The organism is Pseudomonas sp. AL10 (assembly GCF_029960685.1).
In the GTDB taxonomy this organism is placed as follows: Bacteria; Pseudomonadota; Gammaproteobacteria; order Pseudomonadales; family Pseudomonadaceae; genus Aquipseudomonas; species Aquipseudomonas lactis.
The window spans coordinates 1-56,892 of the sequence record NZ_JASBQZ010000010.1; the positions used below are offsets into that span (position 1 = coordinate 1).

Consider the following 56,892-nt stretch of genomic DNA (forward strand, 5'->3'; position numbering starts at 1 on the left):
CCCAAATCCCTGTCGAATTCCGGCCAGCGTGGTTTAACGGGGCGCCTGAGATCAAGATCAAAAGCAGATCAAGAGCGACTCGCTTCGCATCGTGGTTACCGTCCGCTGCTACAGCCCACAAAGTTATGTAGGTAACTATGCTGCGATGGCGGCTTACCTGCTGGCATATTCAGTGGCTGTCACGCCGCCATCGCAGGCAAGCCAGCTCCCACAGGGGAGTGCATTACGCCCGCCTGATATCGCCATTTATTGCAACCTGCATGATCTGGCTAAGTTCAATTTAAATAAACCATTGAAATTAAAGGAATTTAATTTTAGTCGCGGCTGGCACGCTGCCTGCACTGTCCGTTTTGAGACTTGTAACATCATTTTTCGTGCCTGGAGCAAAACAACAATGATCACATCCTCATCCACGCTGCAAGAGTCAAGCACGCTCTCCGGGGTTTCCTGGGGGGCGATTTTCGCCGGTGCCGCTGCGGCGGCTGCCTTGTCATTGATCCTGGTGTTGCTGGGTTTCGGCCTGGGCTTTTCGGCGGTGTCGCCGTGGGCTAACAGCGGTATCAGCGCCAAGGGCCTTGGCATTTCCACGATTGTCTGGCTGGCGTTCACCCAGATTGTCGCTTCTGGCCTGGGCGGTTACATCGCCGGTCGGTTGCGGGTGAAGTGGGCCAACATGCACGGCGACGAGGTGTACTTTCGCGATACCGCCCATGGTTTCCTGGCGTGGGCAGTGGCCACATTGATCACGGCGATGCTGGTGGTCGGTTCGGTCAGCAGTGTGGTCAGCGGCGGCGTGAAAGCGGGTGCGAGTGTGGCTTCGGGCGCGGCCAGCGGCCTCACCCAGGCGGCGGGCAGTGCGGCCAAGGGTGCCGACAGTGGTGACTTCGGTTATTACGTCGACAGCCTGTTCCGCGATGATCGCCCCGCGGCGGTCAGCGATGATGCAGCCCACGCCGTAGTCGGTCGCATCCTGACGCGCACGTTGAGCAACGACGGCCAACTGGCAGCGGAAGATCGTGCCTACCTGGCCCAACTGATCAGCCAACGTACCAACCTGAGCCAGGCCGATGCCGAAGCCCGCATCGACAAGGTCTATGGCGATGCGCGCAAGGCCGTCGAAGACGCCAAGCTCAAAGCCAAGCAAGCTGCTGAAACCGCAGCGAAAGTGGCGGCTTACACCTCGCTGTGGACCTTTGTAGCGCTGCTCATCGGGGCGTTCTTCGCCAGCTTCGCCGCCACCTTCGGCGGTCGCCGCCGGGATGCCGTGGTGTACGTCGAAACCGAAAACTACGTTCGTTAATTCAAGGAGAACATGATGCGCTCATTACTGCTGTGGTTCCTCGGCGTGCCGATTCCAGTGATCATCCTGATTGCGATCTTCATGCACTAAACCCACTCCTGGCTCGCTCCCCCTTGTAGGAGCGAGCTTGCTCGCGAAAAACTCACAGGCGCCACGTTCCCTCAGGGAGTACGCGTTATCGTTGTGGTTTTTCGCGAGCAAGCTCGCTCCTACAGAGGGCAAATAGAGCAAGCCTTGTCAGTCGTCAAATCCTACCTGCTCATGGATCTCATCCACCTTCAATTCCAACCGATACGCCACCGCAATAAACAACGCCTGGCACAGGCACAGCGTGGCGCTCAGCGAGCGGAAAGCAAACGAAGAACCTTCATTGACCAACAGCACCGCGTTCGCCCGCTTGGCCAGGGGCGACAGGTTGCTGTCGGTGATGATCAGGGTCTTGGCCTGGTGATGCTGCGCAATGCGCAGGCAGTGCTGGGTCTCTTTGCCGTAGGGCGTAAAACTGATCGCAATCACCAGGTCATTGGCGCGTACGCTGCGCATCTGCTCGCGGTAACTGCCGCCTAGGCCTGAGATCAAGTGGATGCGCTTGTTGGTGTGCTGCAGGTTGTAGACCAGGTAGTCGGCCACCGCAAAGGAGCGGCGCACGCCAACCACGTAGATGTTGTCGGCATTGACCACCAGGTCTACGGCTTTCTCGAAGGCCGCGTCGTCCAGCTCCAGCCCCAGGCGTTCGATGCCCGACAAGGTGGCGTTGACGCACTCGCGCGCCAGGTCGCCGCCGCTGGCCTTCTGCGACTTGTTGGCGATCATGCTGCGGATGCGCTGCTGGTAGTTCTGCACCGGCGTGGTCTTGTGGGTATACGCCTCGCGAAACAAAGCCTGCATCTCACTGAACCCACTGAAGCCGAAACGCTGGGAAAACCGCACGATGGCCGAGGGGTGCACTTCGCACTCGCGGGCGATGTCGCTGATGCGGTCGACCATGATCCGGTCGCTCTGCTGGCTCATGTAACTGGCGATGCGTTTGAGCTGTCGCGGCAGGCTCTCGTATTCGTCGGTGATCAGCTGCAACAGGCGTTCGGCATTGACCGGAGGGCTGGCGACAGTTTCTTCCAGGGTGGTCTCGGGATCGGTGCGGGACATGGGCAATCCTTCTGGCGTGTTCGTCTGATGCGCTGATGGGTGGCGCAAGTCTACAGGGTAGGCGCAAAAAAATACCCCGGCATCACGGCCCGCGTGGCCTGCTGAAACGATGCATGGGCGCTGGCGTGCCACTATCCTGAGGTATTGGAAAAAATATTCCACTAAAAATAATTATGGAATAAATATTGATTGCTGCCCGCGGACGTTCTAGTCTGCTCCCACCAAGAGCGTTTGCCGTCGCCACGGCGGCACAACGCAGGCTGATAAAAATAACAGGAGCCAGCATGGGCCAGACTCGTTTTGCCAGTGGGCGTCAATTGGATCTGATTTGCCTCGGGCGCCTGGGCGTCGATCTCTATGCGCAGCAAGTCGGTGCGCGGCTTGAAGATGTGTCCAGCTTCGCCAAGTATCTGGGCGGTTCCTCCGCCAATATCGCTTTCGGCACCGCCAGGCTTGGGCTCAAGTCGGCGATGCTGAGCCGGGTAGGGGATGACCACATGGGCCGTTTCCTGGTGGAGTCCCTGGCCCGCGAAGGCTGCGATGTCAGCGGCATCAAGGTCGACCCGGAGCGCCTCACCGCCCTGGTGCTGCTGGGCCTAAAAGACCGTGAAACCTTCCCCCTGGTGTTCTACCGCGAAAACTGCGCCGACATGGCCCTGCGCGCCGAAGACATCAGCGAAGCCTTTATTGCCTCGAGCAAGGCGCTGTTGATCACCGGTACGCATTTCTCCACCGACGGCGTGTACAAGGCCAGCCTGCAGGCCCTGGATTATGCGGCCAAGCACAACGTCAAGCGCGTGCTGGACATCGACTATCGCCCCGTGTTGTGGGGCCTGGCCGGCAAGGCCGATGGCGAAACTCGTTTTGTTGCCGACCAGAATGTCAGCCAGCATGTGCAGAAGATCCTGCCGCGTTTCGACCTGATCGTCGGCACCGAAGAGGAATTCCTCATCGCCGGCGGCAGTGAAGACCTGCTCACGGCCCTGCGTACCGTGCGTGAACTGACCCCGGCGACCCTGGTGGTCAAGCTCGGCCCCCAGGGCTGCACGGTGATCCACGGCGCGATTCCCGCGCGCCTGGAAGACGGGGCGATCTACCCCGGTGTACGGGTTGAAGTGCTCAACGTGCTGGGCGCCGGTGATGCCTTTATGTCGGGCTTTCTCAGCGGCTGGATCAATGACGCCAGCGATGAGCGTTGCAGCCAGTTGGCCAATGCCTGTGGCGGCCTGGTGGTGTCGCGCCACGCCTGTGCGCCAGCGATGCCGACCCCCGCCGAACTCGATTACCTGTTCAGCAGCCCCGTGCCCATCACCCGGCCGGACCAGGACGTGACCCTGCAACGCCTGCACCGTGTCACGGTGCCGCGCAAAGCCTGGAAGCAACTGTTCGTATTTGCCTTCGACCACCGCTGGCAATTGGTGGAGCTGGCGCAAAAAGGCGGCCAGGCCCCTGAGCGTATCAGCGACATCAAGCAGTTGTTTATCCAGGCCATCGAACGCGTGGAGCGCAAACTCAGCGAGCAGGGCGTCGAGGCCGATGTGGGCCTGCTCGCCGACCAACGCTTTGGCCAGGATGCACTCAACGCGGCCACGGGTCGCGGCTGGTGGATCGCGCGCCCGGTGGAGGTGCAGAACTCGCGGCCCCTGGCGTTCGAGCACGGCCGTTCAATTGGCAGCAACCTGATTGCCTGGCCCCAGGAACACATCATCAAGTGCCTGGTGCAATTTCACCCCGATGACGAGCCGATGCTGCGCCTGGAACAGGAAGCGCAACTCAAGGCGGTGTACGAGGCGTCGTTGGTCAGTGGCCACGAACTGCTGCTGGAAGTCATCCCGCCCAAGGATCACCCGTCCACCTACCCGGACGTGCTCTATCGCAGCCTCAAGCGCCTCTACAACCTGGGCATCTACCCGGCCTGGTGGAAGATCGAAACCCAGTCGGCCGCAGACTGGAAAAAGCTCGACGAACTGATCCAGGAACGCGACCCCTACTGCCGCGGCGTGGTGTTGCTGGGCCTGAATGCTTCCCCCGAGTTTCTCGCCGATGGTTTCAAGCAGGCCAGCCAGAGCAGCACCTGCCGTGGGTTTGCCGTGGGCCGCACGATCTTCCACGAGCCGAGCCGGGCGTGGATGGCGGGGGAGATTGATGACGAAACGCTGATCCAGCAGGTGCAGCAGACCTTCGAACAGCTCATCAATGCCTGGCTCAGTGCCCGACAGTAAATACGATCAGATGTGGGAGCTGGCTTGCCTGCGATAGCAACCTATCAGTTGCAAATGTTCTGCCTGACACGCTGCTATCGCAGGCAAGCCAGCTCCCACACAAAGCAGATTCCAGTGAATTCTGAAGATAAAAACAAAAGGTGCAGCCATGCCCGCAATCCGAATTGGCATCAACCCGATCTCCTGGAGCAACGACGACCTCCCGGCCCTCGGCGGTGAGACCCCGCTGAGCACGGCCCTGAGCGAAGGCAAGGACATCGGCTACGAAGGTTTTGAACTCAACGGCAAATTCCCCAAGGATGCCAAGGGCGTCGCTGACGTGCTGCGTCCTTATGACCTGGCGCTGGTGTCCGGTTGGTACTCCAGCCGCCTGGCCCGCCGTTCGGTGGCTGAAGAAATCGAAGCCATTGCCGGCCATGTCGAACTGCTCAAACACAACGGCGCCTCGGTGCTGGTATACGGCGAAGTGGCCGACTCGATCCAGGGCTCGCGCATCCGCCTGATCGAGCGCCCGCGTTTTCACAGTGAACAGGCCTGGCAGGCTTACGCCGACAAGCTCACCGAGCTGGCGCGCTTCACCTTGTCCCAGGGCGTGCGTCTGGCCTACCACCACCATATGGGCGCCTACGTCGAATCCCCCGAAGACATCGATCAGTTGATGAAGCGCACGGGCCCGGAAGTCGGCCTGCTGTTCGATTCGGGCCACTGCTACATGGGCGGCGGCGAACCCATTGAGGTGCTGCGCAAGCATATCGACCGCGTCTGCCATGTGCATTTCAAGGACGTACGCAAACCCGTGGTGCAACTGGCGCGCAACCAGATGTGGAGCTTCCCGGACTGCATCGTCAACGGCACCTTTACCGTGCCCGGCGATGGAGATATCGACTTCGCACCGTTGCTGGATGTGTTGCTCGCGGCCAGCTACAAGGGCTGGCTGGTGGTGGAAGCCGAGCAGGACCCGGCCGTGGCGCCCAGCTATATCTACGCGAAGAAGGGTTATGACACCCTGCGTGCGCTTCTCAACCAGAGGACTTGAGTGATGAGCTTGTTGGTCAAAAGCAGCAAACGCGGGCAAACCATGGTGGCGCTGGAAGCGGGGCGCCTGGAGTATGTGGGCTTTGCCGCCTACCGTTTGAGCCTGGGCGAAACCCTGCCGGTCAGCGCCGGTGATCAGGAGCTGTGCCTGGTGTTGCTCAGCGGTCGGGTGAATATCGAAGGTGAAGGTTTCAATTGGCAGAACCTGGGTGATCGCCAGTCGGTGTTCGAAGACAAATCACCGTTCGCCGCCTATTTCCCGCCGGGCACCGACGCCCAGGTCACGGCCCTGAGCGATGTGCAGATCGCCGTCTGCGCAGCGCCGGGTGCCAAGGGTTTTGCCCCGCGCTTAATCCGCCCCGAGCAGTGCAAGCGCAGTGTGCGCGGCAAAGGCGCCAATACCCGCTACGTGTGCGACATCCTGCCCGACAGCGAGCCGGCCCATTCGCTGCTGGTGGTGGAAGTACGCACGCCGTCCGGGCATTCCTCCAGCTACCCGCCGCACAAGCACGACACCGACGACCTGCCGCACCAGAGCTTTCTGGAAGAGACCTACTACCACCAGGTCAACCCGCCCCAGGGCTTCGTGTTCCAGCGCGTGTACACCGACGATCGCAGCATCGACCAGGCCATGGCCGTGGAAAACAGCGACCTGGTGGTGGTGCCCAAGGGCTATCACCCGGTCAGCGTGCCGTACGGCTACGAGTCTTATTACCTGAACGTGATGGCCGGCCCCAAGCGCGCCTGGCATTTCCATAACGACCCGCAGCACAGCTGGCTGCTGGACCTCTAAACGGTGTTGGACGGAGAACAAAAACAATGAAGTCGCCGCTACGTTTTGCCCTTAACCGCATGGTCGCCCCCCACCTGTCCTTGCCGGATTTCATCCAGTTGGCGGCTGCCCTCAACTGCGAGGCCATTGAGATCCGCAACGACCTCAAAAACCGTGAAATCGAATACGGCACACCCGCCAGCCGCGTGCGCGAGTTGTGCGCAGCGCAGGGTATCAAGGTGCTGTCGATCAACGCGCTGTACCCCTTTGATGTGTGGAACGACGAGCGCCGTGCCCAGGCAATCGAACTGGCCACCTACGCCCGTGAGTGCGGGGCCGAAGGCTTGGTGATGTGCCCGTTCAATCAGCCTGGCGATACGCGCAACGACGCGCAGCGCGCCGCCGGTTTGCGCACGGCGTTGAGCGAGCTGGCGTTGATCCTGCGCGAGTACGGGATTCTCGGTTTCATCGAGCCCCTGGGCTTCACGGTATCCGCTCTGCGCCGCAAGCGCGTGGCAGTGGATGCCATCAAGGCCATCGGTGGCCTGGATGTATTCCGGGTGGTGCACGACACCTTTCACCATCACCTGGCCGGCGAGCATGAGTTCTTCCCGGAACTGACCGGCCTGGTGCATATCTCCGGAGTGGAAGACCGCGAGGCGCCGCTGGACTCGATCCGCGACGGCCACCGCGTGTTGGTGGGCGAGGACGATATCCTCGGCAATGCGGCGCAGATCGAGACCTTGCTGAGCACCGGCTACAGCGGCTATTTGTCGTTCGAGCCGTTTGCCGAAAGCGTGCATGGGTTGGCGGATATCCGGCAGGCGTTGGGCAGCAGCATGGCGTACTTGCAAAAGCCCCTGCCATAACGCGATCAAAATGTGGGAGCTGGCTTGCCTGCGATAGCGGTCTATCAGTTGCACATGTATTGCCTGACATACCGCTATCGCAGGCAAGCCAGCTCCCACACTGGATCGGTGTTGAACACTTCAATTGCAGTCACACAAGGTGCAAGTAATGACCACAACACGATTGACCATGGCCCAGGCCCTGGTGAAGTTCCTGGACAACCAATACATCGAAGTCGACGGCGTACAGAGCAAGTTTGTCGCCGGTGTATTCACTATTTTCGGGCATGGCAATGTGTTGGGCCTCGGCCAGGCCCTGGAGCAGGACAGCGGCGATCTGGTGGTGCATCAGGGCCGCAATGAGCAAGGCATGGCCCATGCCGCCATCGGATTTGCCAAGCAGCACCTGCGCCGCAAGATCTATGCGTGCACGGCCTCGGTCGGGCCGGGCGCGGCCAATATGCTCACCGCCGCAGCCACCGCCACCGCCAACCGCATCCCGTTGCTGTTGCTGCCCGGCGATGTGTATGCCAGCCGCCAGCCCGACCCGGTGTTGCAGCAGATCGAGCAGTTCCACGACCTGAGCATCAGCACCAACGACGCCTTCCGCTCCGTGAGCAAATATTGGGACCGCATCAACCGCCCCGAGCAACTGATGACCGCGGCGATCCACGCCATGCGCGTGCTGACCGACCCGGCCGAAACCGGCGCGGTAACACTGGCCTTGCCCCAGGATGTACAAGCCGAAGCCTGGGACTACCCCGATTACTTCCTGCAAAAACGCGTGCACCGCATCGACCGACGCCCGGCCACCCGCGCCATGCTCGATGACGCGCTGGCGGCTTTTCGCGGCAAGCGCAAGCCGCTGATCATTTGCGGCGGCGGGGTCAAGTACTCCGGCGCCAACCAGGCACTGCAAGCCTTTGCCGAGCGGTTCGATATTCCCTTCGCGGAAACCCAGGCGGGCAAGAGCGCCGTGGTGTCCAGCCATGCGCTGAACGTCGGCGGCATCGGCGAAACCGGCTGCCTGGCGGCCAACCTGCTGGCGCCCGAGGCCGACCTGATTATTGGCATCGGCACCCGTTATACCGACTTCACCACCTCGTCAAAATCGCTGTTCAAGCACCCCGAGGTGAAGTTTCTCAACCTCAATATCAGCCCAGCCGATGCCTTGAAGCTGGACGGTGTGCAAGTGCTGGCCGATGCAAAAGTGGCCCTTGAAGCACTGGCCACTGCCCTGGGCGATTACCGCTCGGGCTGGGGCGAGCAGATCGCCGACGCCAAGGCGCAACTCGACGCCGAAGTGGACCGCGTGCATCAGGTGCAATACCTGGGTGATGAGTTCGTCCCCGAAGTCGACGACCACCTGGACCGTGCCGTCCTGCGCGAATTCATCGAACTGACCGGTTCGTGCCTGACCCAAAGCGCGGTGCTCGGCGTGCTCAATGCACGCCTGGCCGATGACGCGATTATTGTGGCCGCCGCCGGCAGCCTGCCCGGCGATTTGCAGCGCGCCTGGCGCAGCAAGGGCGTCAACACCTACCACGTCGAGTATGGCTATTCATGCATGGGCTATGAAATCAATGCCGCCCTGGGCGTGAAGCTGGCCGAGCCAGGCAAGGAGGTGTACGCCCTGGTCGGCGATGGCTCCTACATGATGCTGCACTCGGAGCTGGCCACCTCGATCCAGGAGCGGCGCAAGATCAACGTGGTGCTGTTGGACAACATGGCGTTCGGTTGCATCAACAACCTGCAAATCGGCAATGGCATGGACAGCTTCGGCACCGAGTTCCGCTACCGCAACCCCGAGAGCGGCAAGCTCGACGGTGGCCTGGTGCCGGTGGATTTCGCCATGAGTGCGGCGGCTTATGGCTGCAAGACCTACAAGGTCAGCACGCTGGAACAGCTGGAAGCGGCGTTGGCCGATGCCCGCACGCAAACCGTCTCCACGCTGATCGATATCAAGGTGCTGCCCAAGACCATGGTCCACGGCTACCTGTCGTGGTGGCGGGTGGGGGTGGCGCAAGTGTCCACCAGTGAGCGCACGAATGCAGCGGCAAAAAAACTCAATGAACACCTGGCCAAGGCCCGGCAGTACTAACAACAAGAGGAGTGTTTGTATGTCTTTGAAGCTTGGAGTGATCGGTACGGGCGCCATCGGCCGGGACCATATTCGTCGTTGCAGCCAGGCCTTGCTCAACAGCCAGGTGGTGGCCGTCACCGACATCAACCTTGAACAAGCCGCCCAGGTGGTGGTGGATTTGAAGCTGGACGCCGAGGTGTACCCGGACGGCCATGCGCTGATCAACTCGCCAGAGGTCGAAGCGGTACTGGTGACGTCCTGGGGGCCGAGCCATGAAGAATTTGTGCTGGCCGCGATTGCCGCCGGCAAACCGGTGTTCTGTGAGAAACCCCTGGCGGTGACGGCCGAGGGGTGCCGCAACATTGTCGAGGCCGAAGTGGCCCACGGCAAACGCCTGGTCCAGGTGGGTTTCATGCGCCCGTACGACCAAGGCTACCGCGCCCTCAAGGCGGTGATCGACAGCGGCCAGATTGGCGAGCCGTTGATGCTGCACTGCGCGCACCGCAACCCCACGGTGGGCGAGAACTACAACACCGGCATGGCGATCACCGACACCTTGATCCATGAGCTGGACGTGCTGCGTTGGCTGCTTAATGACGACTACGTGTCCGTGCAGGTGGTGTTCCCGCGCAAGACCAGCAAGGCGCTGGCGCACCTGCGTGACCCGCAGATCGTGCTGCTGGAAACCGCCAAAGGCACGCGTATCGACGTGGAAGTGTTTGTGAACTGCCAATACGGCTACGACATCCAGTGTGAAGTGGTAGGGGAGAGCGGCATCGCCAAGTTGCCGGAGCCGTCCCAGGTGCAACTGCGCAGCGAGGCGAAGCTGTCCAATGCGATCCTGATGGATTGGAAGGATCGGTTTATCGGTGCCTATGACGTGGAGTTGCAGGCGTTTATCGACAGCGTGCTGGCCGGGCAAGTCGGCGGGCCGTCGGCCTGGGATGGGTTTGCGGCGGCGGTGGCGGCGGATGCGTGTATTGAAGCCCAGGGCAGTGGGCAGATTGTGAAAGTCAGCCTGCCGGATCGCCCGCGCTTCTACGGCTAACTCACTGAAGAAATGTGGTTAACACTGTGGGGAGCTGGCTTGCCTGCGATAGCGGTCTATCAGTGACAAATTCATTGCCTGACACACTGCTATCGCAGGCAAGCCAGCTCCCACAGTTGATTGGGTTTCCAAATCAATTCCGGAGTTGAATATGCGAATCGGACTAGTGGGCTACGGTCACGGTGGGCGCTTTTTTCATGCGCCGCTGATCGCCACCCTGCCTGACGCCACCTTTGTCGGCGTGGTGACGCGTTCACCCGAACGTCGCCAGCAATTGAGTACTGATCTTCCCGGTGTCAAAGCCTTCGACTCCATCGGCCAGATCGTCGAAGCCGGCGTCGATGCCCTGGTGATTTCGACCACCTTGAAAGGTCGGCCGGCCCTGGTGCTGGAAGCCATCGAGCATGGGGTGGCGGTGGTCAGCGACAAACCTTTTGCCGCCAACGCCGAACAAGCCCAGGCCCTGATTACCGCTGCCGAGCGCCAGGGCTCGTTGCTCAGCGTCTACCAGAACCGGCGCTGGGATTCGGACTACCTGACCCTGCGCAAACTGATCGACGCCGGCGCCCTGGGCACCATTACCCGCTTTGAATCCCGCGTGGAGCGCTACAGCCCGCAGGCCGTGGGCAATGCCAGCGGTGGCGGATGGCTGCGCGACCTGGGCAGCCACCTGGTCGACCAGGCGCTGCAACTGTTCGGCCCGGTGGAGCGGGTGTTCGCCCAATTGCACTACACCCCTGAACATCCCACGGTAGACCACGGCTTCTTTGTCTCCCTCACCCACGCCAACGGCGTGATTTCGCACCTGTGGGGCAACGCGTTGCAGAACAGCCAGGCGCCGCGCTTTCGCGTCAGTGGCAGCCTGGGTTGCTACACCGTCGACGGCCTGGACGGCCAGGAAGAAGCGCTGCTGGCCGGCAAGTCGCCGAAAACCGAAGGCGAACACTGGGGCGCTGAGGAGCATCGACGCTGGGGCTGGTTTGAACAAGGGCCGGAGCGTGAGCGGGTGCCGTCGGAGAAGGGCTGCTGGAACCAGTTCTACCGCCAGTTGCAAGCCGCCGTGATGGGGCAGGGGCCGCTGCCCGTCAACGCCTATGACGCCCTGGAAACCACCCGTATATTAGACGCCGCACGCCTGAGCGCCGAGCGCCAGCAGGTGGTTTCGACAAAAATAGAATAAAATTCTAAAACAGGTTGATATGGAAATTATTTTCTAATACAGTCTTTTCCAGGTTGCATAAAGTACGTCCCGGAACCTACGGGCGACTCAACAAAAACAAGATCAAAAACAACCAGGTACCGTCAGATGAAAATCTTCAACGCTGTACTGCGAGTTTTACGCCCCCTCCAAGCGCCACGCGGACTGCCCCGCGCCCGGCCGTTCTACTTCTCCTTCCTGAATGTGCTGTGCGTCGAAAACCAGGGCGCGCTGGTGTGCTGCATTCCAGGCGCGCCGGTGGTGCGACTGACAGCCGAGTCCTGATCAACGCAACGTCGAAAAAAACTAACAAGAAAGTGGAGACAGACCGTTCATGAAGACCCCGATCCGTTTTACCGCCCTGGCCTTGTCCATGCTGCTGGCCAGTGGCGTTGCCGTCGCCGCCGATCTCAAGGTGGGCGTGACGATGTCCGCATTCGATGACACCTTCCTCACCTACCTGCGCGAGGACATGGACAAACAAGCCAAGTCCTATCCAAAAGGCGATGGCGTGCAACTGCAGTTCGAAGATGCCCGCGCCGATGTGGTCAAGCAGTTGAGCCAGGTCGAGAACTTCATCAGCCAGAAGGTCGATGCGATTATCGTTAACCCGGTCGATACCGCGTCGACCAAGAACATCATCAGTGCCGCCACCAAGGCAGGTATTCCGCTGGTGTTCGTCAACCGTCGCCCCGACCAGAAAGACCTGCCCAAGGACGTGGTGGCCGTGACCTCCGATGACGTCGAGGCCGGCCGCCTGCAAATGCAGTACATCGCCGAAAAACTCGGCGGCAAGGGCAAGGTCGTGATCCTGCTGGGCGACCTGGCGAACAACTCCACCACTAACCGCACGAAGGGCGTGAAGGAAGTGCTGGCCAAGTACCCGGACATCAAGATCGAGCAGGAACAAACCGGAATCTGGTTGCGTGACAGGGGCATGACCCTGGTCAACGACTGGCTGACCCAGGGCCGGGAGTTCAATGCGGTGCTGGCCAACAACGATGAGATGGCGATCGGCGCGTCCATGGCCCTGAGATCGGCTGGCAAGGAAAAAGGCAGCGTGTTGATTGCCGGTGTCGACGGCACGCCCGATGGCTTGAACGCGATCACCAAGGGTGACATGACCGTGTCGGCCTTTCAGGACGCCAAGGGCCAGGCGGTAGGTTCGGTGGAAGCAGCGCGCAAGATGGCCAAGAACGAGCCGGTCGAGCAGAACGTGGTGATCCCGTTCCAGTTGATCACCCCGGACAACGTCAAAGACTTCAAGTAGCCCCGACATAACAACAAAAGCTGGCAGGGCGGTTACGGCCGCCCTGCAGATGGAGTACCTCCCTATGCTTGCTCAAGCCGCCACGTCTCAGCCCGCCGCCCACCGGGCGCTGGCGCTGGACGAACCTTACCTGCTGGAAATCCTCAACATCAGCAAAGGCTTTCCCGGTGTCGTGGCCCTGGACGATGTGCAACTGCGGGTGCGCCCCGGCACGGTGCTGGCGTTGATGGGCGAGAACGGCGCGGGCAAGTCGACGCTGATGAAGATCATCGCCGGCATCTACCAGCCCGACGCCGGCGAAATTCGCCTGCGTGGCAAGCCGATCACCTTTGAAACGCCGCTGGCCGCGCAAAAGGCCGGGATCGCGATGATCCACCAGGAACTCAACCTGATGCCCCATATGAGCATCGCCGAGAACATCTGGATCGGCCGCGAACAACTCAACAGCCTGCACATGGTCAACCACCGCGAAATGCACCGCTGCACCGCCGAGCTGCTGGCGCGCCTGCGAATCAACCTCGACCCGGAAGAACAGGTCGGCAACCTGAGCATTGCCGAACGGCAGATGGTCGAGATTGCCAAGGCGGTGTCCTATGACTCCGACATCCTGATCATGGATGAACCCACCTCGGCCATTACCGACAAGGAAGTGGCCCACCTGTTTTCGATCATTGCCGACCTCAAGTCCCAGGGCAAAGGCATCGTCTACATCACCCACAAAATGAACGAAGTGTTCGCCATCGCCGATGAAGTGGCGGTGTTCCGTGACGGCCAATACATCGGTTTGCAACGGGCCGACAGCATGAACAGCGACAGCCTCATCTCGATGATGGTCGGGCGTGAGCTGAGCCAGTTGTTCCCAGTGCGCGAGACGCCGATTGGTGACCTGCTGCTGTCGGTGCGCGACCTGAGCCTGGACGGCGTATTCAAAGACGTATCGTTCGACCTGCACGCCGGGGAAATCCTCGGTATCGCCGGGTTGATGGGCTCCGGGCGCACCAACGTGGCGGAAACCATTTTTGGCATCACCCCAAGCTCCAGCGGGCAAATTACCCTGGACGGCAAGGCGGTGCGCATTACCGACCCGCATATGGCCATCGAGAAAGGCTTTGCGCTGTTGACCGAGGACCGCAAGCTCAGCGGCCTGTTCCCGTGCCTGTCGGTGCTGGAGAACATGGAGATGGCGGTGTTGCCGCACTATTCGGGCAACGGCTTTATCCAGCAGAAAGCCTTGCGCGCCCTGTGTGAAGACATGTGCAAGAAACTGCGGGTGAAAACCCCGTCCCTGGAGCAATGCATCGACACTTTGTCCGGTGGCAACCAGCAAAAGGCCTTGCTGGCGCGTTGGCTGATGACCAACCCCCGCTTGCTGATCCTGGATGAACCGACACGCGGCATCGACGTGGGCGCCAAGGCCGAGATCTATCGCTTGATCGCCTTCCTCGCCAGCGAAGGTATGGCGGTGATCATGATTTCTTCCGAACTGCCCGAAGTGCTCGGCATGAGCGACCGGGTGATGGTGATGCACGAAGGTGAGCTGATGGGCACCCTGGACCGCGCCGAGGCGACCCAGGAAAAAGTCATGCAGTTGGCTTCCGGGATGACCGCAGTCCACTGATCTACAGAATAAGAAGGTGATGGGTTATGAACGCAATAACAGACAACAAGCCGGCAACCGCACCGGTCAAGAACCGTCGACGCATGCCCACCGAGCTGAGTATCTTCCTGGTGCTGATCGGTATCGGCCTGGTGTTTGAATTGTTCGGCTGGATCGTGCGCGACCAGAGCTTTCTGATGAACTCCCAGCGCCTGGTGCTGATGATCCTGCAGGTGTCGATCATTGGCCTTCTGGCCATCGGTGTGACCCAGGTGATCATCACCACGGGCATCGACTTGTCGTCCGGCTCGGTGCTGGCGTTGTCAGCGATGATTGCTGCCAGCCTGGCGCAAACCTCCGACTTTTCCCGGGCGGTGTTTCCGTCCCTCACCGACTTGCCGGTGTGGATCCCGGTGGCGATGGGCTTGGGCGTGGGGCTTTTAGCGGGGGCGATCAACGGCAGCATTATCGCGGTCACCGGCATCCCGCCGTTTATCGCGACCCTGGGCATGATGGTCTCGGCCCGTGGCCTGGCGCGCTACTACACCGAAGGCCAGCCGGTGAGCATGCTCTCGGACTCCTACACAGCAATCGGCCATGGCGCCATGCCGGTGATCATCTTCCTGGTGGTGGCGGTGATCTTCCACATTGCCCTGCGTTACACCAAATATGGCAAGTACACCTATGCCATTGGCGGCAACATGCAGGCGGCGCGTACCTCGGGGATCAACGTCAAGCGCCACCTGATCATTGTCTACAGCATCGCCGGTCTCCTGGCGGGCCTGGCCGGCGTGGTGGCCTCGGCACGTGCAGCGACGGGGCAGGCCGGCATGGGCATGTCCTACGAGCTGGACGCGATTGCCGCCGCAGTGATCGGCGGTACCAGCCTGGCCGGTGGAGTAGGGCGCATCACCGGCACGGTGATCGGCGCGCTGATCCTCGGGGTGATGGCCAGCGGGTTTACCTTTGTCGGGGTGGACGCGTATATCCAGGACATCATCAAGGGCCTGATCATTGTGGTGGCGGTGGTGATCGACCAATACCGCAACAAGCGCAAGCTCAAGCGCTGAGTACCTGCCCCTTGTAGGAGCGAGCGTGCTCGCGAAAGCTGCAAAGATAACGCGGGCTATCTGATTGAACGCGGTGTCCTTGAATGCTTCGCGAGCAAGCTCGCTCCTACAGGGGGCCAGGCCCTTTCAACCGTTTGTCTTCTATATAGCTCCATAACACTGAATTTCTTGCTATAAACGCACTCCGATGACCATTCGCCAAGCCCGTCCTGGTGCTTTTGGGGGTTGATCGGGAAAAAATGCCTGTCTTTTCAGTTGCTGCGCCCTCAAGTCGGCCTTAGACTGCCGCCCCTCGTAAATTGAGTGCCGGGTGGCGCTTGAAATGGACGGCGCCCTTCCGAGACCTGCACAGGCCTTGCGGAACGCTCCCTTATTCGCCTTAATGCACGTATTTTTTATAGAGAAATCAATGACAAAGGAAAAGTTGCTGGCCATGCCGGCGGATGACTACATGAATGCCGAACAGCACGCTTTTTTCGAGAAGTTGCTGCAAGACATGAAAGTGGAACACCACGAGCGCATTGAGCAGAACCGTATCGCCATTGAAAGCCTGGACACCCCGGCCGACCCGGCTGACGCGGCTTCCGTGGAAGAAGAGCGCACCTGGTTGGTGAACGCCATTGACCGCGACCAGCGCATGCTGCCGCAACTTGAGCGCGCCCTGGAACGCATCAAGGAAGATTCCTTTGGCTGGTGTGACGACAGCGGCGAGCCTATCGGCCTCAAGCGCCTGCTGATCAGCCCTACCACCAAGTACTGCATCGAAGCGCAAGAGCGCCACGAGCAGATCGACAAGCACCAGCGTCAAGCCTGATGCGCTGAATGGGGCGGCTCTCGAGCTGGCCGCCCCCGTCTCTACATTGTTGCTGTTTATGCAATGAAGCTATTCCGTAGATAGCTTTTTCCAAGAATAAAACCGTAGCATGGCCAACATTGTTAGCCAGCTAACTAATGCTGCGGAGAAGCTCCATGCAAAACAAAGTCGATGTGGCCGTGATGATCGGCAGTGGCGTACCCGAAACTCTGCGTGCCCTGGGCCAGCGCGCCTGCTGGGTGGTGTTGCTCAACGGTGAGCAGCGCGGCACCGCGTTCGCCAGCCGGGATGAGGCGCAGGAATGCCAGGCTGCCTGGCAAGCGCTGTTGCGCAGTGAAGCGTCAGACAGCCTGCATTGATCACACGCGGGGAGGCTCATGCAGCAGTGCATTGAGGTCATCCACTGCGGGCGCCCATTCTGCGTCGACATGCAATTGCTCCCTGAGGAAGTTCGCCTGCTGTTCGCTCCAGAACGGCGCGTCGATGAGTTTTACATCATCGGGCAGGCGATGTTCGGCGGTGAAACGCTCGATAGCTTCCTGGCTGGAATCCAGGCCCAGTTGTTCGAACAGGGTTTCAAGGGTTGGGGTCGTGGTGTCCATAACGTTCTCCATGCGGGTTTATCGTCATGCATGTGAGGGGTCGGGGGGACGCCAGAGTTCTATCGGATTGTCAGGAATTGAGCGCGCCGCAATCTACGGCGGCTTTCAGCGCCTGGGCCGCTTCTTTGCCCGCCACGGCAGCTGCGTCGGCGGTTTTGAACCAGCGGTCTTTTTCCACCTGGTGCGCGGTGACCTTGTTCAGCGGCGGTTTGGCCCGCATGATGATGACCGCTTGAAACTCGCCGTCTACTTCCCTCGCATCACCGTGGATAATAAATTCGCCAATATCAAATTCCGTCACGTATAGCTTTCCCTTCAAGGTAACTGCGTTGATGAAACCTGACCCGCAGGGGGCAAACTTCAATGGACGGGCCAGTATGGCAGTTGTTGAGGGGCGGTGGCGCAGTAAAGTCAGCCAGGTGACGAAACGACCCGACCGCAACGAGCGTGCAGCTTTGCTTCCAGAGTCTTGGCCAGTTCACAGGCCTTGTTGTGATCACTGCGAAAACCCTTGATCCTGCCGCTGGGCACTTCAAGAATATGAAAAAAGTTCTTTCCTGCCGGTACAACTTGGTACAGCACTGAATTGGAGTACCCGTCAAGGTTAAGCAAGCAGTAGTATTGGCGTTCGTCTGGACATGATGAACGAGTGTGGAAGGACGTAGCGTCGTGTTGACGTCGTTGCATGCTCAGCTCCTGTCGATCGATCTTATTGGCCTGTGGTTAGCATTTGCGGTGGTTTTGACCCCGGTTGCTGTTTTAGTATTGTCGTCGGCAGTTCGCGACTGGTTCCATGTCTTGCGTATTTTTTGTGTTGAGTGTCGGAAAACTGCACTTTTAATCGGGTTATTCTCTGAAGTTGGTCGACCTGTATTCTCGGGTCGTTGAACCTGTGATTTGCTGTACCACCGGATGACCTTGCATGAGGTCCGCCGCAGATGTCTGTACTAGCCTTACGCGTTCTCTTCAGTTTTTTAATGACTCTATGATCGTGTCGTAACGGCTATTTTTTGTGCTGCTCGCTTCGGCGGCCAGCGCTTTTTTGATGTGGGGGCGTTTCCTTGGCAGTCAGTAATCTGGATATGCACGCGTTATTCGTGCTGGGTGATTTGCGCGCTAAGTTGGTCAAGCAGTTTCAATCTCGGTTTGTCTACATCACTGAACAGACGCCGGAAGGTATTTATATCGCCGAGATCGATACTGAAACGGCGCTGGTCGTGGATGACAAGCCGCGCCTGGAACTCAAAGTGGGCGACCATTTTCGCGCTTCGGTGTTGCCCAGCCGCGAGGGTGGCAAGTTCGAATTGAGGTTTCGCGACATCAAGTTGACCGTGTACGGCCTCGGCGACTATGCCTTTGTGTCATCGAACGAAGGCCAGGGTATTGTGTTCAAGGAAGGCCACAGCGTGATGCTGGTATTCGCCGCCCATGAGCAATTGCAAGAAGGGTTGACCAAAACCCTGAAGGCCGTGACGGGCAAAGCCGCCAAATGGCGCAAGGGTGAGCTGGTGACCTTCAAGGCCAGCGAGTAGGCGATAATTACGCTGTGCATCTTTGTCTTTTGGAACCTCTACTACAGTTGAGTTGACTTAACTATTCAGAGGCTTCGCGCATTCGCAGCAAAGCCGTTCGCCATGACTGCGAAAACGCGAGGTGCACAGGCATGAAAGGATTGAAGTCACTGCTGGCGGCGGGCCTGACGACCCTGACTCTGTCATTGCCGGTATCGGCTGCCCAGGCACCGGTGCATTTTGCCGACCTGAACTGGGAAAGCGGCAGCCTGATCACAGAAGTCCTGCGTTTTATCGTCGAGAAGGGTTATGACCTGCCCACCGACACCTTGCCAGGCACCACCATCACCCTGGAAACCGCCCTGGCCAAGAATGATATCCAGGTGATCGGCGAGGAGTGGGCTGGCCGCAGCCCGGTGTGGGTCAAGGCGCAAGCCGAAGGCAAGGTGACGGGCCTGGGCGATATCGTCAAAGGCGCCACGGAAGGGTGGTGGGTGCCGGAATACGTGGTCAAGGGTGACCCGGCAAAAGGGCTCAAACCCCTGGCACCGGACCTCAAAAGCGTACAGGACCTGGCGCGTTACAAGGACGTGTTCAAAGACCCTGAGTCTCCAGGCAAGGGACGCTTTCTCAACAGCCCTATTGGCTGGACCTCCGAAGTGGTCAACAAACAGAAGCTCAAGGCTTATGGCCTGGACGACAGCTACGTGAACTTCCGCAGCGGGTCAGGCGCAGCGCTGGATGCGGAGATTGCCTCGTCGATTCGCCGGGGCAAGCCCGTGCTGTTCTACTACTGGTCGCCGACCCCGTTGATGGGGCGCTACAAATTGATCCAGTTGGAAGAACCGCCATTTGATGCAGATGCGTGGAAGACCCTCACTGACGCGGACAACCCGAACCCGAAGCCGACGCGCTCGTTGGCGTCCAAGTTGAGCATTGGCGTATCGACGCCGTTCCAGCAGGAACATCCACACATTGCCGAGTTCTTCGAGAAGGTCGAGTTTCCCATCGAGCCGCTTAACAAAGCCTTGGCGACGATGAGCGAGCGCCATACGCCCCCTCGGGAGGTGGCCCAGGCGTTTCTCAAGGAACATCCACAGGTGTGGAAGGCGTGGTTGACGGACGATGTGGCGCAGAAGGTCGAGGCGAGCCTCAAGTAAGCGCCAGTCTTGGTATCCAGTGAAGATCAAAATGTGGGAGCTGGCTTGCCTGCGATGACTGAGTGTCAGACAACCTATTTTTATGCTGACCCACCGCTATCGCAGGCAAGCCAGCTCCCACATTTGATTGTGTTTGAGCTTTAAAATTTGGTCTGTACAGCCAGCTCAAAGGTCCTCGGTGACCCCAGATAGTACGCCGGCGACACATGGGCAAACTCGGCATACACCTCGTTGGTCAGGTTACGCACCCGCCCGGTGACCGAGGTGTTCGCATCCAGCTTATAGCGCAGGAATGTGCCAAACAGCGTATACGCCGGCACGGTCTGGGTGTTGGCGTTGTCTGCATACACCTGGGCGACGTAGCGCGCATCCACGCCACCTTGCCAATCCTCGGCAAAGTCGTAGGTCAGCCAGAGGTTGCCCACACGCTTGGGCACGTTGGTCGGCGTGTTGCCCTTGCGCGACACCACGGCGCCGCTGGCGGTTTTTTCGTTGAACTCATCGTACTGCGCGTCCACCCAGGCAAAGTTGCCTTCGGCCAGTAGTTTCGGTGTGATATGCAACGAGCTGGCCAGTTCGATGCCCTTGGACGACTGCGCGCCCACCGGGATGCTGCTGGTCGGGTCCAGCGGGTCGGTGACGGCAAAGTCCTTGCGTTCGATCTTGTAGGCCGCGACCGTGGCGGAGCCCCTACCTTGCAGGTAATCGAACTTGCTGCCGATTTCCCATTGCTTGCCGGTGGACACGTCGAACACTTGGGTAGTGGTATTGGGCTGTTCGACGGCGGTGCTGTATTGCACATAGACATTGGCGGACGGGATGAACTGATAGGTCAGGCCCACCCGGCCCGTTACCGGTTCCCAACTGCGCTTGAAGTGCCGTGGGTTGGTGGCGGTGAGGGTGCGGTGGTTGGTCACGTCCAGGTCGATGGCGTCATAGCGTAGGCCGGTCAGCAGCGAGAGCTTGTCTGTCAATCCAAGACGGTTTTCCACGAACAGCGCCTTGGTGGTCACCTGGTTGGTTTTGTCCTTGACGAAACCTGGCTGGGTACCGGGAATATCATAGAAGTGCCCTGGGTCGTAGTGGTTCGGGTCCACGCTACTTTTGCCCGTCACGTTCAAGGGGCTGTTGGTGGTGCTGTTGACCTTGTACTCAAAACCGCCCGACCAGGTGGTGGCAAGGCCGAACACGCTGGAGTCATGGCGCAGTTCGAACTGGTTGCCGTTCTGCTCGCCCTGGTGCCGCACCTGATAGGCCGTCGAGCGGTTCACCGCGCTGTTGTTGGCGTTGTACTGGTAAGTCTCCAGGTTGCGGTAGTCGCGCTGGCTGTCGAGGTGGTAAAGCGTGTTTTTTAGCGTAGTGCTGTCGTTGATCCGGTAGTCGATGATCGACCGTGCCCAGATCGTGCGTTGCTCATAACGACCGTCGGCAACGTTGTAGTTATTGAAGCGGTTGTGCTTGTCGATCTTCAGTTCACCGGCCTTGGGGTTGAGCACCGGCGTGCCCCAGTACGGGCTGTCTTCATGTTCGTCCTGATACTCAAGCGCCAGGGTGTGGGACAGGTTCGGGGTGAGGTCGCTGAGCAGGGAGAATGCGACGCTCCAGGCATCGCGCTGATCGCGGTCGATGTAGCTGTGGTTGGTGTTGCGGCTCACGTCCAGGCGGGCGTAATGCTGTACGTCGGCGCCGGGTTCGGTCAGCGCATGGTTGAGGCCGAACGCCATGCCGGCGGTGTCGTAGCTGCCATAGCTCAGTTGGCCTTCGACGGCCTGTTCCTCGCGGGTTGCCAGCTTGGTCACGTAGTTCAACGAGCCACCCACGGAGCCTGCGCCGTTGATCAAGGAGGAGGGGCCGCCCACCAGTTCGACGCGGTCGTAGATCCACGCATCCACCGGCCGCGCCAGGCCCGTGGCGACATTGATGCCGTTGAACATCTGGGTGATCTGGCTGCTGCTAAACCCCCGGTACGAGACAAAGCCGCCAAAACCGGGCGGGGCGCTGGCGTTGACACCGGGCAGGGTATTGGCCGCGTCGCGGAAGGTCTTGGCGCCGTGGCGCTCGATATCGTTGCGGTTGGCGATGGCCACTGACGCCGGGGTTTCCCGCACGCTCAGGCCCAGGCGCGAGGCCATGCCGCTGGGTTGGTCCAGGGCCAGGCCCGGCTCGGCACTTTGCTCGCCATCAATGGTGGTCGGCGCCAGTTCAAGGGCTGAGGCGCAAACAGGCAGGCAGCCGAACAGGCCCGCCAACAGGGGTAAATGTTTCATGGTTGAATCCTGAAAACTTGGCTCGAAAACAACGCACAGCTACCCGTAGTCCTTACGGCAACGGGGCGATGCAGATCAGAAAGCGCAGGGATCAGGCGACGGCAGGTGGCGCGCGGGGATTAGCCGCAGGCCAGGTGAAGCGGGCGGGAATGTCAGCAGCAAGCACCACCGCAGCAGGCGGCGCATGGGGTTGTGGCAGCACCGCCACGTTCAGGTGGGAATTGAGCGCCGGGCCCATGCCGCCGGTAGAGCACAGCGGGCAACCAAATGCCTTGGATAGCGTGGGCAGGTTTTCGTCTGTCGAGTTGCTGGGCAGCGGCGCCTGGGTACGTGGGTCGACCGTACAGAACTGGCCGCTGATGCCGTTGAGCTGCATCCCCACCATCTGCCCATGACCAATGCTGCAGGCGAACACATTGAACAGGACGCAGCAGTAAAGCATCCAGGCAATGAGTGAGCGGTCGGCACGGGCGAGTTTCATGGGGTGGCACTTTATCATCAGCGACCGACGAAATGCCTGCAAAAAATCTCAGGGCGACTATCCTCATTCGCACATTTTTGTGGAGCGCCGACCATGAGCTTTGTCATTGCGCGATGGATCGTCGGGGTATTTACCTTCATCAGCATGGTGCATTTGTATTGGGCTGCGGGTGGCAAGCTCGGCAGCCTGGCCGCTATCCCGCAACTGCCCGGAGAGTTCGCCAGCGGGCCGAGGCCGGCGTTCAAACCGTCGGCGCTGGGCACTTTTCTGGTGGCGATGGGGCTGGTGGCGATTGCCTTGCTTGTGTGCCTGCGCGCCGGGTTGTATTTCTCGCCGGTGTCCCACGGGGCGTTGCAGTGGGGCATCAGCGCGATTGCCGTGCTGATGTTTGCCCGGGCGATCGGGGATTCGGAGCTAGTGGGGTTTTTCAAGAAGGTCGGCGGGTCGAAGTTTGCTCGCCTGGATACGTATTTTTACTCCCCGTTGTGCCTGGTGTTGGGCGCAGGCTTGTTGGTAGTCGCCTGGACCTGACTGTAGGAGCGAGCTCGCTCGCGAAAAACGTCAACGATGACGCGTTCTTCCTGAATAAGCGCGGCGCTTGTGAGTTTTTCGCGAGCAAGCTCGCTCCTACCTGTTTAACCCTCCAGATATTTCTCAGACAAAACACACCCCCGGTTTTATAGCGCTTGACCTTCCCAGTATGGCAAGCCGGATAAAAACCCCAAGTGTCGATTTGTCTTGAAAATTCCAAGGAGGGTGAACGATGTACACCAAACCAGTAAGCCTGATTGCCGGCGCGTTGGCCGTAGCGTTAACGCTGGGCGGATGCTCGGACAAGGCGCCGCCAGCCGCAGCCGCTCAGCCACCTGGTGTGCCGGTGGCCCAGGTGGTGGCGCGGGCGGTGACGCCGTTTGTGGAGTACACCGGTTCATTGACCGCCATCGACCAAGTTCAATTGCGCCCGCGAGTCAGTGGCTATCTGCAAAGTGTCAGCGTGCCCGAAGGCCAGTTCGTGGCCAAGGGCAGCCCGTTGTTTGTGATCGATCCGCGCATGTTCCAGGCGGCAGTGAACGCCGCCAAGGCGCGCTTGCGCGAGGCCGAGGCCAATGCATCACTGGCCCAGGCCGAGCATGGCCGCGCCGAGCAGTTGTTTGCCAAGAAGGTGGTGGCGCGTGATCGCCTCGACACCGCCGTTGCTTCGCTGAATGCCGGCAGGGCCCAGGTGGAAGCCGCCAGGGCGGCGCTAGACACGGCCCAACTGGACCTGAGCTACACCCGCGTCACCGCGCCTATCAGCGGGCGCATCGACCGCGCACTGGTGACGCAAGGCAACTATGTCACCCGTGGGGAAACACCCCTGACCACAATTGTCTCCATCGACCCCTTGCATGTGTATTTCGATGTGGATGAACGCACCTACCTGCATTCGCTGGCCGCGACGCGGCAGCATGCCGGGTCCAAGGGTGAACAAGCCGCCAAGGTCATGGTGGCAATGCTCAATGACACCACCTATGCACGCGCCGGGCGCGTGGACTTTCTGGCCAACTCGGCCGACCGCAAGACCGGCACCGTGCGCGTGCGTGCGGTGGTGGCGAACCCGGATGGACGCTTGACGCCGGGGCTGTTCGCCAAGGTCAAGCTGGATACCGGCACGGCGCAACCCCGGGTGTTGATTGCCGACCATTCCATCGGCACCGACCAGGGCCGCCGTTATGTGCTGGTAGTGGGTGAGGGTGACAAGACCGAATACCGCCCGGTCGAACTGGGCCCGGTGGTCGACGGCCTGCGGGTCATCGAACAGGGCCTGCAACCGGGCGAGCGCATTGTCGTCAAAGGCCTGGTGCGGCCGGGCATGCAGGTAACACCACTGGCCGCCAGCATCGAGGGCAAGCCGCTTGAGGCGCCGCTGGCGGTGGGGGGCGTGCAATGAGCTTCCCACGCTTTTTCATCGACCGACCGATATTCGCCATCGTCCTCTCGGTGTTGATGATGATCGGCGGCATCGTGGCCTTCTTCCATTTGCCGTTGAGCGAATACCCCGCCGTCACGCCGCCCACGGTGCAAGTGACTGCGTCGTATCCGGGGGCCAACCCGCAGGTAATTGCCGAGACAGTGGCAGCGCCGCTGGAACAGGTGATCACCGGGGTCGAGGGCATGCTTTACATGACCTCGCAGTCGGCCACCGACGGCCGCATGATCCTGACCGCGACCTTCGCCCAGGGCACCAACGCGGATATGGCCCAGATCCAGGTGCAGAACCGTGTGTCGCGGGCTTTGCCGCGCTTGCCCGAAGAGGTACAGCGCCTGGGCGTGGTCACGCAGAAAACCTCGCCGGACATCCTCATGGTGGTCCACCTGCTGTCCCCGGACCAACGTTATGACCCGCTCTACATCTCCAACTATGCCTACCTGCAGGTGCGCGATGAGTTGTCGCGGCTGCCGGGGATCAACGATGTGCTGGTGTGGGGCGCGGGTGAATACAGCATGCGCCTGTGGCTCGACCCGGACCTGATCGCCGCCCGTGGCTTGACCGCCGGCGATGTGATTGGCGCCGTGCGCGAGCAGAACGTGCAAGTGGCGGCGGGCTCGGTCGGCCAGTCGCCGGATTCCACTGCGGCCTTTCAGGTCACGGTCAATACCCTGGGGCGCTTGACGGACGAAGAGCAGTTTGGCGACATCATCATTCGCACCGGCGATAACGGTCAGGTCACGCGTTTGCGCGATGTGGCCCGTATCGAGATGGGCGCCGATGCCTACGCGCTACGCAGCCTGTTGGACGGCGAGCCGGCGGTGGCCTTGCAGATCATCCAGAGCCCTGGGGCCAACGCCCTCGATGTGGCGCAGTCGGTGCGCGACACCATGCAGCGCCTGCAGGCCAACTTCCCGGAAGGGCTGGTGTCGCGGATTGCCTACGACCCCACCGTGTTTGTGCGCGCTTCGCTGGAGTCGGTGGCCATCACGCTGATGGAAGCTATCCTGTTGGTGGTGATTGTGGTGGTGGTGTTCCTGCGCAACTGGCGCGCGTCGCTGATCCCCTTGATGGCCGTGCCGGTGTCGATCATCGGCACCTTCGCGGTCATGCACCTGATGGGCTTCTCCCTCAACACCTTGTCGCTGTTCGGCCTGGTGCTGTCGATTGGCATCGTGGTCGACGATGCCATCGTGGTGGTCGAGAACGTCGAGCGGCATATCGAGAACGGCGAGGAGCCGATGAAAGCTGCACGACGGGCCATGGGCGAGGTCACCGGCCCTATCATTGCGATCACCTCGGTGCTGGCGGCCGTGTTCATTCCCACCGCGTTTCTCAGCGGCCTGCAAGGCGAGTTCTATCGGCAGTTTGCGCTGACCATCGCGATTTCCACCATCCTCTCGGCGGTCAACTCGTTAACCCTCAGCCCGGCGCTGGCCGGCCTGTTGTTGCGGCCGCGGCATGCCGCCGTGGCGCCCGACCCGCGTAGCCTGCGCGGTCGCGCCACGCGGCTGCTGGAGGTACTGGGCCGGCCGTTCAAGCGTGCGCCGCAAGCCTATGGCAACACCGTGCGCAAGGTTGTCGGCCGCCGCGGCGTGGCGCTGTTGGCCTACGGCGGCTTGCTGGCGTTGACCTGGTTTGGGTTCAACGCGGTACCGGCCGGCTTCGTGCCGATGCAAGACAAATACTATCTGGTCGGCATCGCCCAACTGCCGAACGCGGCCTCGTTGGAGCGTACCGATGCGGTGGTGCGGCAAATGTCGAAAATCGCCCTGGATGAACCGGGGGTCGAGAGTGTGGTGGCGTTCCCGGGGCTGTCGGTCAACGGTTTCGTCAACGTCCCGAATGCGGCGGTAATGTTCGTCATGCTTGATCCGTTCAAGGAGCGCACCTCGCCGGATATGGCAGCGGTCGCCATCGCCGGGCGCCTGCAAGCCAAGTTTGCGAGCATCCCCGACGGCTTCCTCGGCGTATTCCCACCGCCGCCGGTACCGGGGCTCGGGGTGACCGGGGGCTTCAAGCTGCAGGTCGAAGACCGTGGCGGCGTCGGGCTTGAGGCGTTGGTGCAGCAGACCCAAATGCTGATGACCAAAGCCACTGAGTCAGGCCAGGTGGCCGGGTTGATGACCAGCCTGGACGTCAACGCGCCGCAACTGAATGTCGACATCGACCGCACCCAGGTCAAGAGCCAGGGCGTGCGCCTGGCGGATGTGTTCGAGTCGCTGCAGGTCTACCTGGGGTCGCTGTATGTCAACGACTTCAACCGGTTTGGCCGCACCTACAAAGTCACGGCACAGGCCGATGCAGACCACCGCATGCAGGCCGAAGCCATCGGCCGTCTGCAGGTGCGCAATGCCGCCGGCGACATGCTGCCGTTGTCGGCATTTGTCACGGTCACGCCGAGCTCCGGGCCTGACCGGGTGATTCACTACAACGGCTATCCGTCGGCGGATATCTCTGGCGGCGCGATGCCAGGGGTCAGCTCGGGGCAGGCGGTTGCGCTTATGGAACGCTTGGCCCAGGAGGTACTGCCCGAGGGCGTGACCTATGAATGGACAGACCTGACCTACCAGCAAAAACTTGCCGGGTCATCGGCCCTGTTTATTTTCCCGCTGTGTGTGTTGCTGGCGTATCTGATCCTCGCCGCGCAGTACAACAGTTGGCTGCTGCCGTTGGCGGTGTTGCTGATCGTGCCCATGTGCCTGCTCAGCGCAATCCTCGGCGTGTGGCTGGTGGACGGCGACAACAACGTGTTCGTGCAGATCGGGTTGGTGGTGCTGGTGGGCCTGGCGGCGAAGAACGCCATCCTGATTGTCGAGTTTGCCCGCAGCCTCGAAGCCGAAGGCGCCAGCCCCTTGGAAGCGGTGATCCACGCGTGTCAGTTGCGCCTGCGGCCTATTTTGATGACGTCTCTGGCGTTCATCGCCGGCGTGGTGCCGCTGGTGTTTGCCAGTGGCGCCGGTGCCGAGATGCGCCATGCCATGGGGGTTGCGGTGTTTGCCGGGATGTTGGGCGTGACGCTGTTCGGCCTGTTCCTGACGCCGGTGTTCTATGTGGTGATGCGCAGCCTGGCGCTGCGCGTGGAGCGCCAGGGGGCGAGCCCTAAGGTGCAGCTAAAGGAGAGCGCATCATGAAACAGGCGTATCCAGCTTTTGTGTTGTCGTTGACCCTGCTGGCTGGTTGCGGTTCGGTGGGGCCGGACTATTCCGCGCCGGTGCTGCCCGCTGCGCAACGGGCGACGAGCTTTGGCGCGCCCATTGCCGGGCTTGGTCCGGGCGAGGTGGAGGTGCAGTGGTGGCAGGTGTTTGATGAGCCGGCACTGAGCCAATTGATCCAGCAGGCACTGGCGGCCAACCACGACATCGGCATCGCCGCCGCACGCCTGGACGAAGCCAAGGCGCTGCTGCGTGAAAGCCGCCAAGGCTTCCTGCCCAGCGGCGGCGCCGCCCTGGGCTACGAGCATCGCAAGCGCAGCGAGGTCCAGACCCCGTTCGGCGAGCAGCGCTCCATTGAAACCACCCGCGCGGCGGTGGATGCGGCCTGGGAAATCGACTTGTTTGGCCGCGTGCGTCGCTCGGTGGAGGCGGCCCAGGCCCAGGCGGGGTCGCGTCAGGCGTTATTGCGCAACGTGCAAGCGAGCGTCGCGGCGACTGTCGCGGCCACCTGGTTTGACCTGCAAGGCATCGAAGCCGAGCAGGCCGTGGTTGCGGATATCAGCCAGAGCCAGCGCGACAGCCTGGGCCTGGTGGGGCAGATGGTCAGCGTCGGCGCCGCCACCGAATTCGACCGGCTGCGCGCCGAGGCCTTGTTGCGCAATGTGGAGGCGGTAGCGCCTGACCTGGAGCGACGTCGCGCCAGGGCAACCAACGCGCTGGCGGTGCTGCTGGGGCAAGCGCCTCAAGGGTTCAAGCCACCGCAGGCCCGGCCTGGGCGTGAAACCTTGAACCTGCGCACGCTGCAGGTGGGAGACCCAGCTGGCTTGCTGGCGCGCCGCGCCGACATCGCCGCGGCCGAACGCACGCTGGCGGCCGCGACCGCGCAGATCGGCGTGGAAACCGCTGGTTTGTATCCGGACATTCAGGTGCAGGGCTCCATCGGTTTGCTGGCCGGAAGCCTCAGCGCCCTGGGCGATGCGGGCATGCAGTCGAACTTTATCGCGCCGGTGATTCGCTGGTCGCTGCTGGACACCGGGCGCGTACGTGCGCGGATTGCCGCCAGCGAGGCGCGCACCCAGGCGGCCTTGATCGCTTATGACCAGACCGTGTTGCGGGCCCTGCAGGAAACCGATGATGCGTTCCAGGCCAACCGCACGGCCGGCAACACCCTGGGCTTGCGGCTGCTGGAGGCGGCCGCCAATCGTGAGGCCGCCAGCTTTGCGCGCGAGCGGTTTGCGCAAGGCGAGGGTGTGTACCTGGATGTGCTTGAGGCTGAACGTGCCGACTTCACCAGCCGCCGCGCATTGACCGCGGCGCGCACGGAGCAGCGCTTGGCGGTGGTGGGGATCTATAAGGCGCTGGGGGGCGGCTGGGAGATCTGTGAGCGGGCGGGGCAGGCGTGTAGCGGGGCTGCTGCTGTGTTGCGGTAACGGCCAGGTATCACACAGCGATCAAATGACGGTGGGCCTGTGGGAGCGGGCTTGCTCGCGAAGGCGGTTTGTCAGTCACTGGATCTGCGACTGAACCACCGCTTTCGCAGGCAAGCTAGCTCCCACATTGGTTACGTATTGCCCACAAAATCAGCGCCTGGCACAGACCTTGTGTGCGCCCGATGTCAGCCTGACAGCCGAACAGCATGTTGGATCAAAACCGCCTACACATCAGTCTCACTACCTCTTTGCGTAGTTCCTCGATTATTGGTTACGTGTGACTCGCCAAACAGTATTGGCCAAGTCGTCAGCAATGATCAGCGCGCCTTTGGGGTCCACGGTCACTCCAACCGGGCGGCCACGGGTTTTGCCGTCGTCGCCGCGAAAGCCGGTGGCAAAGTCGATGGGCTCGCCCGCCGGCTTGCCGTTGCTGAACGGTACGAAGATCACTTTATAGCCCACTGGGTTGTCACGGTTCCAACTGCCGTGCTCGCCGACAAACACGCCGTCAGCGAATTTTTCACCCAGGGCGGGGATGGAGAAATCCACGCCTAAAGCGGCCACGTGGGAACCCAGGCTGTAATCGGGCTTGATCGCCGCAGCCACCTTGGCCGGGTTTTGCGGTTGTGCGCGGGGGTCGACGTTCTGGCCCCAGTAGCTGTAGGGCCAGCCGTAGAAGGCACCTTCGCGCACCGACGTCAGGTAGTCCGGCACCAGGTCGGGGCCCAGCTCATCGCGCTCGTTGACCACCGTCCACAGTTGCCCGGAACCCGGTTGGATGGTCAACGCCGTCGGGTTGCGCAGGCCCGTGGCGTAGGGTTTGTGCGCGCCGGTGGCCGCGTCGATCTGCCAGACCATCGCACGGTCGATCTCCACTTCCATGCCGCGTTCGGTGATGTTGCTGTTGGAACCGATGCCCACATACAGCTGACGCCCGTCCTCACTCACGGCCAACGACTTGGTCCAGTGATGGTTGATCTGCGCCGGCAGGTCGGTGACTTTGACCGGTGGCGCGCTGGCCTTGGTCTGGCCGTCGGCGTAGTCAAAACGCACCAGTGCATCCTGGTTGGCCACATACAGCTTGCCGTCGGCGAATGCCAGGCCGTAAGGGGCGTTGAGGTTATCGGCGAACACGGTCTTGAGTTCATAGGTGCCGTCACCGTCGGCGTCACGCAGCAGCGTAATGCGGTTGCCGCCTTTGACCTGGGTGTTGCCCTGGGCCTTGATCACACTGGCGATCACGTCCTTGGGCTTGAGCTTGGCCGCGCTGCCGCCACGGCCTTCGGCCACCAGGATATCGCCGTTGGGCAGCACCAGGGTCTGGCGCGGGATCGCAAGGTCCTTGGCGATGGCGGTCACGCTGTAGCCTTCGGGCACCTTGGGCTTTTGTTCGCCCCACGGTGTGGGCTCGGCAATCTTCATGCTCGGCAACAGGCTGCTTTGTTGCTCGGGCAGTTTGGGGTCAGGGCCGCGTGCCTGGGTCTTGTCACCTTCGCCGCCACAGGCACTCAGCAACAGGGCGGCGCTGAGCAGGGTCAGTGTGTTGAGTGGTTTCATCGGGCAGCTCCTGAGCGCAGGTTGGTCAAGCCGAGCCAGGTGGCGACAATCGCCAGCACGGTGACAATCGCCGACAGCACCAAGCCAGCAGGCATCATGGCGTAGGCATCCTTGGCATGCTGAAAGGCGTTCACCAGCCCTAGCACCCAAGTGCCCAGCAACAGCAGGAAGTACGCCACCGGGCGTCCGCCCTTGTGTTCGGCACGCACCAGGTTGACCAGCGCAAACAGCAGGGCAAAGCCACAGAACACCAAGGCTCCAGCGATCAGCCAGGAGGCAAAATTGGCCCATTGGATCTGGTAGGTCTGGCCGTAGGCGATATCACTGAGCAAGGCTCCGAGAAACAACGGCACGGTGCCGGCAAGCAAAGTCCCGTGCAACGGCCCGGGCCTGACGACGGGGTAAGTGGGGAGGGTAGTCATGTCGGTGGCGGCTCCTTATCGTTCTGCACCCTGGACTCAGGGCGCGCTGACTTCGCATAGGAAAGGAGCCTGTCATTTGTCAGAAAGTTCATTGAGAGATGGCGATGTTTCCTGGCAGATGTACCTGGATGTGTTTACGACGCCAGCGTCATGACTCATCCTGTTTGGCCACAACAAGGAATCGTTTTATGCCAACCCTGCACCTGTTATGCGGCAAGATCGCCTCCGGTAAGTCCACACTCGCCAAAACCCTGGCTGCCGAGCATGGGGCCATTGTGCTCAGCGAAGACCAGTGGCTGGCCAGTCTCTACCCTGGTGAGATCCTGAGCATTGCCGACTACCTGCGCTGTGCCCAGCGGGTTCGTGGGGTACTTGAGCCGCTGGTGATCGATCTGTTGGCATGCGGCGTCAATGTGGTGCTGGATTTTCCGGCCAACACCCTCGTCAATCGTCAATGGTTGCTCGGCCTGGCCCAGGCAGCCAAGGTGCCGCACTGCCTGCATTACCTGGAGCTGGACGATGCCACCTGTCGTGCGCGCCTGCACGCGCGCAACGCCCGGGGTGAGCACGATTTTGCCGCCACCGATGCCGAGTTCGACCTGATCACTCGCCATTTCAGTGTGCCGAGTGAAGAGGAAGGTCTGGTGATTGAGGTGCACCGCCCGTGAACACCCAAAAATCTGCAGGCATTGATGTCGACGGCTATATCCTCACCGTTGCCGATCGGCCTATACAACCCGAGTTCCAGCCCCTGCTGACGGACATCTGCGCTACCTTGTCCCGGCCAGAACTGGGGCTGCACGGGATTTACCTATATGGCAGCATCGCACGGGGTGAAGGTGAGATCGGCGTTTCTGATCTTGACCTTTCGCTGATACTGGTCGAACCACCGAATGCGCCGGTGCTTGAACAATTGGAGTCGGCCCGACTCGCTTTGGAGCAACGGCATCCGAGCGTCACCAAGATCGACTTCGACATCGGCCACCGCGCCCAGGTGTTGGCGCCCGAAAACCGAAACAGTTGGGGCTTCTGGCTCAAACATCATTGCCGCTGTATCTGGGGCGAAGACCTGTCACTGCACTTCGAACCGTTTCGCCCGTCCTGCGCCATTGCCCTGGCGGTCAACGGCGATTTTGAACAGGCGCTCACGGCGTATCTGGTAGGTATCGAACAGGCCAGCACTGAGCAGGTACGCCATCGCTTGCAGCGGGAAGCATCGCGGGCCTTGATCCGCGCCACCCACACTCTGCGAGCGCAAGATGCGCAAACCTGGCCGCAAACCCTGGAAGAGTACGTCGGCCTGTTTGTTCAGCATTACCCGACCATGCGCGTGCAAATCGCCTACTTCCTGTTTGAGGCACGCAACCCGAGCGCCGAGGGCCAGGCATTTACGACACGCCTACGGGCGTTTCTGAGCTGGATGAATTCAGCAGTCATAGAAAGGAATCAATCTGATGCGTGAACGCAAAGCGGCACGATTACTGGTCATAAACCCTGCACAGCAAGTGTTGCTGTTTCGCTTCGTGCACAAAGAAGGCGCCTTGGCCGGCCAGGATTACTGGGCCACGCCGGGCGGTGGCGTTGAGGCCGGGGAGACCTTTCACAGCGCCGCGATTCGTGAGTTGCGCGAAGAGACGGGTATCACGGTCAGCAGCGTCGGGGAATGTGTAGCAGAGCGCAACGTGACCTTGATGCTACCCTGCGGCGAAACGGTGCTGGCGGTTGAGCGGTACTTCGTTGTGCATGCGCCCAGCGAGGCGTTATCCAGGGCCGAGTGGACGCAGCAGGAGGCACAGGTGATGGCGGACCATCGCTGGTGGTCGGCAGAGGCGCTGCGCGCAACGAGCGATACGGTATGGCCGCAAGCGTTGCCGCAAATGCTGGAGGATGCCGGGGTCTTTTAACCGTCCAGGCCGGCAAGCGGTCGCCATCGTGCGTTTGCCCTGATGCATGTCTGCATTGCTTATTAATGATTGGCCAGGATTTCACTCGTCTGGAACACCCTTGCATAGTCCATCGCCAAGTTGCTGAGCGACAAAGCATGCACATCTTCTGCCGCCCACAGGCGCCCCGACAAGTCGGTTTGGTCGAAGGTAAAACACGCATCCGCCGCCACGATCACGTCGAACCCCAGGTTGCCGCCCGAGCGTGCGGTGGACTCCACTGAATTGTTGGTGATGACGCCGACGATCACCAACTGCTGGATCGAGCGCAGGTGCAGCCAGCGCTCCAGGCCCGTGGCGCTGAACGCATCCGGTACGTTTTTTTCCACCACATGCTCGTGGGCCAGGGGGTGCAGCGCATCCTGGAACTCACAGCCGGGTTGGCCTGGCCGGAACACCGAAGCGTCAGCGCGGGATATATGCCGCACATGAATGATCGGGCGTTGCGCCTGGCGCCAGGCATTGAGCAATTGCTGTATGTGCAGCTCAGCGTCTGGGTTGTTGCGGCGGCCAAGGGTGGGATCGGCCATGCCTTTTTGCATATCGATGATCAACAGTGCGGCGTTCGTCGCTATCGGTTCCATGGCCTGTCCTGGCAGAGGTGAACATTATCTAACTAGTTGGAAGTTAGCACCGATCGGCAGCCCATACGCAAATCCCTGAGACTTCCCGGCGAAACGCTTCATAATGGCGGCCAATTTGTTTAGCTCGTTATTCTGGTGTGCCCGCATGGAAATTAAGGTCAACTTTCTCGACAACCTTCGGCTTGAAGCCAAGTTCGATGACTTCACGGTCATTGCCGACCAGCCCATCCGCTACAAGGGCGATGGCTCGGCGCCTGGGCCATTCGACTACTTCCTGGCTTCGTCGGCGTTGTGTGCGGCGTACTTTGTGAAGTTGTACTGCCAGACGCGCAATATTCCCACCGAGAATATTCGCCTGTCGCAGAACAACATCGTCGACCCGGAAAACCGCTACAATCAGATTTTCAAGATCCAGGTCGAATTGCCCGCGGACATCTCCGACAAGGACCGCCAAGGCATCCTGCGTTCCATCGACCGCTGCACCGTGAAGAAAGTGGTGCAGGCCGGGCCGGAATTCGTGATTGAGGAAGTCGAGAACCTCGACGCCGATGCCCAGGCGCTGTTGATGCCCAACTCCACGTCCGAGGCGGGCACCTACATTGCCGGCAAGGACCTGCCACTGGAACAGACCATCGCCAACATGTCGGCGATTCTCGCCGGCCTGGGCATGAAGATCGAGATCGCTTCGTGGCGCAATATCGTGCCCAACGTGTGGTCGCTGCACATCCGCGACGCCCATTCGCCGATGTGCTTTACCAACGGCAAGGGCGCGACGAAAGAAGGCGCGCTGGCGTCGGCGCTGGGCGAGTTCATCGAGCGCCTGAACTGCAACTTTTTCTACAACGACCAGTTCTGGGGCGAGGATCTGGCCAACGCGCCGTTCGTGCATTACCCGGACGAGCGTTGGTTCCGGCCGGGCTCCAACGATGAGTTGCCGAGTGAAATCCTCGATGCCTACTGCCTGAAAGTCTACAACCGCGAGGGCGAGCTGCGCGGTTCGCACCTGTTCGACACCAACTCCGGCAATGAGGCCCGTGGGATTGTCTCGCTGCCGTTCGCGCGCCAGTCCGATGGCGAGGTGGTGTATTTCCCGTCCAACCTGATCGAAAACCTCTACCTGAGCAACGGCATGAGCGCCGGCAACACCCTGGCCGAAGCCCAGGTGCAGTGCCTGTCGGAGATTTTCGAGCGGGCGGTGAAACGCGAAATCATCGAAGGCGAATTTGCGCTGCCAGATGTACCCGCCGAAGTGTTGGCCAAGTACCCAGGCATCCTGGCGGGCATCGAAGGCCTGGAAGCCCAGGGCTTTCCGGTGCTGGTCAAGGATGCGTCCCTGGGCGGTGAATTCCCGGTGATGTGCGTGACCTTGATGAACCCGCGCACCGGCGGCGTGTTTGCTTCGTTCGGCGCGCACCCCAGCCTGGAAGTGGCGCTGGAACGCAGCCTCACCGAGCTGCTGCAAGGCCGCAGCTTCGAAGGCTTGAACGACCTGCCGCAGCCGACCTTCGAAGGCCAGGCGGTCACCGAGCCGAACAACTTCGTCGAGCACTTTATCGATTCCAGCGGCGTGGTGTCGTGGCGCTTCTTCAGTGCCCAGTCCGATTATGAGTTCGTCGAGTGGGACTTCTCCGGCCAGGGCGAAGACTCCAATGTCCAGGAAGCCGCCACGCTGTTCGGCATCCTCGAAGGCATGGGCAAAGAATCGTATATGGCGGTGTATGAGCACCTCGGCGCTACCGCCTGCCGCATCCTGGTGCCGGACTACTCGGAAATCTACCCCGTGGACGACCTGATCTGGGACAACACCAACAAGGCGCTGTTTTTCCGCGAAGACATCCTTAACCTGCACCGCCTCAACGAGGAGGAGTTGCAGGCGTTGGTCGAGCGCCTGATAGAAAGCGAGCTGGACGACTACACCGATATCACTACGTTGATTGGCATCGAGTTCGATGACAACACGGCGTGGGGCCAACTGACCATCCTGGAGCTCAAGCTGCTGATCTTCCTGGCCTTGCAGCAGTATGAAGAGGCCAAGGAGTGCGTGGAGATGTTCCTGCAGTACAACGACAACACGGTTGAGCGTGGGTTGTTTTACCAGGCGATGAACGCGGTGCTGGAGATGGAGTTGGATGACGACTTGGAACTGGCCGATTACGAGGCCAACTTCCGGCGCATGTTCGGTAATGAGCGCATGGACGCGGTGATCGGTTCGGTTAACGGCAGCGTGCGCTTTTATGGGCTGACGCCGACCAGCATGAAGCTGGAAGGCCTGGACCGGCATTTGCGCTTGATCGATAGCTACAAGAAGCTGCATGCAGCGCGGGCCAACATCACCCAAGGCTGACCCACACTGATCGTTCCCACGCTCCGCGTGGGAACGCATCCGGTGACGCTCTGCGTCACGCTTGGGGACGCAGAGCGTCCCGGGTGGCATTCCCACGCAGAGCGTGGGAACGATCATGGCGGTTAGATGTGGGCCAAGGCTTGCGCCAGATCGGCGCGCAAATCCTCCACATCTTCAACCCCCACCGACAACCGCACCAGTCCATCGCCAATGCCCAATTGCGCTCGCGTCGCCGCCGGGATGCTGGCATGGGTCATGATTGCCGGGTGTTCGATCAGGCTTTCCACGCCCCCCAGGCTCTCGGCCAGGGCGAAGATCTTCACGTTTTCCAGAAAGCGCGTCGCGCCGGCCAGGTCGCTGTTCAAGTCCACTGAAATCATCCCGCCAAACCCGCGCATCTGCTGTTTCGCCAGGTCGTGCTGTGGGTGGGATTCCAAACCTGGGTAGTGAACCCGCGACACTTGCGGCTGTTGTTCCAGCCAGGTGGCCAGGTCCAGGGCATTGCTGCAATGGCGCTCCATGCGCAGCGACAGGGTTTTTACCCCGCGCAGGGTCAGGAAGGCATCGAACGGCCCGGCGATGGCGCCGATGGAGTTTTGCAGGAAGCCCAGGCGTTCGGCCAATTCAGCGTTGTCGCCAACCACAGCGATACCACCGATCACATCGGAATGCCCATTGAGGTATTTGGTGGTGGAGTGCACCACGATGTCGAAGCCCAGCTCCAGCGGGCGCTGGATCCAGGGGCTGGCGAAGGTGTTGTCGGCCACGCAGATAATCCCGCGGGCACGGCAGATGCGGGCCACGGCCCGCAGGTCGGTCAGGCTCAGCAGCGGGTTGCTAGGGGTTTCGACCCAGACCATGCGCGTGTCGTCCTGCAATGACGCTTCAAAGGCTGACAAGTCGCTGAGGTCGACATAGCTGAAGCGGTGCCCGGCACTGCGCTGGCGCACCTTGTCGAACAGCCGGAAGGTGCCGCCGTACAGGTCGTTGCCCGAGACGATATGCGCGCCAGCATCCAGCAGCTCCAACACAGTGGAGATCGCCGCCAGCCCCGAGGCAAACGCAAACGCCTGGCTGCCGCCTTCAAGGTCGGCCACGCAGCGTTCCAGGGCAAAACGCGTGGGGTTGTGGGAGCGGCCATAGTCAAAACCCTTGTGCACGCCGGGGCTGTCCTGCAGGTAGGTGGAGTTGGCGTAGATCGGTGGCATCAGCGCGCCCGTGGTCGGGTCGGGTGACTGCCCGGCGTGGATCACACGGGTGGCAAACGCGCTTTTATCGGGCTGGCTCATGCAAGGGATCTCCGTAGGTGGTTAAGCAGGTCGACGCGGGTGATCAGGCCATAAAAGCCTGAGGCGTCGGCAATGATGGCGACCAGGCCGCGATCCAGCTCGGCCTGAAGTTCGGCCAGGCTGGCGCTGGGGGCCAGGGTGTGCAGCGTATTGGTCATGGCGCTGGCGACGGTCATGGAGAAGTCCGCGGCGTCATGGTGCAGGCCCAGCAGGATGTCGGACTCGTCGATGACGCCCACCAGTGTCTGGCCATCGACCAGTACCGGCAGTTGCGACACGTCCGCCAGGCGCATGCGCTGGAAGGCGGTAAGCAGGGTGTCGTCGGGGCTTACGCTGATCACGCGGCCGTCTTCGAAGCGGCGCGCGATCAGGTCACGCAGGTCGCCGTAGTGCTTGTACTGCAACAGGCCGGCGTCGTTCATCCACTGGTCGTTGTAAACCTTCGACAGGTAGCGCGTGCCGGTGTCGCAGACAAAGGTCACCACGCGCTTGGGTTCGGTTTGCTCGCGGCAGTAGCGCAAGGCAGCGGCGAGCAGGGTGCCGGTGGATGAGCCGCCGAGGATACCTTCGGCCTTGAGCAATTGGCGGGCGTGGTCGAAGCTGTCGGCATCGCTGATGGAGTAGGCGTGGCGCACGCTGGACAGGTCGGCGATCGAGGGGATGAAGTCCTCGCCGATGCCTTCCACCGCCCAGGAACCTGGGGTTTCCAACTTGCCGCTGCGGCTGTATTCGGCCATTACCGAGCCGACCGGGTCGGCCAGTACCATGGCCAACTCGGGTTGCACGCGCTTGAAGAAACGCGTGAGGCCGGTGAGGGTGCCGGCCGAGCCGACGCCCACCACAATCGCGTCCACATCGTGCTGGGTTTGCGCCCAGATCTCCGGCGCGGTGCTGGTCTCGTGGGCCAAGGGGTTGGCCGGGTTATTGAACTGGTCGGCGAAGAACGAGCCTGGAATATCTTTGGCCAAACGTGCCGCCACATCCTGGTAATACTCGGGATGGCCCTTGCCCACATCGGAGCGGGTGATATGCACCTCGGCGCCCATGGCCTTGAGGTGCAGCACCTTTTCCGTGGACATCTTGTCGGGCACCACCAACACCACCCGGTAACCCTTGGCCCGGCCCACCAGCGCGAGGCCCAGGCCGGTATTACCGGCGGTGGCTTCAATGATGGTACCGCCAGGGCGCAAACGACCATCGCGCTCGGCAGCGTCGATCATCGCCAGGCCGATGCGGTCCTTGATGGAACCGCCGGGGTTTTGCGATTCAAGCTTGAGAAACAGCGTGCAGGGGCCGGTATCGAAGCGGCTGACCTTGACCAGCGGGGTATTGCCGATCAGCTCGAGTACGGCAGGGCGGGAAGGCGTGGGCATGTCGTCTCCTGGTTACGGGATGGGCGTAGGGCGAGGGACAGCAAAAAAACAGCATGGCTTGGAACATAGGCCGGTATCGCCGGTGTCGCAACTGGGCGTCCGTTGGATGACTTTTTTTGCCGCATGGGGGGAAGGCGCGCAATCAAACTGTGGGAGCGGGCTTGCTCGCTAAGGCGGCCTGACAGCCAACGCTTATCTACCTGATGCCCTGTGAAATGTGGGAGCTGGCTTGCCTGCGAAGACGGCCTGAAAGTCTGCCGGAATGTTGGCTCAGGCCGAGTACATATCCGTTATTTAGGTAACGGCCACTTAGGGTTCCGCTCTGACAGCGGCTCACTTTTGAAAAGAGCCGGAATGCCGGCCCAGCCAAAAGTAAGCAAAAGGCTCTTGCCCCACCACTCGGCACCTCGCTTAGGCTCGGTGTGCCCGTAATCCGCCGGCATCCCTGCCGGTTTACCCCCCAAATCCCTGTCGAATTCCGGCCAGCGTGGTTTGACGGGGCGCTTAAGATCAAAAGCAGAGCAAGATCAAGAGCGGCTCGCTTCGCATCGTGGTTACGGTTGAGCATATACCTATGCCTTCATGTGGGAGCGCGCTTGCTCGCGAAAGCGGTGGGTCAGTTTTCACATGTGTGGCGGATACATCGCCTTCGCGAGCAAGCCCGCTCCCACAGTTCAGTTCCCGGCAATGGCGGCTTCGATGGTAGCGATGTCGATTTTGGACATGGTCATCATCGCTTCAAATGCACGCTTGGCGACGGCAGGATCTTTACTGGTAACTGCATTGACCAACACCCTCGGCGAGATCTGCCACGACAGCCCCCACCTGTCCTTGCACCAACCGCAAGCACTCGCCTGCCCACCGTTGTCGATGATGGCATGCCACAAGCGGTCGGTTTCCTCCTGGTCATCCGTGGAGACCTGAAAGGAAAACGCCTCACTGTGCTTGAACATGGGGCCGCCATTGAGGCCCACGCAGGGGATACCCAGCACGGTGAATTCCACGGTCAACTCATCGCCCTGCTTGCCGGCCGGGTAGTCGCCAGGCGCACGGTGTACGGCCTTTACTTCGCTGTTGGGGAAGGTGTTGGCGTAGAAGGTCGCTGCCTCCAGGGCATCGCCGTTGTACCAGAGGCAAATCGTATTCTTGTTGTTCATCGCAAGGCTCCTCGGGTTGAAAGGTGCATGAAGTCTAGACGATAGCCACAGACGTTCTTCCCCGTCTAAAACCGCTCATCCAGAATCGCCGGCAAGGTGATGTCCTTGACGAAGCTGGCCGAGGACAAGCTCAGCGTCATGCGCACCACCTGCACCACGTCATGTACAGGGATCAACTGACCTTCACCGCGTTGCGCCGCCACTGTGATCGGTGTGCTCAACGGGTCTTCGGTGTTCAGGTCACCGAGGTTCAGGCAGGTCACGCCCAGGCGCTGATGCCGATAACCTTCACGCAAGGCATCGGCAATCCCGCGCAGCGCAAACTTGGAGGCACCGAAGGCCACCTCTGGGCGACCACTTTGCGGCAGGCCGGAGGTGGAGCCGGTCAGGATGATCCGTGGGTTGGCGCTGCCGAGCAGCACCGGCAGCAGGCGTTTGATCAGCAACAGGGTAGAGGTGATATTGCACGTGACAATGGCTTCGAGTTGCTCATCACTGTCGGCCAAAAAGTTGTACGCCGGATCGAAGGCAAACTCTTCCCAGATACCCAGGTTGTAGATCAGGGTATCCAGCCCGCTCTCGACCACCGAAGCTTCAATGGTCTGAGCAGCTTTGGCGGGTTCGGCCAGGTTGGCTTCGATCCAATGCACCTGCACGTCAGCCTTGTGGTTGAGCTGGTCAGGACGGCTGCGGGATACACCGATCAGCGTATCCCCGGCTTCGCCCAACCCTTCGATCAGGGCTTTGCCCAGGCCTTTGCTGGCGCCAACTACCATGGTTTTCATTACGCGTCTCCTTGACTGGAGGGCGTAGTTATAAGGCAGTTGGGTGGGGCTTTCCAGCGTGTACTTACGCTTGCACCGCTTCCGGGCAAGTCCGCAAACCTGCACGCCGCGCACGCCAGCCCAAACCCAGCACCATCAGCAAACCCAGCCCAGCCATGATCGCGCCTGCCAGTGAAATGGCCGGATAGCCCAACCCGGCATTGATCACCGCACCCCCCAACGCCGCACCAATCGCATTCCCAAAATTGAACGCACCGATGTTCATCGCCGAAGCCAGGTTAGGCGCGTCCTTTGCTGCCTCCATCACCCGCATCTGCAACGGCGGCACCAGGGCAAAGCTGGCAGCGCCCCACAGCAGGATCGACAGCGCCGCAGGCAGCGGCCACTGCATAAGGACCGAGAAGGCCAACAGCACGGCAATCAACACCACCAGCGAGATGATCAGGGTGCGGTCCACCGAGCGGTCCGCAGACTTGCCACCCCACACATTGCCCAGGGTTAGCCCGACTCCGAACAGCACCAGCATCCCGGTGACGAAGTTGGTCGAAGCGTGGGTGACGTCGCGCAGAATCGGCGCGATGTAGGTGAATACCGTAAACATCGCACTCGAGCCCACCACGGTCAGCGCCAACGCGGCCAGCACCGGCCCGCGACCCAGCACACGGATTTCCGCCATCAGCCCGCCACCCTTGGGCGCGGGAGTATTGGGCAATGCCCACCACAGCGCCGCCATGACCACCGCGCCGAGCCCACTGATGCCCCAGAACGCGGTACGCCAACCGAAGTTCTCGCCAAACCAGGTCGCCAGGGGCACGCCGCCAATGGTTGCGAGGGTCAGCCCCATGAACATCGCCGCCACAGCGCCCGCGCGCTTCTCGGGCGCCACCAGGCTTGCGGCCACAATCGAGCCAATCCCAAAGAACGCTCCATGATTAAGCGACGTCACCAGCCTGGCGATCATCAGCGTCTGGTAGTTGCTGGCCAACGCTGACAGCAAATTACCCAGGGTAAAAATCGCCATCAGCCCGATCAGCAGATAACGGCGGGGCACCCTGGCCGTCGCCAGGGTCATGATCGGCGCGCCAATCAACACGCCCATGGCGTAGGCGCTCACCAACAGGCCCGCAGCGGGAATGGAGACATCAAGATCAGCGGCGATACCGGGCAACATGCCCATAGGGGCAAACTCTGTGACCCCGATGCCAAAGGCACCGACGGACAATGCTACAAGGGGGGGATTGATACGCATGGGTGACTCCTCATCTGTGAGTCAAATGCTACAATCCTGCCTTTTGCAGCAGTAGCCCTTGCTTGGGAACTACAGCTTTGCGCAGGAGGCACAAATGGACAGCGGCGGGCGGTCGGGAGAGATGGAAGTGTTCACCATGGTCGCCGAGCACGGCAGCCTGTCGGGTGCGGCCAGGGCTTTGGGGCTGACCCCCTCGGCCATCAGCCGCATCATCACCCGCACCGAACAGCGCATCGGCACCCGCCTGCTGCTGCGCACCACCCGCGCCATCACCTTCACCGCCGAAGGCGAAGCCTACCTGCGCGGCGCGCGGCGCATCCTCGCCGACATGGCCGAAGTCGAAGACGCCATCACCGACCAGGGCGCCCCACGCGGGCGCCTGCGCGTCAGCGCCGCACTGGCCCACGGCCGCATGACCATCGTCCCCCTGATCGCCGCCTTCAGCGCCCGCTATCCCGCCATCGTCGTCGACCTGATGCTCGGCGACGAAGTCGTGGACATCCTCGGCGGCCAGGCCGACGTCGCCATCCGCTTCGGCCCCCTCGCCGACAGCCCCCTGACTGCTCGCCTTATCGGCTCTACCGGGCAGGTTATCGTTGCTTCACCGGACTACCTGGCACGGCATGGCACCCCCGTGACGCCGCAGGATTTACTGCAGCACAACTGCCTGCGCTTTAACTTCCGTAGAGCGGCCCCGGATTGGCCGTTTCGGGTGGAGGGGCGGGAGTTTTCGCTGAAAGTGGCGGGGACGATTGAGGGAAATAGCGGCGAGGCATTGGCGCAGTTGGCGAAGCTGGGGGCGGGGGTGGCGAGAATTGGGGCGTTTAGTGTGGTGGAGGAGGTGAAACGGGGGGAGTTGGTGGTGTTGCTGGAGGAGTTTAATCCGGGGGATGTGGAGCCGATTCATGCGGTGTTTGTGGGGGGAGGGGCGATGCCGGCGCGGGTTAGGGCGTTTGTGGATTTTTTGGTTGAGAGGTGTGGGGGTTGAGGGGAGGGATTTTTGGGGAGGAGGGGGCTGACCGGCGGATTTCGGCCAATAACTGCCGGTCGTAGCGACACCCTCTGGGACTTAGCCATTTCGTAGCGCGTAAGGGCCAGAACTCAAGTGCGCACTCAGAAACTCCAGGCATACCCTGATCTTCATCGAGCCAGAAGCCCGAATCGTAGTGACTGCGGACACATTCGCCGGCTGGAAATGTTCAGGCAGGATGCGTATGAGCGTCCCACTCCTGATGCTCGGGGCCACATCCCAGGTTGATGCCATGATGATGCCGAAACCATCATGCGCCCACTCTCGAACGACATCACTGTGGTTGGACGCCATCGGCCCTGTGACTTTCACCGACTCAAGACCGTTTGGCCCCTCGAGCCGCCATACTCCAAAGCTTTGATCCCTCCCACGAAACAATAGACAATCGTGGCGTTGAAGCTCGCTCACAGAGTTTGGATTACCGCGCTCTTCCAGGTAACTCGGAGCAGCACAGAGAATCCTCTGGCTATCTGCGATTTTGTGAATAATCAGATTTTGCTCGTTAACTTCTCCAACTCGGATATCGATGTCGAACTGCTCCCCAATGAGATCAGTTCGACGGTCAACCAGCTCAAGCCACACCTCTAATTTTGGGTAGCGTTTACGAAGCAAGGCCAGAACTGGAGCGATGTGAAATCGCCCCATTCGCTGGCTTGTGCTGATACGCAGCGTGCCTCTGGGCTCGACCCGGTCACCAAGTGATGTCTCCAGCATCCCATTGACGTTGTCCATGATTGTCTGAGCCCAAACGAGCATCGTTTCGCCATCTTTGGTGATCGAAACCCGTCTGGTTGTCCGGTTAAAGAGCTTGCAGCTCAGCGTTTCTTCCAACGCCAAAACACGCTTGCTGACATGGGCGGGAGAAATTCCAAGCTCTGTCCCGGCCGCGCTAAAACTTCCACGTTTTGCGATGACTGAGAACAGAAGCAGATCCCTCAGGAAGGGATCATTATTTACTAATGGAGAATTCTGATTTTCCATATGGCTCAATTATAGCTTTGCGCGTTGATAGTAGCCTTGATCCTAGCAGATCGAATCACGACTTCAGTACGTCGAGATTTAAAACAATAACGCTCGCGAAGATCAAAGCATGTCCAAAATCAGAATTGCGGTAGCGGGTGCCGGCCTCATCGGTCGACGCCATATCGAACTCATCCAAGCGAGTTCTTCTTGCGAACTGTCAGCCGTTATCGATCCGTTCGAACTTGATGGCTCCTACCTAGACTCGCTGGGCGCCTCGCAGTATGAAAATCTTCTGGCTTGTTTCGCCGAGGACAAGCCTGACGGCGTAATTCTCGCCACTCCAAACGCCTTACATGTCGAACAGACTTTGCAATGCATTGAGGCTGGTGTTGCCGCGCTGATAGAGAAGCCGGTGGCGCACAGCGTTGAGGAGGGCAGGCGGTTACTCGCTGTTGCCGATGCAACTGACACCAAGCTGCTCGTAGGACATCATCGAGCGCATAGCCCAATTCTTGCCAAGGCGCGAGAGATCATCCGTGACGACATTCTTGGAGACATCGTTGCCGTGCAAGGCAGCGCTCTGTTTTACAAACCAGATGACTATTTCGACGCTGCCATCTGGCGACGCCAGGAAGGCGGTGGCCCTATCTTGATCAATATGATCCATGAGATCGGCAACCTGCGTTCGCTGTGCGGAGAAATTGTTGCTGTTCAAGCAATGCAGTCGAGTGTCGCACGTGGATTTCCTGTCGAAGATACCGTGTGTATCGGCCTGCGCTTTGAGAATGGAGCTCTCGGTTCCTTCTTGCTTTCCGATAGCACCGGATGTGCCCGCAGTTGGGAACAAACATCGCAAGAAAACGCGAGCTATCCGTCCTACGAGGATGAGGATTGCTACGTCATCAGTGGGAAGAACGGCTCACTGTCAGTGCCCACAATGCGCCTCAAATACTACGTGAAGGCCGAAGACAGATCATGGTGGAAGCCCTTCCAAACGGGCCACTGCGCTGTCGACCGCACAGATCCCCTTGAGATCCAGCTTGAGCACTTTTGCAACGTCATACGAGGCACGGAAACGCCTTTGGTCTCCGTGCGCGACGGACTGCGGAATCTGATCATCACTGAGGCTATTTCACAGGCCGCAAAAAGCGGCTCGATCATAGAAGTCGACCGTATTTGAGCCCGGCATGGCTTCCAGTCATGCCCTGTTTTGCGTGTACCAGGGGCGGTTTTTGCTGCCCGGCCAGGCCTATAAAAACAATATCTGGAGTAGTCAGATGAACACAGCAACAGCGACAGAGCAGCACCGTTCCAAGCAAGCCAAGAAAGCCACCGCGAGTGGTTGGATCGGCTCCGCGTTGGAGTATTACGACTTTTTCATCTATGCCCAAGCGGCAGCACTGATATTTCCACAACTCTTCTTCCCATCAACCGATCCAAAGATTGCCATCGTGGCGGCTATGGCGACTTACGGGGTTGGGTACATTGCTCGCCCTATCGGCGCGTTCTTCTTGGGGCACTGGGGTGATACTCGAGGACGCAAGAACGTACTGCTGCTATGCATGTTCCTGATGGGATTCGCCACCATGGCGGTAGGCCTGCTGCCGACCTACCACCAGATTGGTATATGGGCACCTATCCTGCTAGTAGTTCTGCGACTGGTGCAGGGGTTTGCTGTAGCGGGAGAGATCTCGGGAGCCAGCTCAATGATTCTGGAGCATGCACCCCAAGGACGAAGAGGATACTTCGGCAGCTACACACTTCAAGGGGTACAGGCAGGTCAGGTACTCGCAGCAGCCATTTTCCTGCCTCTGGCCTATTTCATGTCCGATGAAGCCTTCAATAGCTGGGGCTGGCGTATTCCCTTTCTTTTGAGCGCTGTGGTGCTGATCGCTGGCTTTATCATTCGCCGGGAAGTTGAGGAACCGCCAGTATTCGTAGAGCAAACAAAGAAAGATGAGAAGTCTGAATCGCCGGTTATCGGAGCTTTCAAACACAGCTGGAGAGGCATGCTGGTGGTCGTTGGGGTTTCGTTGATGAATGTTATTCCAGTCATTACGACCGTGTTTGGAGCGGCCTATGCGGTGCAACCTGCCTATGGCATCGGTTTCGATAAAAGCGTGTACCTGTGGATCCCGGTCGTTGGCAACATCGTGGCGGTGCTGTGCATCCCTTTCGTGGGCAATCTTTCTGACAAGGTTGGGCGCCGGCCTCTGATCATCGCAAGCGCCTTTGGTTGCGGGCTGATGTCCTTTGCTTATTTATACGCAATCAGCATTCACAGCCTCCCGCTTGCTTTCGGCGCCTCACTGCTGATGTGGGGAATGATCTACCAGGGCTACAACGCGGTGTTCCCATCCTTTTTCCCAGAGCAATTTGAAACACGTTACCGCGTGTCGGGGATGGCAATTTCGCAAAACAGCGGACTGTTCATCACCGCAATGTTACCTGCTCTGTTTGCCCTGATCGCAGGCCCTGGGACTGAAAACATACCCTTGATTGTCGGTGGGATCGCCTGTGTGTGCACGTTGCTAGCTGGTATCGCGGCCTGGTGCGCGCCCGAGACCTCTCGAATTCCTACAGCCGACCTCGGTAACCGCGATGCCCAATCCACAGAAGCCGACGAATATCATAAAGCACGTCTGGCAGCCATGAGTACCGTAAAGAATTGAAGCGACTGGCGAGGATTAAATGATGAAAACCATCCTGGTTTTGAACGGCCCCAACCTGAACATGTTGGGATTGAGAGAGCCCGAGGTGTATGGGTCGGAAACATTGGCCGACGTTGAGCAGACGTGTCGTGAGTACGGCGAAGGACTTGGGCTTGTAATTGAGTTTCAGCAAACCAATCACGAAGGGCAAATGATTGAATGGATTCACCACGCCCGTAGAAGGATAGCGGGGATTGTGATCAATCCAGGAGCATGGACCCATACATCGGCAGCGATCCACGATGCGTTGATTGCAGCCGAGGTACCGGTGATTGAGGTTCACATCTCAAATGTCCACAGGCGTGAAGATTTCAGGCACTTTTCCTACGTGTCACGCGTTGCCAAAGGCGTGCTCGCAGGGTTCGGCACTGATGGGTATCGAATGGCGATACAGCACTATGCAAGCAGCCTGGAACAATCAAACGCCTAACCGAGACGTTTGCTGGCACTGCCTAGAGCCAGAAATTGTGGATTACCACGCTTCGGGTCGATTTCCGCCGTTCACGATCGGCAGTTTTCGACCCATTGCTGCCGGTCACACCCCATGGATGTCGGACAAATAGCCCAAACGCCTGCGCATTCTCAGGCTGATATTTGAGAGGGTAAACTGAGCACCTTTCCATCTGTGGTACCGATATGGACATCAATCTACTGACCGAATCCATGCTTGGTCACTGGCGTGCTCCCTCGGGTGTCTGGCAATGCGAATTCCAGTTCGGCAGCCGATTGATTTACGTCCAGCACCACAATGACGAGCCACCTTACGCCAGGCTCGCCGCTGCGCAACGCGCGGTCAAGGCTACGTGGGATGATTTGCCCCAGGCATTGAGGTTTGCCGAACAGCACTGTAAAGCACAGATGCCCGAACTGATGCGGTTGTACGAAACCCACATGCCGTGGGAATCTCCGTTGTTCGTGTACTCGATCCACTTCGATCTCGACAAACCTTACCCTAGCTATACCATTTCCAAGAACCCTGACTTCGATTGGGATCGCATCCTGATCGACGAAGATGAACTGTGCCAGGATCAAAGTGTTTGCATGGAGCAATATGAGCCAAAGGATGACTTTTGGGTTTACGTCAGGCGCGTGGGGTTTCAGCAATTCGAGCTTGGGGATTAGCTTGGCAATCAACTATGTATAGGGACTCTGGAGAGCGTCCGCTTCTGGCCGATTGCAGCCAATGAGTCAACGCAAGGTTGTAACCGGCACGGATGGACCAAAGCTCATACACCGCCCACTCGCGTTTTCGTTCCAGCCTGCCCGCAAGCGCATCGCCTTGACCTCCTGATCTGTTCCACCTGCTTCATGGCCTTTCCACACACGGTCTCGTCTTTTAAGCTTGCTGAAACGTTTCATCGAGTTTATAAATCGCAAACAACTCCAATAAAGGCCACCGCCATGACCCCGCTAAAACTCCTCGTTGCCCTCAGCGCATTCTCTGCCGCCTCCCACGCCCTGGCCTGGGACTACGTGCTGCTCGATACCGACAAAGCCGCCCAGAACTGGCAGGTCACCAGCCAGCAGCTCGGCATCCAAACCGACAAACCCTTCAGCGTCACTCTGCGCACCCTGCACGGTGGTCGGCAGGAGGGTGTGAGCATCGTCGATATCGATAACGGCACGATGAAGCTCTCGGTAGTGCCGACACGTGGCATGAACGTGTTGCAGGCGTCGGTTGGCGATGTGCGCATGGGCTGGGATTCGCCGGTCAAGGAAGTGGTGAATCCGTCCTTTATCGAACTCAATGGCCGTGGTGGTCTGGGTTGGTTGGAAGGTTTCAATGAGCTGGTTACTCGCTGCGGCTATGAATGGGTCGGGCATCCTGGTATCGACAACGGCGAACTGCTGACCTTGCACGGTCGGGCCGCCAATATTCCTGCGAATAAAGTCACCCTGCATATCGATGAAAGACCGCCGTACGCGATCACCCTGCGTGGCGAGTTGAAAGAGCAGGCGTTCAAGAAGGTCGATTTCTCCGTTGCGACCGAATTGGTCACCGAACCTGGCAGTGTGGTGTTCGCCCTCAACGACACGCTCACCAACAATGGTGATTATCCGAAGGAATACCAGGCGCTGTATCACAGTAACTTCAGCACGCCGTTCCTGGAGCAGGGCGCGCGTTTCGTTGCGCCGGTGAAGCAGGTGTCGCCGTTCAACGACAAGGCCAAGGGCGAACTGGCAGACTGGCAAACCTATCGTGCCCCGACCAAGGACTATGACGAAACGGTCTACAACGTGGTGCCGTATGCCGATGCCAAGGGCGATACCTTGACGGTGTTGCATAACAAGGCCGGCAGCCTGGGGGTTTCGGTGGGTTTCAATACGCAGACACTGCCGGTGTTTTCCCTGTGGAAGAACACTGATACCCAAGGGCAGGGCTATGTCACGGGGCTGGAGCCGGGGACGAGTTTTTCGTACAACCGTCGTTATCAGCGGCCATTGAACCTGGTGCCTACGATCGGGGCGAAGGAACATAAGCAGTTCCGTATCAGCTACAGCTTGTTGGCGGATAAGGCGGCTGTTGATAAGGCTTTGAAGCAGGTCAGCGAGATTCAGGGTGGGCGGGAGACTGAGGTGCGCCAGACGCCTTTGGTGGATTTGACCAAGGGCTGATGTTGGCTGGAGCTTTCACGCGGAGCTCGGCGTTCTTCATCGAAGCCGGAATCGCCTTGCAGCTGTAGGAGCGAGCTTGCTCGCGAAAAACCCACAGGCGCCGCGTTCACTTAGCAAGCCCGCGTTATCGTTGAAGTTCTTCGCGAGCAAGCTCGCTCCTACATTGGGGTTGGTATTGATATCGGGCCATGTTCAGCGCAGGGCTTTCTGTCATCGACGGGCATGCATACTGAAATAACCGTATTTCAGGAGCATCTCCATGATTCGCAGGGCCTTACCCGCCGACGCAAAAGCCATTGCTCAGGTGCATATCAGCAGTTGGCAGGATGCCTACCGTGACCTGATGCCTGCCCAGTTCTTGAGCGGGTTGCAAGCAACGCTGGCTAGGCGCGAAGCCTATTGGGCTCGCTCGATTGCCTCGGGTGAATCGACTGTATGGGTTGCCGAGGTGGGCCAGCAGATTGTCGGCTGGATATCCGTTGGCGCCAGCCGTGACGAAGACGCCGTGCAGGCAAAGGCTGGTGAGGTCATGGCTATTTACGTGCTCGCTGGGCATTGGCAAACCGGCGTCGGGCTGGCCTTGTGGAAAGCCGGCTTGCAGGATCTATTGGCGCAAGGCTATGAGCGTTTAACGCTGTGGGTCTTGGCCGGTAATGAACGGGCTATTCGATTTTATCGCCGGGCGGGGTGTGTGGAGGAGGCCGGGACTGAGCGCGATCTTGAGAGGGGCGGTGTGGCGCTGGTGGAGGTGAGGTATGGTTTGCCGTTGAGATAGTGTCGGTATCTACACAACTTTGCAGACCATAGCAGCCGACGGTAACCACGATGCGAAGCGAGTCGCTCTTGATCTGCTTTTGATCTTGACCTCAGGCGCCCCGTTAAACCACGCTGGCCGAACGCAGGCTTGAATTCGTGGGTAACCCGGCAGGACGCCGGGTTAGCCGCCCCGCGCCATGGATGGCGCGTGGCGGCGGCCCACGGATTCAAGCCTGCGTTCGGGCACACCGAGCCTAAGCGAGGTGCCGAGTGGTGGGGCAAGAGCGCTTTGCTTACTTTTGTCTGGGCCGGCATTCCGGCTTTTCGAAAGTGAGCCGCTGTCAGAGCGGAACCCTAAGCGGCCGTTACCGCAGCAACGGATATGTACACAATCCAACTGTGTTGACTGCAAGGCCGCCTTCGCGAGCAAGCCCGCTCCCACAGTTTGGATCCCGGGGCGTCAGATGGATAGGCGTCGGCTGGGAGGCCGTCATCGCAGGCAAGCCAGCTCCCACATTTGGATCGCGGGGCACAGCTCGATCGGCGTCGGCTGCCAGGTGCACTCCTACCTCACTCATGCCCTGCGCGCAGTCAACAACACTGCCGCCGCCGCTGACAACAAACCCGCGCAGCAGCGATTGAACAGGCGCTTGCCCTTGGGCTCGGCAAACCAGCGGCGCATATGCAGGCCCATATAGGCATAGGCGCTGATGGCGACCCATTCCAAAGCCAGGAACATCGCGCCCAGCAGGGCAAATTGCGCGGTGATGGGTTGGCCGGGCACCACGAATTGCGGGAGGAAGGCGGTGAAGATCAGGATCGCCTTGGGGTTGCCCGCGGCCACCAGAAATTCCTGCCGCGCCAAGGCCCACAGGCCTACCTTGCTCGTCGCGGTTTCTACCTGCTGCGGGTCTGCGCGCCATAGCTGATATGCCAAGTAAAACAGATACGCCGCGCCGAGAATCTTGATCCCGTAGAACAACAACTCCGAGGTTTGCAGTACCACCGCCAAGCCAGCGGACGCGAGGGCGATCATGCCGGCGAAGGCCAGCAGACGGCCGAGACCGGCGAGACAGGAGGTGCGGTAGCCATAGCGGGTAGCGTTGCTCACGGATAGCAGGTTATTGGGGCCGGGGGCCATGTTCAGGGCGAAGCAGGCGGGGAGGAAGAGGGCGAGGGTGGCGAGGTCCATGGCGGCTCCGGGTTGGCAGGTCGGGGAGTCTTGAGGATAAACGCATGAAGCGCGGTTTAACACTCCGTAGCTGGGCTTATGGCCCCGCGAGCGCTTCAGGTGCCGCGCCAAACAACCGATCGGCAATTTGCCTGCCCCGTTCCAAGCCTTCCTGCGTCAACCAAATGGATTTGTTTTTGTTCACCGGATTACTGATAAAACCTTGCTCGTGGAGTCGGTTCATTATTTGAAAGTCGTGGCCTTTCCATGAGTTGCCGTTATCAAAGCTGAAGGTGGTCAGCAGGGCAAGTACGGCTTCCTCAATCAGTTTTTCGTCGTATTCCATAATGGGTACTCCGTTTGGATTACACAGACCCTGTCGAGCTTAGCGCAGCATCTCGCTTGAAGCGTTATGATGCAAATCCCTGTTTTGGTCATGGACGGAAAAACCTTGGCGACTAACTCTGTCAGTCACACGTTGGGTGCACCGTCTGAACTCGATTATTACGATTGCAGGTCGGTGCCATTGCCGACTGAGATCAGCGCGCTGGAAGCCTGGAACATCATGACCGCTGAACCGGGGCCGCTGTTGCGATTGGCCTTTCGGATCAGGGATGGGATTTCTTCAAGATTTGGCGTAAAGCGCATCGGCGGGTTCTCCGGCAATCGGCGCGTGACGGTGCAAGCGGGTGAGCGGCTGGATTTTTTCCTGGTAGAGGACTGCGCGCCGGATAGGCTGGTGCTGACTGAGCGTGACCGGCACCTGGATGTGATGATTTGCCTTTCAATTGCTGATCGTGTGCTGACGATCACTTCATCGGTGATCACCCACAACACCTTCGGGCGCCTTTACATGCTGCCGGTGGGGCCGGCGCACAAACTGATCGTCAATCGGTACATGGCCCGCTTGCAGCGCAAGCTGCAACAGCTTTGAAACCCAGAACAGGCTCACACAACGCAACCTGTTCTCGGTTGGAGATGTCGAGCTTCAGCGATACAGCGAAAGCGCTGGATCACGGCGCAACGCTCCACACCGCCAGTTCATACCCATCCGGGTCGGTAAAGTGGAATCTGCGGCCTCCTGGAAACGCAAACGTCTGGCGTGTAATCACCGCACCCAGTTGTTGAAGCCGCTGCTGCACACTGTCCAAGTCATCGGCATACAAGATAACCAAGGGCCCGCCCGGCCGCACAGTCTCACCGGTGGTGAAACCACCCGTGAGCCGGCCATCGCTGAACTCGCTGTAGGTGGGGCCGTAGTCGACGAATGTCCAGCCGAATGCAGCGCCGTAGAAGGCTTTGCTGCGGGCAATGTCGCTTACGTTGAATTCGATATTGTCGATCTGTCGGTCTCTGCCACGAGTACTCATGGGGGCTTCCTTGGCCGGTGTGCAAGGCCGGAGTGTAGCGTACCTCACATCCTTTTCATTCACCGATAGGGCCTTTGTGATTAGGCAGTATCTCTGAACACTGCATCCAGCCAAGGTGTGCTTATCTTTGTCGAGGGCCGCTCTAGAATGGCGGCGTACTTCTCCCAATTAAAGGAATGTTGTCATGCCTAATCATTCAATCAACGGCAAGGTTGCACTGATCGCGGGCGGTGCGAAGAACCTCGGCGGGTTGATCGCCCGCGATCTGGCCAAGCATGGCGCCAAGGCTGTGGTCGTGCACTACAACAGCGCTTCCAGCCAGGCTGAGGCGAACGCAACCGTCGCCGCAATCGAGGCGCTAGGCGCGAAGGCTGTGGCATTGCAGGCGGACTTGACCACGGCGGGGGCGATGGAAAAACTCTTCAATGATGCCGTCTCGGCAGTCGGCAGGCCGGACATCGCGATCAATACCGTGGGCAAGGTGCTGAAAAAGCCAATGGCTGAAATCACGGAGGCGGAGTACGACGAGATGATGGCCGTCAATTCCAAGACTGCGTTCTTTTTTATCAAGGAAGCCGGCAAGCACCTCAATGACAATGGCAAGATCTGCACTATTGTCACTTCACTGCTGGGCGCTTTCACGCCCTTTTACGCTGCATATGCCGGCAGCAAGGCGCCGGTAGAGCAATTTACGCGAGCGGCGGCGAAGGAGTTGGGCGTTCGGGGTATTTCGGTCACGGCAGTAGGGCCGGGGCCTATGGATACGCCGTTCTTCTACCCGGCCGAGGGTGAGGATGCGGTCAGTTACCACAAGACGGCTGCCGCGCTGTCGCCGTTCTCGCGCACGGGCCTCACAGATATTGAGGATGTGGTCCCGTTCATCCGTAACCTGGTCAGTGACGGGTGGTGGGTGACGGGCCAGACAATTTTGATCAATGGCGGCTACACCACCAAGTAAACGGTTAACGCGCTGGCGCAGACGTGGTGAGCGCCGATCGATCCGTGCCCCCCCGAGCATTGAGAGCCCATGGATAGAATCGAACAGTACCGCGTCTTCGTTCAGGTCGCAGAGCTTGGCAGTTTTATACAAGCGGCACGGCTGATGAGGCTGCCACGCGCGAGCGTGTCGGCCGCCATTCAACAGCTGGAGGCCAATGCCGGCACTCGACTGCTGCACCGGACAACCCGCAAGGTCTCCCTGACCGCCGATGGCACCCAGTTACTGCTGAAGGCGCGCCAGGTCTTGCTGGACATCGATGATATCGACCAACTGTTTAACAGCCATCAGGAACAGGTCATGGGCCGTCTGGAAGTGGACGTGCCCAGCCGCATAGCGCGGCGCTTGGTGATGCCTGCGTTGGCCGAGTTTCTCCGCCTCTACCCTGGGCTCCAACTCGGCCTGGGCTCCACCGATCGCGCCATTGATCTGGTACAGGAAGGCGTTGACTGTGTCATTCGTTTTGGCACCCCGCAGAACAGCAGCCTGGTGGTGAAGCCGTTGGGCAAGGTGTTGCTGGTCAATTGCGCGAGCCCCGCCTACTTGACGGAATTCGGGGTGCCCATACAGCCTTGCGATCTGCAAAACCGACATGTCTGTATCGGCTACAGCACGAGCGCAGGCGGCCAGGAAACGGCCTGGGAATATTGCGTCGATGGCATTGCGCAGGCTGTCATGATGCCGAGCCGTGTGGTGGTCAATAATGCCGAAAGCTATATCGCAGGATGCTGTGCAGGGCTTGGCTTGATTCAGGTGCCGTTGTTCGATGTTCAGCACTTATTGGACAGCGGCGAATTGGTGGAGGTGATGGCGGCCTATCGGCCGGCCCCCATGTGCGTTTCAGCCCTGTACCCGACTCGCCGCCAACGCTCTCGTCGCCTTGGCGCGTTCATCGATTGGTTTGCCGCTTTGATGGCTCCGCATCTGGAACCTTGATGCACTCCAGCGGTATACCCACCTATTCTCTTTGACTCGCCATGTGCCGGGTAGGGCTCAAGGATGAAACCTGCGCCCCAACGCATCCAGCCGCACCGCGATCGGTGGCAGGCGTTCGCTGCTGCGCGCGAGTGTCTCGACGTCGTCGGCGGTGTTCTGGGCGATGCTTTGCACCGATTGCAGGCGCTCGACTATCTCCAGGTTGGCCGAGGTCTGCTCGCGGGTGGTGGTGACAATGTGGCCGTTGAGTTGGTCTATGTGCGCGATGTCCTCGCCCACCGCCCGTAGCATGTCCACGGCCTCTTGGCTGTCTGCCACGCAGCGCTCTACGCCTTCGCGGCTGGCGTGCATGGCTTCGACGGCTTGGCGGCTGCCGTGTTGCAGGCCCTCGATGATGCTCTTGATTTCCTGAGTGGACAGGGCGGTGCGTTGGGCCAGGCTGCGCACTTCATCGGCCACCACGGCAAAGCCACGGCCTTGCTCGCCGGCGCGGGCGGCTTCGATGGCGGCGTTGAGGGCCAGCAGGTTGGTCTGGTTGGCGATGCTGCTGATCACTTCCAGCACCGAGCCGATTTGTTCGGCCTGCACCGCCAGGGATTCTACGGTCGACTCCGTGCCGTTGATGCGCGAAGCCAGTTGGCTGATTTCATGCTGGGCGCGGCCGACGCTTTCCTGGCCGCGCACAATCTGCTGGCTGGCCTGGCCCGCGTGTTCCACTGCCTGTTCGACCTGCACCGTAATGTGGCCCATGGCGTCTTCCATGCGCTGCATTGAGCCGGTCATCTCGCCGATCTGTGCCAACTGATGCCGTGCGCCTTTTTCCAGGGTGCCGCTGGCGCTGGCCAGTTCCTGGCCGAGCTGGCCCAGGCCATGGGAGTCGCGGGCGACGCCGTCGATCAGGTGGGTGAGTTGCTGCAGGAAGTGATCGAACCGCTTGGCGAGGGACACGTGGGCCTTGCCTTCACCTTGGGCGGTTTCCACGGTGAACTGCGAGGTGACGGCAAGCATCTTCTCCAGCATTTCCTGGCTCTCCACCGCTTCGGCCTGGCTATGGACGGCGAGGTAGAGCAGGGCGACGGTCTCCATCACCACATAGAAGGCATGGACGAAAACCATCGTCCAGCCGCCGTGATGCTCCATCACAAACACCGGGAAGCCCTGATGCTGCAAGGCATGGAACACCACGTGATGCACCGCGATGGTCAGCGCTGCCACCAGAATCGGCAGCCAGTCACGGTAAAAGGTCAGCACCGCCAACAGCGCGAAAATGCCGAAGTGGGATTCGATCACCCCGTGCGCCTGGTTGATGTGCAACGCCGCCATCACCATCAAACCGGCGCCCAATGCACAGCGCATCACGCGGGTGCCGCCGATGACGCGGTACAGCGCCGTGAGCACCACGCCGGTGCCGCCACCGACGATCACGGCCTGCATGAGGGTGTCGTGCCAGAACGCCAGGCCGAGGGAGAACAGCAGCATCAACCAGATCAGTGCCAGCATGATGCGGTCGGCCTTGCGATAGTGCTCTAGAAAACGGACGGGCATTCACTCTTACTCCATGAGAGGGGGGCGTCGAGGTCAAGCAAGCACGCGGTGTGCCACCCAGGCGCGCCGCTGTGGAGTGAAGCAGATGTTCACGATTATTGCCGGTTACCCACGCGTTATCGGCATGCGGGCACGGGACTTTAAGAACGGCTGCCCGAGCGGGCAGCCGAGGTAGCGATGAGGCTCAGAAGCTGTACTTGGCGGTCAGCATCATGTTGCGGGGGCTGCCATAGGAGTCGCCGCCATAAGTCACTGAGTCGGAGATGGACTGGTAGTAGTGGCGATCGAAGATGTTGTTGGCGTTGAGCTGCAGGTCCAGGTGTTGATTGACCCGATAGCCTGCCATCAAGTCGGTGACGGCGTAGCCGCCTTGCTTGAGCCGATAGTAGCTGCCATCGGCCAGCTTGATGTCGTTGTACATGCGGCTCTGCCAGGAAATATTGCCGCCGACCCGGAGTTTTTCCAATGGGCCCTGGAAGTTATAGCGGGTGGTCACTTTGAACAGGTGTTCCGGCGTGTCGGTGTCAAATTGCTTGTTGACCTTCTGCGGATTGGCGTCGTCCTTGATGGTGTGGGTGCGCGCATAGGTATAGCCGCCGCCGACCTGCCAGTTTTCGGTCAAGGCACCTTGCAGTTCGAAGTCGATACCCTGGCTGCGGATTTCACCCGAGGCCACAGAGCAAGACGCCTGCGGGCAGTTGGGCACCACCACCGGCACGGCGCGGTTTTCCTGGTCGACGCGGAACAGCGCCACGCTGGCATTCAGCGCGCCACCGAAGTATTCGCCTTTGACGCCAACCTCATAATTTTTACCGACGATGGGCTTGAGTGGGGTGCCGGCTGTGCTCTTTTCTTTTTGCGGCGTGAAGATGTCGCTGTAGCTCACGTATACCGAATGCTGGTCGTCCAGGTCGTAGATCAAGCCGGCGTAGCGGGTGAGGTTGCGGGTGACCTTGTAGTCGCCGGCGGCATCACGGTTGTCGTAGTCGTACCAGTCCAGGCGAGCGCCGAGGATCAGCTTCAGCGGGTCAGCCAGGCTCAGGCGGCTGGTCAGGTAGAAACCGTCCTGGGTGGTGACTTCGCGAACGTTGTTGGTGCGGGTGAAGTTCGGTTTGC

Annotated in this window: 53 protein-coding genes and 1 pseudogene (1 of these 54 only partly in view); 34 read left to right on the forward strand and 20 right to left on the reverse strand. The window is 60.2% G+C overall.

Features of this window, described 5'->3' with window-relative positions:
- Positions 1–394: 394 nt before the first annotated feature.
- Positions 395–1,300, forward strand: a complete 906-nt coding sequence (locus tag QK296_RS12625; RefSeq protein ID WP_003191684.1) for a hypothetical protein — start codon at positions 395–397, stop codon at positions 1,298–1,300.
- A gap of 237 nt (positions 1,301–1,537) precedes the next feature.
- On the opposite strand, the gene QK296_RS12630 is transcribed toward QK296_RS12625, so the two are convergent.
- The gene (locus QK296_RS12630; protein ID WP_003191682.1) at positions 1,538–2,446 is read right to left on the reverse strand and encodes a MurR/RpiR family transcriptional regulator; all 909 of its coding nucleotides are present in this window, start codon (positions 2,444–2,446) and stop codon (positions 1,538–1,540) included.
- Between the two features lie 284 nt (positions 2,447–2,730).
- Between QK296_RS12630 and iolC the strand changes: the two genes are divergently transcribed.
- The 13 genes from iolC to QK296_RS12695 all read left to right on the forward strand — a co-directional run bounded on the left by iolC (position 2,731) and on the right by QK296_RS12695 (position 16,762).
- Complete coding sequence (iolC, locus tag QK296_RS12635) at positions 2,731–4,668, forward strand: 5-dehydro-2-deoxygluconokinase (RefSeq protein WP_120248132.1); 1,938 nt, start codon at positions 2,731–2,733, stop codon at positions 4,666–4,668.
- 148 nt (positions 4,669–4,816) lie between these two features.
- Positions 4,817–5,704, forward strand: coding sequence for a myo-inosose-2 dehydratase (iolE, locus tag QK296_RS12640; protein WP_094774659.1), 888 nt, complete (start codon positions 4,817–4,819; stop codon positions 5,702–5,704).
- Between the two features lie 3 nt (positions 5,705–5,707).
- Positions 5,708–6,496, forward strand: coding sequence for a 5-deoxy-glucuronate isomerase (iolB, locus tag QK296_RS12645; RefSeq protein WP_003191678.1), 789 nt, complete (start codon positions 5,708–5,710; stop codon positions 6,494–6,496).
- Between the two features lie 26 nt (positions 6,497–6,522).
- Positions 6,523–7,344 carry a TIM barrel protein gene (locus tag QK296_RS12650; protein ID WP_003191677.1) on the forward strand — a complete coding sequence of 274 codons (822 nt, stop codon included), beginning with the start codon at positions 6,523–6,525 and terminating at the stop codon, positions 7,342–7,344.
- 148 nt (positions 7,345–7,492) lie between these two features.
- Positions 7,493–9,424, forward strand: a complete 1,932-nt coding sequence (gene iolD, locus QK296_RS12655) for a 3D-(3,5/4)-trihydroxycyclohexane-1,2-dione acylhydrolase (decyclizing) (RefSeq protein WP_034134957.1) — start codon at positions 7,493–7,495, stop codon at positions 9,422–9,424.
- A 19-nt stretch (positions 9,425–9,443) separates the two neighbouring features.
- Entirely contained in the window at positions 9,444–10,454 is a 1,011-nt protein-coding gene (locus tag QK296_RS12660) for a Gfo/Idh/MocA family oxidoreductase (RefSeq protein WP_169855897.1), read from the forward strand.
- A gap of 151 nt (positions 10,455–10,605) precedes the next feature.
- Positions 10,606–11,634 carry a Gfo/Idh/MocA family oxidoreductase gene (locus QK296_RS12665; RefSeq protein ID WP_003191674.1) on the forward strand — a complete coding sequence of 343 codons (1,029 nt, stop codon included), beginning with the start codon at positions 10,606–10,608 and terminating at the stop codon, positions 11,632–11,634.
- A 126-nt stretch (positions 11,635–11,760) separates the two neighbouring features.
- The gene (locus tag QK296_RS12670) at positions 11,761–11,937 is read left to right on the forward strand and encodes a hypothetical protein (protein WP_003191673.1); all 177 of its coding nucleotides are present in this window, start codon (positions 11,761–11,763) and stop codon (positions 11,935–11,937) included.
- 49 nt (positions 11,938–11,986) lie between these two features.
- Positions 11,987–12,922 (forward strand): sugar ABC transporter substrate-binding protein, encoded by a 936-nt coding sequence (locus QK296_RS12675; protein WP_120248129.1) that lies wholly within the window; start codon positions 11,987–11,989, stop codon positions 12,920–12,922.
- 64 nt (positions 12,923–12,986) lie between these two features.
- On the forward strand, positions 12,987–14,540 hold the full coding sequence (locus tag QK296_RS12680) for a sugar ABC transporter ATP-binding protein (RefSeq protein ID WP_003191670.1): 1,554 nt from the start codon (positions 12,987–12,989) through the stop codon (positions 14,538–14,540).
- A gap of 26 nt (positions 14,541–14,566) precedes the next feature.
- Positions 14,567–15,589, forward strand: coding sequence for an ABC transporter permease (locus tag QK296_RS12685; protein WP_003191668.1), 1,023 nt, complete (start codon positions 14,567–14,569; stop codon positions 15,587–15,589).
- Positions 15,590–15,998: 409 nt separating this feature from the next.
- Positions 15,999–16,403 carry a TraR/DksA C4-type zinc finger protein gene (locus QK296_RS12690; protein WP_003191666.1) on the forward strand — a complete coding sequence of 135 codons (405 nt, stop codon included), beginning with the start codon at positions 15,999–16,001 and terminating at the stop codon, positions 16,401–16,403.
- A gap of 155 nt (positions 16,404–16,558) precedes the next feature.
- On the forward strand, positions 16,559–16,762 hold the full coding sequence (locus QK296_RS12695; RefSeq protein WP_003191664.1) for a hypothetical protein: 204 nt from the start codon (positions 16,559–16,561) through the stop codon (positions 16,760–16,762).
- On the opposite strand, the gene QK296_RS12700 is transcribed toward QK296_RS12695, so the two are convergent.
- The 3 genes from QK296_RS12700 to QK296_RS12710 all read right to left on the reverse strand — a co-directional run bounded on the left by QK296_RS12700 (position 16,763) and on the right by QK296_RS12710 (position 17,692).
- Entirely contained in the window at positions 16,763–17,005 is a 243-nt protein-coding gene (locus QK296_RS12700; protein ID WP_003191663.1) for a DUF2789 domain-containing protein, read from the reverse strand.
- 70 nt (positions 17,006–17,075) lie between these two features.
- Positions 17,076–17,306, reverse strand: coding sequence for a hypothetical protein (locus tag QK296_RS12705; RefSeq protein WP_003191661.1), 231 nt, complete (start codon positions 17,304–17,306; stop codon positions 17,076–17,078).
- Positions 17,307–17,416: 110 nt separating this feature from the next.
- Positions 17,417–17,692 carry a hypothetical protein gene (locus QK296_RS12710; RefSeq protein WP_080765570.1) on the reverse strand — a complete coding sequence of 92 codons (276 nt, stop codon included), beginning with the start codon at positions 17,690–17,692 and terminating at the stop codon, positions 17,417–17,419.
- A 395-nt stretch (positions 17,693–18,087) separates the two neighbouring features.
- On the opposite strand from QK296_RS12710, the gene QK296_RS12715 reads away from it, so the two are divergent.
- Positions 18,088–18,537 carry a hypothetical protein gene (locus QK296_RS12715; protein ID WP_044274081.1) on the forward strand — a complete coding sequence of 150 codons (450 nt, stop codon included), beginning with the start codon at positions 18,088–18,090 and terminating at the stop codon, positions 18,535–18,537.
- A gap of 131 nt (positions 18,538–18,668) precedes the next feature.
- On the forward strand, positions 18,669–19,676 hold the full coding sequence (locus QK296_RS12720) for an ABC transporter substrate-binding protein (RefSeq protein ID WP_003191654.1): 1,008 nt from the start codon (positions 18,669–18,671) through the stop codon (positions 19,674–19,676).
- 140 nt (positions 19,677–19,816) lie between these two features.
- Here QK296_RS12720 and QK296_RS12725 read toward each other — a convergent pair whose 3' ends face one another.
- The gene (locus QK296_RS12725) at positions 19,817–21,943 is read right to left on the reverse strand and encodes a TonB-dependent receptor (RefSeq protein WP_281912647.1); all 2,127 of its coding nucleotides are present in this window, start codon (positions 21,941–21,943) and stop codon (positions 19,817–19,819) included.
- 91 nt (positions 21,944–22,034) lie between these two features.
- Positions 22,035–22,424, reverse strand: coding sequence for a DUF2946 domain-containing protein (locus QK296_RS12730; RefSeq protein WP_034134960.1), 390 nt, complete (start codon positions 22,422–22,424; stop codon positions 22,035–22,037).
- 93 nt (positions 22,425–22,517) lie between these two features.
- On the opposite strand from QK296_RS12730, the gene QK296_RS12735 reads away from it, so the two are divergent.
- The 4 genes from QK296_RS12735 (at position 22,518) to QK296_RS12750 (ending at position 28,978) form a co-directional block, all read left to right on the forward strand.
- Positions 22,518–22,955, forward strand: coding sequence for a DUF3995 domain-containing protein (locus tag QK296_RS12735; protein WP_003191649.1), 438 nt, complete (start codon positions 22,518–22,520; stop codon positions 22,953–22,955).
- Between the two features lie 232 nt (positions 22,956–23,187).
- Positions 23,188–24,354 (forward strand): efflux RND transporter periplasmic adaptor subunit, encoded by a 1,167-nt coding sequence (locus tag QK296_RS12740; protein ID WP_282390994.1) that lies wholly within the window; start codon positions 23,188–23,190, stop codon positions 24,352–24,354.
- Complete coding sequence (locus QK296_RS12745; RefSeq protein ID WP_282390996.1) at positions 24,351–27,527, forward strand: efflux RND transporter permease subunit; 3,177 nt, start codon at positions 24,351–24,353, stop codon at positions 27,525–27,527. The genes QK296_RS12740 and QK296_RS12745 overlap by 4 nt, the downstream gene beginning before the upstream one ends.
- Positions 27,524–28,978 carry an efflux transporter outer membrane subunit gene (locus tag QK296_RS12750; RefSeq protein WP_003191645.1) on the forward strand — a complete coding sequence of 485 codons (1,455 nt, stop codon included), beginning with the start codon at positions 27,524–27,526 and terminating at the stop codon, positions 28,976–28,978. The genes QK296_RS12745 and QK296_RS12750 overlap by 4 nt, the downstream gene beginning before the upstream one ends.
- 264 nt (positions 28,979–29,242) lie before the next feature.
- Here the strand turns inward: QK296_RS12750 and QK296_RS12755 are convergent, their stop codons facing one another.
- Positions 29,243–30,535 (reverse strand): sorbosone dehydrogenase family protein, encoded by a 1,293-nt coding sequence (locus QK296_RS12755; protein WP_003191644.1) that lies wholly within the window; start codon positions 30,533–30,535, stop codon positions 29,243–29,245.
- On the reverse strand, positions 30,532–30,957 hold the full coding sequence (locus QK296_RS12760; RefSeq protein ID WP_003191643.1) for a DUF2231 domain-containing protein: 426 nt from the start codon (positions 30,955–30,957) through the stop codon (positions 30,532–30,534). Before QK296_RS12760 ends, QK296_RS12755 begins: the two co-directional genes overlap by 4 nt.
- 188 nt (positions 30,958–31,145) lie before the next feature.
- Here QK296_RS12760 and QK296_RS12765 point away from each other — a divergent pair, with 188 nt between their 5' ends.
- Genes QK296_RS12765 through QK296_RS12775 form a run of 3 tightly spaced genes read left to right on the forward strand, consistent with a single transcriptional unit; the run spans position 31,146 to position 32,861 of the window.
- Entirely contained in the window at positions 31,146–31,625 is a 480-nt protein-coding gene (locus tag QK296_RS12765; protein WP_057711789.1) for an ATP-binding protein, read from the forward strand.
- Positions 31,622–32,419, forward strand: coding sequence for a nucleotidyltransferase domain-containing protein (locus QK296_RS12770; RefSeq protein WP_057711790.1), 798 nt, complete (start codon positions 31,622–31,624; stop codon positions 32,417–32,419). The genes QK296_RS12765 and QK296_RS12770 overlap by 4 nt, the downstream gene beginning before the upstream one ends.
- On the forward strand, positions 32,412–32,861 hold the full coding sequence (locus QK296_RS12775; protein ID WP_003191640.1) for an NUDIX domain-containing protein: 450 nt from the start codon (positions 32,412–32,414) through the stop codon (positions 32,859–32,861). Before QK296_RS12770 ends, QK296_RS12775 begins: the two co-directional genes overlap by 8 nt.
- A 62-nt stretch (positions 32,862–32,923) precedes the next feature.
- Here QK296_RS12775 and QK296_RS12780 read toward each other — a convergent pair whose 3' ends face one another.
- Complete coding sequence (locus QK296_RS12780; RefSeq protein ID WP_003191639.1) at positions 32,924–33,484, reverse strand: cysteine hydrolase family protein; 561 nt, start codon at positions 33,482–33,484, stop codon at positions 32,924–32,926.
- 145 nt (positions 33,485–33,629) lie between these two features.
- Here QK296_RS12780 and QK296_RS12785 point away from each other — a divergent pair, with 145 nt between their 5' ends.
- Complete coding sequence (locus QK296_RS12785; protein WP_282391001.1) at positions 33,630–35,828, forward strand: OsmC domain/YcaO domain-containing protein; 2,199 nt, start codon at positions 33,630–33,632, stop codon at positions 35,826–35,828.
- A 122-nt stretch (positions 35,829–35,950) separates the two neighbouring features.
- On the opposite strand, the gene QK296_RS12790 is transcribed toward QK296_RS12785, so the two are convergent.
- From QK296_RS12790 to QK296_RS12810, 5 genes are all read right to left on the reverse strand, one after another.
- Positions 35,951–37,117 (reverse strand): cystathionine gamma-synthase, encoded by a 1,167-nt coding sequence (locus QK296_RS12790; protein ID WP_094774667.1) that lies wholly within the window; start codon positions 37,115–37,117, stop codon positions 35,951–35,953.
- Entirely contained in the window at positions 37,114–38,490 is a 1,377-nt protein-coding gene (locus tag QK296_RS12795; RefSeq protein ID WP_034134969.1) for a cystathionine beta-synthase, read from the reverse strand. Before QK296_RS12795 ends, QK296_RS12790 begins: the two co-directional genes overlap by 4 nt.
- Positions 38,491–39,164: 674 nt before the next feature.
- On the reverse strand, positions 39,165–39,647 hold the full coding sequence (locus QK296_RS12800; protein ID WP_003191632.1) for a VOC family protein: 483 nt from the start codon (positions 39,645–39,647) through the stop codon (positions 39,165–39,167).
- Positions 39,648–39,712: 65 nt separating this feature from the next.
- On the reverse strand, positions 39,713–40,432 hold the full coding sequence (locus tag QK296_RS12805; RefSeq protein WP_003191630.1) for an SDR family oxidoreductase: 720 nt from the start codon (positions 40,430–40,432) through the stop codon (positions 39,713–39,715).
- A 64-nt stretch (positions 40,433–40,496) separates the two neighbouring features.
- Positions 40,497–41,681: an MFS transporter gene (locus QK296_RS12810; RefSeq protein ID WP_034135712.1), complete on the reverse strand. Its 1,185-nt coding sequence runs from the start codon at positions 41,679–41,681 to the stop codon at positions 40,497–40,499.
- Positions 41,682–41,775: 94 nt separating this feature from the next.
- On the opposite strand from QK296_RS12810, the gene QK296_RS12815 reads away from it, so the two are divergent.
- A complete protein-coding gene (locus QK296_RS12815) occupies positions 41,776–42,669 on the forward strand; it encodes a LysR family transcriptional regulator (protein WP_282391005.1) in 894 nt (297 codons plus the stop codon).
- Positions 42,670–42,750: 81 nt separating this feature from the next.
- Here QK296_RS12815 and QK296_RS12820 read toward each other — a convergent pair whose 3' ends face one another.
- On the reverse strand, positions 42,751–43,692 hold the full coding sequence (locus QK296_RS12820; protein WP_032897049.1) for a LysR family transcriptional regulator: 942 nt from the start codon (positions 43,690–43,692) through the stop codon (positions 42,751–42,753).
- Between the two features lie 109 nt (positions 43,693–43,801).
- Between QK296_RS12820 and QK296_RS12825 the strand changes: the two genes are divergently transcribed.
- From QK296_RS12825 to QK296_RS12850, 6 genes are all read left to right on the forward strand, one after another.
- Positions 43,802–44,854 (forward strand): Gfo/Idh/MocA family oxidoreductase, encoded by a 1,053-nt coding sequence (locus QK296_RS12825; protein ID WP_282391006.1) that lies wholly within the window; start codon positions 43,802–43,804, stop codon positions 44,852–44,854.
- 97 nt (positions 44,855–44,951) lie between these two features.
- The gene (locus QK296_RS12830; protein ID WP_094774715.1) at positions 44,952–46,346 is read left to right on the forward strand and encodes an MFS transporter; all 1,395 of its coding nucleotides are present in this window, start codon (positions 44,952–44,954) and stop codon (positions 46,344–46,346) included.
- Positions 46,347–46,365: 19 nt separating this feature from the next.
- Positions 46,366–46,815 carry a type II 3-dehydroquinate dehydratase gene (gene aroQ, locus QK296_RS12835; RefSeq protein ID WP_282391007.1) on the forward strand — a complete coding sequence of 150 codons (450 nt, stop codon included), beginning with the start codon at positions 46,366–46,368 and terminating at the stop codon, positions 46,813–46,815.
- A gap of 206 nt (positions 46,816–47,021) precedes the next feature.
- Positions 47,022–47,507, forward strand: coding sequence for a hypothetical protein (locus QK296_RS12840; protein ID WP_094774672.1), 486 nt, complete (start codon positions 47,022–47,024; stop codon positions 47,505–47,507).
- Between the two features lie 279 nt (positions 47,508–47,786).
- Positions 47,787–49,001, forward strand: coding sequence for an aldose 1-epimerase family protein (locus QK296_RS12845; RefSeq protein WP_282391008.1), 1,215 nt, complete (start codon positions 47,787–47,789; stop codon positions 48,999–49,001).
- Positions 49,002–49,260: 259 nt separating this feature from the next.
- On the forward strand, positions 49,261–49,776 hold the full coding sequence (locus QK296_RS12850; RefSeq protein WP_003191617.1) for a GNAT family N-acetyltransferase: 516 nt from the start codon (positions 49,261–49,263) through the stop codon (positions 49,774–49,776).
- Positions 49,777–50,331: 555 nt separating this feature from the next.
- Here the strand turns inward: QK296_RS12850 and QK296_RS12855 are convergent.
- Together QK296_RS12855 and QK296_RS12860 are read right to left on the reverse strand one after the other, a co-directional pair.
- A complete protein-coding gene (locus tag QK296_RS12855) occupies positions 50,332–50,949 on the reverse strand; it encodes a LysE family translocator (RefSeq protein ID WP_003191616.1) in 618 nt (205 codons plus the stop codon).
- A 76-nt stretch (positions 50,950–51,025) separates the two neighbouring features.
- Positions 51,026–51,274 (reverse strand): transposase, encoded by a 249-nt coding sequence (locus tag QK296_RS12860; protein ID WP_003191615.1) that lies wholly within the window; start codon positions 51,272–51,274, stop codon positions 51,026–51,028.
- Positions 51,275–51,340: 66 nt separating this feature from the next.
- Here QK296_RS12860 and QK296_RS12865 point away from each other — a divergent pair, with 66 nt between their 5' ends.
- Entirely contained in the window at positions 51,341–51,862 is a 522-nt protein-coding gene (locus QK296_RS12865; protein WP_003191614.1) for a DUF2867 domain-containing protein, read from the forward strand.
- A gap of 79 nt (positions 51,863–51,941) precedes the next feature.
- On the opposite strand, the gene QK296_RS12870 is transcribed toward QK296_RS12865, so the two are convergent.
- Positions 51,942–52,298, reverse strand: a complete 357-nt coding sequence (locus QK296_RS12870) for a VOC family protein (protein ID WP_003191611.1) — start codon at positions 52,296–52,298, stop codon at positions 51,942–51,944.
- A 184-nt stretch (positions 52,299–52,482) separates the two neighbouring features.
- Here QK296_RS12870 and QK296_RS12875 point away from each other — a divergent pair, with 184 nt between their 5' ends.
- Both QK296_RS12875 and QK296_RS12880 read left to right on the forward strand, forming a co-directional pair.
- Positions 52,483–53,256 (forward strand): SDR family oxidoreductase, encoded by a 774-nt coding sequence (locus tag QK296_RS12875; RefSeq protein ID WP_003191609.1) that lies wholly within the window; start codon positions 52,483–52,485, stop codon positions 53,254–53,256.
- 69 nt (positions 53,257–53,325) lie between these two features.
- Positions 53,326–54,231, forward strand: a complete 906-nt coding sequence (locus QK296_RS12880; RefSeq protein ID WP_169855889.1) for a LysR family transcriptional regulator — start codon at positions 53,326–53,328, stop codon at positions 54,229–54,231.
- Positions 54,232–54,288: 57 nt separating this feature from the next.
- On the opposite strand, the gene QK296_RS12885 is transcribed toward QK296_RS12880, so the two are convergent.
- Both QK296_RS12885 and QK296_RS12890 read right to left on the reverse strand, forming a co-directional pair.
- On the reverse strand, positions 54,289–55,776 hold the full coding sequence (locus tag QK296_RS12885; RefSeq protein WP_003191607.1) for a methyl-accepting chemotaxis protein: 1,488 nt from the start codon (positions 55,774–55,776) through the stop codon (positions 54,289–54,291).
- A 184-nt stretch (positions 55,777–55,960) separates the two neighbouring features.
- Positions 55,961–56,892, reverse strand: a pseudogene (locus tag QK296_RS12890) (TonB-dependent siderophore receptor) (its annotated part continues 682 nt past the right edge of the window); the annotation flags it as partial.

Coding starts and splice junctions, on each gene's coding strand:
- iolE (WP_094774659.1), top strand. CDS start 4,817: ATGCCCGCAATCCGAATTGGCATCAACCCGATCTCCTGGAGCAACGAC.
- QK296_RS12665 (WP_003191674.1), top strand. CDS start 10,606: ATGCGAATCGGACTAGTGGGCTACGGTCACGGTGGGCGCTTTTTTCAT.
- QK296_RS12830 (WP_094774715.1), top strand. CDS start 44,952: ATGAACACAGCAACAGCGACAGAGCAGCACCGTTCCAAGCAAGCCAAG.
- QK296_RS12650 (WP_003191677.1), top strand. CDS start 6,523: ATGAAGTCGCCGCTACGTTTTGCCCTTAACCGCATGGTCGCCCCCCAC.
- QK296_RS12780 (WP_003191639.1), bottom strand. CDS start 33,484: ATGGAACCGATAGCGACGAACGCCGCACTGTTGATCATCGATATGCAA.
- QK296_RS12715 (WP_044274081.1), top strand. CDS start 18,088: ATGCACGCGTTATTCGTGCTGGGTGATTTGCGCGCTAAGTTGGTCAAG.
- QK296_RS12840 (WP_094774672.1), top strand. CDS start 47,022: ATGGACATCAATCTACTGACCGAATCCATGCTTGGTCACTGGCGTGCT.
- QK296_RS12750 (WP_003191645.1), top strand. CDS start 27,524: ATGAAACAGGCGTATCCAGCTTTTGTGTTGTCGTTGACCCTGCTGGCT.
- QK296_RS12630 (WP_003191682.1), bottom strand. CDS start 2,446: ATGTCCCGCACCGATCCCGAGACCACCCTGGAAGAAACTGTCGCCAGC.
- QK296_RS12765 (WP_057711789.1), top strand. CDS start 31,146: ATGCCAACCCTGCACCTGTTATGCGGCAAGATCGCCTCCGGTAAGTCC.
- QK296_RS12865 (WP_003191614.1), top strand. CDS start 51,341: ATGATGCAAATCCCTGTTTTGGTCATGGACGGAAAAACCTTGGCGACT.
- QK296_RS12860 (WP_003191615.1), bottom strand. CDS start 51,274: ATGGAATACGACGAAAAACTGATTGAGGAAGCCGTACTTGCCCTGCTG.
- QK296_RS12885 (WP_003191607.1), bottom strand. CDS start 55,776: ATGCCCGTCCGTTTTCTAGAGCACTATCGCAAGGCCGACCGCATCATG.
- QK296_RS12805 (WP_003191630.1), bottom strand. CDS start 40,432: ATGAAAACCATGGTAGTTGGCGCCAGCAAAGGCCTGGGCAAAGCCCTG.
- aroQ (WP_282391007.1), top strand. CDS start 46,366: ATGATGAAAACCATCCTGGTTTTGAACGGCCCCAACCTGAACATGTTG.
- QK296_RS12710 (WP_080765570.1), bottom strand. CDS start 17,692: ATGCAACGACGTCAACACGACGCTACGTCCTTCCACACTCGTTCATCA.
- QK296_RS12820 (WP_032897049.1), bottom strand. CDS start 43,692: ATGGAAAATCAGAATTCTCCATTAGTAAATAATGATCCCTTCCTGAGG.
- QK296_RS12690 (WP_003191666.1), top strand. CDS start 15,999: ATGACAAAGGAAAAGTTGCTGGCCATGCCGGCGGATGACTACATGAAT.
- QK296_RS12855 (WP_003191616.1), bottom strand. CDS start 50,949: ATGGACCTCGCCACCCTCGCCCTCTTCCTCCCCGCCTGCTTCGCCCTG.
- QK296_RS12695 (WP_003191664.1), top strand. CDS start 16,559: ATGCAAAACAAAGTCGATGTGGCCGTGATGATCGGCAGTGGCGTACCC.
- QK296_RS12675 (WP_120248129.1), top strand. CDS start 11,987: ATGAAGACCCCGATCCGTTTTACCGCCCTGGCCTTGTCCATGCTGCTG.
- QK296_RS12790 (WP_094774667.1), bottom strand. CDS start 37,117: ATGAGCCAGCCCGATAAAAGCGCGTTTGCCACCCGTGTGATCCACGCC.
- iolB (WP_003191678.1), top strand. CDS start 5,708: ATGAGCTTGTTGGTCAAAAGCAGCAAACGCGGGCAAACCATGGTGGCG.
- QK296_RS12845 (WP_282391008.1), top strand. CDS start 47,787: ATGACCCCGCTAAAACTCCTCGTTGCCCTCAGCGCATTCTCTGCCGCC.
- QK296_RS12825 (WP_282391006.1), top strand. CDS start 43,802: ATGTCCAAAATCAGAATTGCGGTAGCGGGTGCCGGCCTCATCGGTCGA.
- iolC (WP_120248132.1), top strand. CDS start 2,731: ATGGGCCAGACTCGTTTTGCCAGTGGGCGTCAATTGGATCTGATTTGC.
- QK296_RS12670 (WP_003191673.1), top strand. CDS start 11,761: ATGAAAATCTTCAACGCTGTACTGCGAGTTTTACGCCCCCTCCAAGCG.
- QK296_RS12625 (WP_003191684.1), top strand. CDS start 395: ATGATCACATCCTCATCCACGCTGCAAGAGTCAAGCACGCTCTCCGGG.
- QK296_RS12775 (WP_003191640.1), top strand. CDS start 32,412: ATGCGTGAACGCAAAGCGGCACGATTACTGGTCATAAACCCTGCACAG.
- QK296_RS12785 (WP_282391001.1), top strand. CDS start 33,630: ATGGAAATTAAGGTCAACTTTCTCGACAACCTTCGGCTTGAAGCCAAG.
- QK296_RS12850 (WP_003191617.1), top strand. CDS start 49,261: ATGATTCGCAGGGCCTTACCCGCCGACGCAAAAGCCATTGCTCAGGTG.
- QK296_RS12745 (WP_282390996.1), top strand. CDS start 24,351: ATGAGCTTCCCACGCTTTTTCATCGACCGACCGATATTCGCCATCGTC.
- QK296_RS12725 (WP_281912647.1), bottom strand. CDS start 21,943: ATGAAACATTTACCCCTGTTGGCGGGCCTGTTCGGCTGCCTGCCTGTT.
- QK296_RS12800 (WP_003191632.1), bottom strand. CDS start 39,647: ATGAACAACAAGAATACGATTTGCCTCTGGTACAACGGCGATGCCCTG.
- QK296_RS12870 (WP_003191611.1), bottom strand. CDS start 52,298: ATGAGTACTCGTGGCAGAGACCGACAGATCGACAATATCGAATTCAAC.
- QK296_RS12755 (WP_003191644.1), bottom strand. CDS start 30,535: ATGAAACCACTCAACACACTGACCCTGCTCAGCGCCGCCCTGTTGCTG.
- QK296_RS12660 (WP_169855897.1), top strand. CDS start 9,444: ATGTCTTTGAAGCTTGGAGTGATCGGTACGGGCGCCATCGGCCGGGAC.
- QK296_RS12680 (WP_003191670.1), top strand. CDS start 12,987: ATGCTTGCTCAAGCCGCCACGTCTCAGCCCGCCGCCCACCGGGCGCTG.
- QK296_RS12740 (WP_282390994.1), top strand. CDS start 23,188: ATGTACACCAAACCAGTAAGCCTGATTGCCGGCGCGTTGGCCGTAGCG.
- QK296_RS12815 (WP_282391005.1), top strand. CDS start 41,776: ATGGACAGCGGCGGGCGGTCGGGAGAGATGGAAGTGTTCACCATGGTC.
- QK296_RS12735 (WP_003191649.1), top strand. CDS start 22,518: ATGAGCTTTGTCATTGCGCGATGGATCGTCGGGGTATTTACCTTCATC.
- iolD (WP_034134957.1), top strand. CDS start 7,493: ATGACCACAACACGATTGACCATGGCCCAGGCCCTGGTGAAGTTCCTG.
- QK296_RS12875 (WP_003191609.1), top strand. CDS start 52,483: ATGCCTAATCATTCAATCAACGGCAAGGTTGCACTGATCGCGGGCGGT.
- QK296_RS12810 (WP_034135712.1), bottom strand. CDS start 41,681: ATGCGTATCAATCCCCCCCTTGTAGCATTGTCCGTCGGTGCCTTTGGC.
- QK296_RS12700 (WP_003191663.1), bottom strand. CDS start 17,005: ATGGACACCACGACCCCAACCCTTGAAACCCTGTTCGAACAACTGGGC.
- QK296_RS12795 (WP_034134969.1), bottom strand. CDS start 38,490: ATGCCCACGCCTTCCCGCCCTGCCGTACTCGAGCTGATCGGCAATACC.
- QK296_RS12760 (WP_003191643.1), bottom strand. CDS start 30,957: ATGACTACCCTCCCCACTTACCCCGTCGTCAGGCCCGGGCCGTTGCAC.
- QK296_RS12730 (WP_034134960.1), bottom strand. CDS start 22,424: ATGAAACTCGCCCGTGCCGACCGCTCACTCATTGCCTGGATGCTTTAC.
- QK296_RS12720 (WP_003191654.1), top strand. CDS start 18,669: ATGAAAGGATTGAAGTCACTGCTGGCGGCGGGCCTGACGACCCTGACT.
- QK296_RS12685 (WP_003191668.1), top strand. CDS start 14,567: ATGAACGCAATAACAGACAACAAGCCGGCAACCGCACCGGTCAAGAAC.
- QK296_RS12880 (WP_169855889.1), top strand. CDS start 53,326: ATGGATAGAATCGAACAGTACCGCGTCTTCGTTCAGGTCGCAGAGCTT.